Origin of the sequence: Paraburkholderia sediminicola (genome assembly GCF_046027355.1) — a bacterium.
Lineage (GTDB): Bacteria > Pseudomonadota > Gammaproteobacteria > Burkholderiales > Burkholderiaceae > Paraburkholderia > Paraburkholderia sediminicola_B.
In genome coordinates, this window is the sequence record NZ_JAQQEK010000014.1 from 173,015 (window position 1) to 230,685 (window position 57,671).

Below are 57,671 nucleotides of genomic sequence, written 5' to 3' on the forward strand. Positions count from 1 at the left end.
CGACCGGCAACAATGTGCCCGATTATCCGAAGATGGCGCAACTGTGGTGGAAGAACGTCGCGACAGCTGTCGCCGGCGAAAAGACGCCGCAAGCCGCGATGGACAATCTGGCGAAGGAAATGGACCAGGTGCTGGCCCGTTTGCAGCGCGCGGGGATGAAGGTTTGCGCGCCGGAGTTGAATCCGGAAAGCGCTCCGGAGAAATGGCTGTCGGATCAGCACGCACCATGGAAGAAGCTGGCGAACGAGAAGCCGAAAGGCGAAACGGTCAAGTACGACCAGCTGCTGACGGCGTGGAAACAGGGGAAGGTGCGGTAAAGGTGGCGATGCGGTAATGAGAGAGGGTTTGATGCGGGCGGCCTGTTCAGGTCGCCCGCATCGTTTCAATCGCCGGAGGTGCGCGTCTCACCGCTTCGACCAGGGCGCCATCGCCTCGAACACACCGTCGCGTCTGACCAGCGCGTGCAAAAGCGCCGCCGCCAGGTGCAGCATGATCAGCGCAAAGAAACACAGCGCGAGCGCCCTGTGCGCGTTCCACAGCAGCGTGTGTAAACCGTTGCTATGCGGCAGGATGGACGGCAAATGCATTCCGAACACCACGACCGGATAGTTCGCGGCCGACAGCATGCCCCAGCCGATCAGCGGAAGCCCGATCATCAGTAAATAGAACGCAAGATGCGACAGATGCGCGGCGAGTTTCATCGGTTCCGGCATCGACGCCGGCAACGGCGGCGCGCCGCGCGTCAACCTCACCGCCAGGCGAATCAGCGCCAGCACGAGAATCACGATGCCCAGCGGCTTGTGAATGGACACCAGCGAAAGATAATCCGGGCGAACGGTGGACACCATCCCGACGCCGATGAACAGCATCGCCAGAATGCAAATCGCCATGAGCCAGTGAAGCGCGCGTTGCAGCGGTGTGAAGCGGTCGTGGATCGGGGTCGTCATGGCGTGGCTCCTCCCGCCGGATGGCGCGGATAGTCCTTATCCTCGGCGGTCCGCCGGTTGAACGATACGGAATAGGCGGCTGAGCGCGCGGCGGGAAACGGATCGTCCGAGACGTGCATGCCCGACGGCAGGACGGTCGGATCGAAGTTGAGATCGCGACACGGCCCGTTGGCCTCGGGTTCGATGGCGTTGACCACCAGCGTTCCCGCCTCCACCTTGCGCCGATCTTCCGGCCAGGCTTTGCTGGGGTCGGCGGTCGGGTCACCGGGATTGGCAACGGTAACGACCAGTGTCCAGCGTTGCGGCGCGCTCTGCACCCGCTGCGTGATATCCGCGGCGAGGAAGTCGGCGCCTTTTTCCTTCAACTGGTCGGGGGATATCGCCTCGGGCTGCGCGGCCGGGACGAAGGACCAGCGCACGGCCTGGTCCTGTCCCTCGGCATTGGTGAAGATGAAGCTATTGAGGCTGTTGTATCGGTCCTGCGCATAAGAGGCCGTCCACGGCGCGCTGCCGGCCCACTCTCCAAAATGGCCGAGTTCCGGGTGCGCGGCGGCAAAATTCTTCATGGCGTCCGGGTCGCTCGTGTTGGCCGAGGCCTGAAGCAGTCCGTAGAAGGCCTGCGGCGTGGCGACCGGGAAGAAGGGTGCGTCGATCATCGCTGTGCGCCATTCGCTTCCGTCCGGCGCGACGATGCGCAGGCTGAGGCCCCGCACCCGAACCGTGGCGTCCGGCGCTTTGGGGTCGGCCGTAGCGAGGTTGAAACGTCCCGTGACCGGGTATGAGCCAGGCGCGAACATCGGCGCCTTGGAGAGGGCCGCAGCCGCGCCATTCGATTCGAAGCTGCCGGTAAAGCAGATGCCCTTGGCGTGATTGCGCCGGAAGCCGAGCGCCGCGCCGCCCGGCGGCGCCAGACCGTTGACGATCTTCGCCGGCGTCAGGCGCCCGGGCGAGAGCCAGCCGGCCGTATAGGCGAAGGCCGCGACCAGCGCGACCACGACGACTGCAATCAGGACCAGCGAACGAACGGTGGAGGCGTTGGAAGTCGGTCTGTCGGCCATCGGTCTCTCCCGAGCAATGATTCGGCTGAGTAGAAATCTAGCAGGTGGGGAGAATAGTGCCATTGGTTGGGGGAGCGTGCATCGGATGCTGCCAGACGTCCGAAGACGCGAACGCGCGGTGAGCGGCTATGTCGGCGCGGCCCTCGAACTCCAGACATCCGGAGCGGATGGTCAGTGTCGGCTCGCTCATAGTCACGGTTGTTTTTTGGACTACGATTACAACGCCCAAGCAGCGCTTTCGTCGGGCGGGGTTCAGCCAGACACGGCCAGTCGACACACGTCCTTGAATGGTTGACAGTCGCTATCCCCAGCGAAAGCAGCCGCTGCCTAAACTACGGGTTCCAGGGCGGTGGCGTGACAGACGCTGAATGACCTGAGCCGCATTAACGCGGCGACGCGGAAGATCCTCCGGCCATGAAAGGAAAGGAGAAAACTCATGCCGAGCCTTGAACGAGTGCGACCGGCTATGCTGATCGACTCTGTCTGGCGCATCGTGCTTCGCCTCGGATTCCGGTTCGTTCGCGCCTGGTGGCACCTTCGACGGCCTCGCCATGAGGGCGCGCTGGTAGCAATCTACGTCGGCCGGGCGCTGTTGCTCGTGAAATCATCGTACCGGGCCGAGTGGAATTTTCCCGGCGGTAGTGTCCGGCCCGGTGAGGCGCCTGATGCAGCGGCGCGGCGCGAAATGGAGGAGGAGATTGGTCTGTCGTCGTACACATTACTCCCCGCGGGCAGCGCCTGCGGCATCTGGGACGGGCGAAGAGACCGGGTGCATTTCTTTGAGCTGCACCTCGATTGCATACCCGAACTGCGGCTTGATAATCGTGAAATTGTCGCCGCGCATCTGGCATCGCCGGAGGAATTACATGGCATCGCTCTGACAGAGGCGGTCGCTGCGTATCTCGGCAGAGATCTCCGCCCTTAGTTGCGCTTTTCCTTTCGGGACATCTCGACGGGTCCTGGTGACGGGAAAGCAGCCGGTCGGTCGCCACTTGCTTTTTTTCAGCACGGCCGTTCCGAAAATGATTAGCACTCCAGGCCTTCAGGATTCGCGTGCGGTGCCGAAAAGAGGGAGGAGACGGTGTGATTAGCGGGAATAAATTCTCCTTGAATCCTAAAAATTTCGCTTTAGAATTGGCGCTCTCAGTCAAACAGCCTGAGGGAGACTCGATACGTCGCCATTGCAGCGCTATTTGCGGCTGTTATCAAAAAAAGTTAAGTATCGGAAACAATTGGTAATCAAAAATAAACCAGGCCTAACATCAGACAAAAGGAAATGTCGCGTGCGTGACCAACGCGTGTCATATACCTCCCGGACTTTTTAATTTCTTTGCTATTCGCGAGCTGATGCGTGACGGGGATTCGCATCGACTTGCAACCATACCGGATAAACGACAACGGACAGGCAGTAAGGCGCAGTCCGAAGTAATGCGTGTATTCGGTATTACCCTAAGGACGTAGTGCGAGTCCTTCGCTTTACAACTTATCCCCGCTATGTGTTGCACCTGAATCGAGTCAGGGGCGTGCTTCTGGACGCCTTGTCAAAACGTAATTCGAGTTCTCTTTATCTCGGGGATGTTCATGTCCAATAGTTTGCAGAAATGGGTCGGCCGCAATCGTCCGCCTCGCGTTCAGATCACGTACGACGTCGAACTCGGCGGCGCTATCGAAAAGCGTGAATTGCCGATGGTCGTCGGGCTGATGGCCGATCTCTCCGGCCATCCGGCCACGCCGCTGCCCAAGCTCAAAGAGCGCCGCTTTGTCGATGTCGACCGCGACAACTTCGACGAGATCATGGGCAAGATCGAACCGCGCCTCGAACTGTCGGTGCCGGACACGATGAAGGGCGAAGGCAATCTGAAAGTCGAACTGAAGTTTCAGCAGTTCGCCGACTTTCATCCGGAAAGCCTCGTGCGTCAGGTGCCGCGTCTGGCCAAGCTGCTCGAAGCGCGTCAGCAATTGCGCGATCTGCTTGCCAAGCTCGACGGCAACGACGAACTCGATTCGATGCTGGAGCGCATCGTTCAGAACTCGGAAGAACTGAAGAAGCTGAAGAGCCAGGCTTACGTCGGCGATGCGCCGGCGGCCAAGGCGGCTGAGGCGAGCGCAGTCACGCCGACGACGGAAGACACTCCGTCCGAGTGACGGCCAATTTTCAGCGTCGCTGAAGCGACACTCCTCTCAGGACTGACCCAGATGGAAACGAATATCTCCGCCGAAGCCGCGGGCGCACACGCCGGCACGCAAGTCGCCGAGCTGAGCCTGCTCGAGCGCATCGTTCAGGAAGGCAACATGGCCGTCGAGCCGTCGCAAGGCGGCTACGCGCGAAAGCTCATCGGCCAGCTCGCCTCGCAGATTCTCGACGAAGGCATGCGCACGAGCCCGGACAAGGGCGTCGTGGCGATGATCAACGAACGCGTCGCCGAAATCGACACGCTGCTGACCGACCAGCTCAACGCGATCATGCACGACGCGGCCTATCAGGAACTGGAAGCGTCGTGGTACGGCCTGCACGACATGGTGTTCGGCACCGAGACCGGTACGAACCTGAAGCTGCGACTGCTCAACGTCACGAAGAAGGAACTGCACAAGGACCTCGAGACGGCTGTCGACCACGACATGAGCGTGCTGTTCAAGAAGATCTACGAAGAAGAGTACGGCACGTTCGGCGGCCACCCGTTCTCGCTGCTGGTCGGCGACTATTCGTTCGGCCGTCATCCGCAAGACATGGCGTTGCTCGAACGCATCTCGCGCGTCGCCGCCGCGGCGCATGCACCGTTCATCGCCGCTGCCGCACCGAGCCTGTTCGACCTGAAGTCGTACACGGAGTTGGGCGTGGCGCGCGACCTGTCGAAGACGTTTGAAAGCGCTGAACTGGCCGCCTGGCGCAGCTTCCGCGAATCGGAAGACTCGCGTTACGTGTCGCTCGTGTTGCCGAGCTACGCGGCGCGTCTGCCGTATGGCGCGAAGACCAACCCGGTCGAATCGTTCGGTTTCGAAGAGGATGTCGACGGCACGGACCATAGCAAGTACCTGTGGGCGAACTCCGCCTATCAACTGGGTCTGCGCATTACCGACGCCTACGCGAAGTACAGTTGGGCCACGGCGATTCGCGGGGTGGAAGGCGGCGGCAAGGTCGACGGTATTGCGGCGCATGCGTACAAGACGAATGAAGGCGACATCACGCTGAAGTGCCCGACGGAAGTCACGATTACCGATCGCCGCGAGAAGGAACTGAGCGACCTCGGCTTTATCGCGCTGGTCAACTCGAAGGGCTCGGACTTCGCGACCTTCTTCGGCGGCCAGACGGTCAACAAGCCGAAGGCCTACAACAAGGACGAAGCCAACGCCAACGCGCAACTCTCCGCGCGTCTGCCGTTCGTGCTGGCCGCGTCGCGCTTCGCGCATTACATCAAGGTGATCATGCGCGACAAGGTGGGCAGCTTCCAGACCCGCGCCGATGTCGAGACCTATCTGAACAACTGGATTGCCGGGTACGTGCTGATCAACGCGTCGGCCTCGCATGAGCAGAAGGCGCGCTATCCGCTCGGCCAGGCTCGCGTGGACGTGACCGAAGTACCGGGCAAGCCCGGTGCGTATCGCGCCACGTGTTTCCTGAAGCCGCACTTCCAGATGGAAGAGCTGACGGCCTCGATCCGCCTCGTGGCGGATCTGCCGGGCGCGGCTGCTTAATCGTCGATGTATGACGCGCGCCACGCGCGCGTCATACCGCTTTCATTCACCTATCTGATTCAGGCAAGTTATGGATACCATCATCCTGCAATTCAAGGACGTCAAGGGCAACTCGCTGATCGACGGCTTCAAGGACGGCATTCAGCTGACGTCGTTCTCGCAAAGCGTGGCGATCACGATGAACCCCGACACGTCGAACACCGAGCGCACGCTCGGCCGTCCGTCGTTCAGCGAATTCAATCTGAGCAAGGACACTGATCAGTCGACGCCCGCGCTGTACGCCGCCTGTACGGCCGGCACGAAGCTTGGCAACGCGACGATCTCGATCGGCCGTAACGAAGGCGGCAAGTTCATGCTGCAGATGAAGTACGTGCTGACGAACGCGATGATCGCGAACATCACCACGAGCGGCGGCGGCTCGAGCATGATGGACTCGTTCACCATCAACTTCACGGCGATGACCTCGCAATACACCCAGCAGAACGCGGATTCGACGCTGGCCGGCACCGCGCCGTTCGGCTGGGATCTGACTACCAACAAGGCGATCAGCCCGGCTGCCTGATGCTTCGTTAACGCTTCGCCGCCCGCCGCGAGGCGGGCGTTTTCGCTCTGTCGCGGTTCAACCGGTTTTGCGTATGTCGGCAATCGCCAACGGCTTTCCCCTTCCTCTGTTCGAGCGTCTTGTCGAAGACGCTGACGCGTGGTTGCAAGGCGAGCACGCGCTTCGACAATCCGTCGCGCGGGAGTTGTCGCGTCTGCTCAATGCGCGTTCGAGCCTGACGATGGAAACCTTCGCGAAGAGCGACGGAACCGTGCTGGACTACGGGCTGCCCGATTTCTCCGATCTGTCGCTGCGCTCGCAGCGGGACCGCGACGCCATCGTCGCCGCCGTGCGCCAGGCGATCGCGCTCTTCGAGCCGAGACTGGCCGACGTCAAGGTGGACTTCAGCTTTCCGTCCGGCGACGAGCGCCACGCCGTGCTGACGGTGGACGGCAAGATGCGCGTGAACCAGTCGGTCGAACATGTCTTCTTCGAATTGCAGGGCGGCGCGCGCGGCAGCGCCGATGCACGCTGGAAGGACGCAGACTGACATGGCCGCCGAAGACATTCTCCAGTACTACAAACGCGAGCTGTCGTATTTGCGCACCCAAGGCGCCGATTTCGCGCAGCGTTATCCGAAGGTCGCGTCGCGCCTCGCGCTGCATGGCACCGAGTCGCTCGACCCGCATACCGAGCGCTTGATCGAGGCGACCGCGTTTCTCGCCGCGCGCGTGCATCGCGACCTCGACCAGGCCGCGCCGCAAATTGCCAGCGCGCTGCTCGACAACGTGTGCCCCTCGATGATTCAGACGGTGCCGTCCATGACCGTCGCGCAGTTCGAGCTCGACCCGACGCAGGGCAAGGTGACGGCAGGCTTTCGCGTGCCGCGCCACACCGGCCTCGCCGCGATGACGGAGACGGGCGATGCCTGCCGCTTTCGTACCGCGTGGGAAACCGTGTTGTGGCCGCTCAGAATCAGCCGCGCCGCATTCGGCGACGACTCCACGCTGCGCCTCACGCTGGAATGCGATGCGGGCGTCGATTTCTCCGAACTCGAACTGACGCAGTTGCGCGTGCATCTGCATGGCGACTGGGTCGTGACCATGCCGCTCTATGAACTGCTGGTCGCGAACGTGACGGATGTCGGCGTGCGTCCCGAGCAAGGGCCGGCCACGACGCTGCCGCCCTCGGCGTGGCGCGAAGTCGGTTATGCGCCGGAAGACACCGTCTTGCCGCAGCCTTCGCACGCGCATCCTGCCTACACGCTGATGCAGGAGTATTTCGCGTTTCCGCGCAAGTTTCATTTCTTCGATCTGCACGTGCCCGCCGGCAAGCTCGGCACCGGGCGCACCTGCGAGATCGTCCTGCATCTGGATCGCGTGCCGCGCGGACTCGGCATGCTTGGCGCCCAGCATTTCCGGCTCGGCTGCACGCCCATCGTCAACCTGTTCTCGCAGACGAGCGAGCCGATCGTGATCGACCGGCGTCATTACGAGTACCGTCTGGTCGCGGACCAGAAGCGCGAAGCGATCACTGAAATTCATTCGATCCTGTCGGTGATCGCCTCCGACCCCGCGCAGGATCGCGCCGTGACATTGCCATGTTTTACTGCGGCGGACCGTCTCGACGATCCGCAGGCAGCGGGCGAAACGATGTACTGGTCGGCACGCCGCGAACAGAGCGTGCGCAGCAACGCGCCGGGCATCGATCTGTATCTCGGTTTCGTCGACGCCGCCAACGTGAGCGGCCAGCCGGATACGCCGGTGGTGTATGCCAACGTGCTGTGCACCAACCGGCGGCTCGCTGAACAGGTGCCGGTCGGTGCGCGCATGCTGGTCGAGCGGGTCTCGCAGAACGCGCGGGCACGCTGTCTGTACGAGCCGACCTCGCAGCGCAATCCGCCACTCGACAGCGCGACGCTGTGGCGGCTGGTATCGCTGTTGACGCGCAACTATCACTCGCTGGTGGGCGGCGCGACCGGCCGGCGCGAGTTGCAGGACATGCTGCGGCTGTTCGCTTCGGACGGTCCGCGTGAAGAGGCGCAGATCCGCGGCATTCGCAGCATCGACGCGCGCCCGATCACCGCGCACGTCGGCACTGAGGCCTGGCGCGGCTATTGTCGCGGCACCGAGGTCAGCATCGAGTTCGACGCCGATACCTTTGTCGGCGGCTCGCCGCTGCTGATGGGTGCGGTACTCGCGCGTTTCTTCGCGATGTACACGTCGGTCAATTCCTTTGTGCGGCTGGTCGTGCGCCGCGGAGACGAGACATGGAAGCAATGGGCGCCGATGACCGGCAGCCAGCAAACGCTCTGATCGCTCGTCTCGTCGCGCAGCCGCAAGGCTTCGACCTGTTTCAGGCGATCCATCTGCTCGAACGCGCGCAGCCGTGGACGCGCGCGCTCGGCTACGGCGATGGCACCGACGAAGCGGTGCGTCTGCGCGGCTTCGTCTCGCTCGCGTTCGAAGCGAGCGATATCCGCAGCGCGCAGCGTCATCCGCTGGCGAACGACGCGCAGCCACACCACGCGCATGCCGGCCACGCGGCAGCTGACCACGCCAGGCAGCCGCGCGAAACCTACACGCTGACCACGCCGGTGATGACGCTCGCCGGCGCCAACGGTCCGTTGCCGATGCCGTTCACTGAGATGGTGCTGGCCCGGCGCGCCGCGCGCGAAACCGCGATGGGCGACCTGCTCGACATCTTCAATCATCGCTTTCTGTCGTTTCTCTACCGCAGCCGGCAGAAGCTTGCGCCGTCCTTGACGAGCCGCTCGCCGCGCGACGCCGAACTTGCCGCGTGCCTCGATGCGCTCGGCAACCTCGGACTGCACGGCGGCCCGCGTGGTCCGCGCGGCGCGTCGTTGTGGCTGCGCCATGCCGGGCTGCTCGGCGGCGCGCCGCGTTCGATGACGGGCCTGCTCGCGCTGCTCTCCGACCGGCTCGGCGTGACGGCGCGCGGCGCGCAATTCGTCGGCGGCTGGCATACGGTCGATGCAGCCGATTCGCTGCGCCTCGCGCGCCCCGGCACGCGCGCGCCGCGCCTCGGCGGACTCGCGGTGCTCGGACGGCGGACGTGGAGTCAGTCGGCGGGGCTGCGCATCGAATTCTTCGATCTGTCCGAGACGCTGTTCACCGCGCTGCTGCCGGGCGGCGACGCGCACGAACTCGCGGCGTGGCTCGTGCGCAGTTATCTGCAACAGGACCATGAGGTGTCGTTCGTGCTGCATCGCGCGAAACCGGCGAGCGCGGGCGCACTGGGCGGCGCGGCGGCGGCACGGCTGGGCTGGACCTCGTGGGTGGGCGGCCAGCGTGACTCTTCGCGCGCCGCCAACGTCCGGCCTCAAGCGGTCCGGCTGGCGATGCGCACGGCCGAGGCGTCGCTCCCTGCCGCGACGGCGGCACACACCAACACGCGAGCAGCAGCGAACTCCATGGCCGCGGCCATGGGTCGCCGATAAGACGAAGGCCACTGAGACCCCATGGATATCGACATTCGAACCTTGCTGAGCCGGCTCGATCCGGTCTGCAAACTGGCGATGGAACAGGCCGCGCAACTGTGCGTGCGGCACACGCATTACAACGTGGACATCGAGCATCTGCTGTTGCAGTTGATCGAATCGGATGCGCCGGATCTGAAAGCGATTCTCGAACGCTTTGAAATCCGCGCCGCCGATCTCATCGCGCAGTTGCAGAACGCCGTGGACCACTTCAAGCGCGGCAATGGCCGCACGCCGGCGTTGTCGCCGAACTTTTCGCCGCTCTTCCAGGAAGCGTGGCTACTCAGTTCGATGCTGCTCGGCGAGCAGCAGATCCGCTCGGGCACACTGGTGCTGGCGTTGCTGGAGGTGGACAGCCTGCGCGGCATGCTGATGGACTCGGCGCCGGCCTTGCTCAAGATCGCGCGCGGCGCGCTGCGTGATGGACTGTCCGATATTCTCGCGGGATCGTCCGAAGGCAGTGTGGCGACTGGCGCTGGCGCGGCGAAGGCACCGGCCGGAGCGGCCCAGCCAGCGGCGATGCCGTCCGCCGATCTGAACAACAGCGGCCGCGCGTCCGCGCTCGCGCAATACACGATCGACCTCACCGCGCAAGCACGCTCGGGCGCGATCGATCCGATCTACGGACGCGACGCGGAAATCCGTCAACTGATCGACGTGCTGTTGCGCCGCCGCCAGAACAACCCGATTCTCACGGGTGAAGCGGGCGTGGGCAAAACGGCGGTCGTCGAGGGTTTCGCGCAGCGAATCGTGCTGGGTCAAGTGCCGCCCGCGCTCGTCAACGTCTCGGTGCGCTCGCTCGACCTGGCGTTGCTGCAGGCCGGCGCCGGCGTGAAGGGCGAGTTCGAAAACCGTCTCAAGTCGGTGATCGCCGAGGTGAAGGCTTCGCCCGTGCCGGTGATTCTGTTCATCGACGAAGCGCATCAGCTGATCGGCGCGGGCGGCAGCGAAGGCCAGGGCGACGCGGCCAATCTGCTCAAGCCGGCCCTGGCGCGCGGCGAACTGCGCACAATCGCGGCCACCACCTGGGCGGAATACAAGAAGTACGTGGAACGCGACCCGGCGCTCGCGCGGCGCTTCCAGGTGGTCAAGGTCGAAGAGCCGGCCGAAGCGGTCGCGATCGAAATGCTGCGCGGCATGGTGGCGAAGCTGTCCGCGCATCACGGCGTCGAGATTCTCGATGAAGCGGTGCGCGACGCGGTCAAACTTTCGCAGCGCTATATCTCCGGGCGCCAATTGCCGGACAAGGCGATCAGCGTGCTCGATACGGCCTGCGCGCGCGTCGCGATCGGACAGAACGGCGTGCCCGAAGAGATCGAGTCACTGGGACGGGCCATCGACGCGGCCGAAAACCAGTTGCGTATTCTTCGTCACGAAGCGGCGACGGGCGCCGAGCGCGCCGAAGCGATCGCCACGCTCGCACGCCAGCTCGAAGACCAGCGCGCGCAGCACGCGCGCATGAGCGACAAGCTGGCGACGGAACGGCACGCGGTCGGCGAGATTCTCGCGTGGCGCGCCAGGATCGCACAGCATGTGGCGGGCACCGAACTGTCCATCGACGAGGATGACAGCGCGTCGCTCGCCGCCAATCTCGGCAGACTGGAGAAAGGCCTCGAAGCCGTGCGCAGCGACGAACCGATGGTGCCGGTGTGCGTCGACTCCGAAATGGTCGCCAAGGTGATTTCCGGCTGGACTGGCATCCCGGTCGGCAGCATGCTCGCCGACGAATTGCACACGGTGCTCTATCTGCACGACAAGCTCGCGGAGCGCGTGGTCGGCCAGGACGAAGCGCTCGATGCGATTGCGCGACGCGTGCGCACCTTTCGAGCGGATCTCGACGATCCGGGCAAACCGGTCGGCGTGTTCCTGCTGATCGGACCGAGCGGCGTCGGCAAGACCGAGACCGCCGCGGCGCTGGCCGACACGCTCTATGGCGGCGAGCGCAACATGATTACCGTGAACATGTCGGAGTTCCAGGAAGCGCACAGCGTCTCGGGACTCAAGGGCGCGCCGCCGGGCTATGTCGGCTATGGGCGCGGCGGCGTGCTGACCGAAGCCGTGCGGCGTCGCCCGTATAGCGTCGTGCTGCTCGATGAAATGGAAAAGGCGCATCCGGACGTGCTGGAGCTGTTCTTCCAGGTGTTCGACAAAGGCGTGATGGAAGACGGCGAAGGCGTGTCGATCGACTTTCGCAACACGCTGATCCTGCTGACCTCGAATGCCGCGCAGGACGTGATCACCGAAGCCAGCCAGGGCGGCCGCCGCCCGCCGCCGGCCGAGTTGATCGAGCGTCTGCGCCCGGCGCTGCTCAAGCAGTTCAGTCCGGCGTTTCTGGGCCGTCTCGTGCTGGTGCCGTATTACCACCTCGGCGACGCGCAGATCACCTCGATCGTCAACCTGAAGCTCGCGCGGCTCGCCGCCCGCTTCGAGCGCAATCATCACGCGCCGCTGACCTGGGACGACGCGTTCGCCAGCACGATCACCGAGCGCTGCAAGGAAGTGGACAGCGGCGCACGCAACGTCGATCACATTCTCACGCAATCCGTATTGCCGGAACTGGCGCGCGAGGTGCTCGAGCGCATTTCCGTCGCTGAACCGTTCGGCGGTGTGCATCTCGGTTTCGACCCGGCCGGCGGCGTGACATTCCGGTTCGCGCCGCAGGGAGACCAGTAACGTGGCTGTGACGCAAACCGGCTGCCTGCTCTCGATCACTTCGCCGTTCGGCGCCGACGTGCTATTGCTCGACGGCTTCGGCGGACACGAGGCGATCTCGGCGCCGTTTCGCTTCAATCTGCGCATGCGCTCGGCGAACCCGGCGCTCGATCCGCAAACCATCATCGGCCAGAACGCGACGGTGACGATCGAGGGGCCGGCCGCCGCGCCGCGCTATTTCAACGGCATCGTCACGCGTTTCGCGCAGGTCGGCGCCAACGCGCAGTATGGCTACTACTCGGCGGAACTCGCGCCGCGGCTCTGGCTGCTCTCGCTCGGCAGCGACCGCGCGATCTTTCAGAACATGACCGCGCTCGCCATCGTCCAGCAGGTGTTGTCCACCTTCAACATCGCGGTCCAATCGCGCGTGACCGGCAGCTATGCGGAGCGCGAATACTGCGTGCAATACGACGAAAGCGCGTTGCAATTCGTCTCGCGGCTGATGGAAGAAGAGGGCATCTTTTACTTCTTCACCTTCGCGAACGGCGCGCACACCATGGTGCTCGCGGATAGTCCGTCGGCGCACCAGCCCGGCGCGGTCCCGACGCTGCGGTTTTCCGGCGACTCGGTCGCGCATGACGCGAGCGAACGCGTGAGCAGCTTCGAGATGTCGACGGGGCTCGTCGCGGCAACGTATGTGGTCGGCGACTACGACTACAAAAGCGCGAGCACGCTGAGCGCGCAGACCTCCGCGGAAACGCACGGCGCGAGCGGCATCCGTTATGCCTTTCCTGGCCGCTATGCGGCGGCCGCGGACGGCGAGCGCGCGGCCACGCTGCAGCTCGCCGCGCAGCAGATGGACCAGCAGACCGGGCGGGCCACGAGCGCCTGCTACGCGCGGGGGGCCGGCACCCAGGTGAGCCTCGCGGGCCACGCGAACAGCGCATTCAATGTGTCCTACGTGGTGCGCCGCGTGGAGCATCGCGCGGCCGACGGCCAGTACGACAACGATGCCGACGTGTTCCCCGCAGCGGTCGCGTTCCGTGCGCCGCGCGTCACACCGCGTCCGGTGGTGGCGGGCACGCATACGGCGATCGTCACAGGTTCGTCGGGCGAGGAAATCTGGACCGATTCGCTCGGCCGCATCAAGGTGAAATTCCATTGGGACCGCGTAAGCGCCGCCGACCAGAACAGCTCGTGCTGGGTGCGTGTCGCGCAGGCATCGGCGGGGGCGGGCTGGGGACATCTGTTCCTGCCGCGTGTGGGCCAGGAAGTGGTGGTCAGCTATGTCGACGGCGATCCCGACCGGCCGCTCGTGACCGGCAGCGTCTACAACGGCCAGATGTCGCCGCCGGTCGGCTTGCCGGCTTCGCAGACGCAAAGCGTGATGCGTTCGCGTTCGTCCAAAAGCGGCACGGCGGGCAACGAAATCCGCATGGAGGACAAGATCAACAGCGAGGAGCTGTACTTCCACGCGCAGAAGGACATGAATGTCGCGATCGAAAACGCGCTGACCACGACCGTCATCGCGGGCGACGAGACGCACCTCGTCAAGAAGGGCAACCGCTCCCTCACCGTGGAGACCGGCAACGAGACGCATACGGTCAAGGGCACCCGCGCCGTGGACGTCACCGGCGACGAGACGCACACCAGCCACGCCACCTTCAAGCACACCACCACGGGCGACTACACGCTGAAGATCAGCGGCAATCTGGTGATCGACGTGAGCGGCTCCATCAGCATCAAGTCGGGCACCTCGCTGGCCAGCCAGGCCGGCACGTCGTTGACCAACCAGGCGGGCACGACACTCGGCAACAAGGCGGGCACCACGCTCAGCAACGAAGGCGTGGAAATCCAGAGCAAGGCATCGGCCATGCAGACCGTGGACGGCGGCGCGATGCTGACGCTCAAGGGCGGACTGATCAAGGCGAACTGACCGAGCCACTTCCATCGATGCCCGCCATGACCGAACTCTCCCCACTCGCGCCACTCTCCGCCGCGGCTCAAGCCGATGGCGTGAGCGCGGTCGCGGGTTCAGCGGTGATAGTGGACGAGCACGACGCGGCGGGCCAATGCATCGCCCGCACCTCGCTGCTGGACGGCGTGCCGCATGGCGAAGCGCTGCGCTACGGGCCTGGCGGCGTGCGGGTGTTTCAGGCGCACTACGTGGCGGGCAAGCTGTGCGGCCCGTTGCGTCTGTTCGACGAGCAAGGCGTGCTGATTCAGGAATCGGCCTACGAGGCGGGCGTGCTGCACGGCCCCACGACGCTTTACGCGAACGGCCGGGCCAGCGCGCGCCGTCAATACGCGATGGGCGTGCTGCAGGGCGAGAGCCTGACCTATGCGCCGTCCGGTCTCGTGACCTCGCGCCTGATCTACGAGGCCGGCAAGCTCTCGCGCGAAGCGGTGTTCCTGCACGACGGCGCGGTAGTGCGCCGCGCCACCTACCGCAACGGCCTGCTAGAAGGCGAGACGCGCGACTACGCCGCCGACGGCACGCTGGTGCAAAGCTCGCCCTATCGCCTCGACCTGCTGCACGGCACAGTGCGCCGCTTTGCGCCGGACGGCCAGGTGAGCGCCGAGCGCCGCTATGCGGACGGCAAACCGCTCGGCGCCTGGCAGAGCCCGGCCGCCTCGGCGGCTACGCGCGCCGATGGGCCGCCACGCATGGTCAGGCAGCTCGAAAAATGGATGAGGGGCTGACGCATGGGCATTCTGGTCACCACGGGCACGACGATCCAATGCAGCTTCGGCGCCGCGCCCGGCACGCTGAACGCGCTGCCGACCACGGGCGTGCTCGCCGGCGCGCCGGCCGCCACCGTGATGGATCACGCGCCGATGGTCAACGTGATGCCGTTCGGCACCTGCACGTGCATGGGCAATCCGATGGTGGCCGCGCTGACCGCGGCCGCGCTCGGCGCGCTGACACCGGCCCCGTGCGTGCCGATGACCGTGGCGCCGTGGGTGCCAGGCTCGCCGACAGTCCTGATCGGCAACATGCCGGCTTTGCAGAATTCTTCCAAATTGATGTGCGCATGGGGCGGGGTGATTTCGATCGTCGCGCCCGCGCAGTTCACAACCATGGTTCCCTGAGGACGACACAGCATGCAATACGTTTTTTCGATGACCTCGCGGATGGTGACCATCGCGCTCGGCTGCGCGCTGTTGTTGTGCGTGCTGCTGTTCGCGCTCGGTTTCGAGATCGGCGCGCGTTTCGTGGCACCGCCGGCGGCGCCTGCGGCGATCGCCGTGAGCGCCGCGCCGGCTGCAATACCTGCGCCGACCCCTACGCCATTCGCCGCGCCGGCCGATAACCAGATGAGTGCCGCATCACCCGCCTCCGATTCCTCCACCAATTAAAACCGGTACCCGAGATGTCGTTTCCGTCTTTCTTTGCTTCTTCGCAGCCGTCAGGCCGCTCGCGCGTGACGCGTGCGCTGCGCGGGCTGTCCCGCTGGAGTGCGGCGCTCGCGGCCGGTTTGACCTTGGCCGCCGCGCCGGCTTGGGCGGCGCCCACAGCGTCCGCCGGCGCGCAGCCCCCTCAGGCGGCCGCGTTGAGCGGGGCGGCGCCGTTGCCGACCACCTCGACCGGACTCGTGCGGATGCCCGATGGCCGCGTGCTCGCGCCGGAATTCGCGCGCATCGTGACGCGTGGCGAACTCGTGGTCGCGGTGCTCGGCGTCGATCAGCCGCCGTTTTTCCAACAGCAGAACGGTCAACTGGTCGGCATCGATATCGACATGGCCAAGGAGATCGCCGCGAAGCTCGGCGTGAAAGTGCGCTTTAACCGCGACGCCAAAACCTTCGACAGCGTCGTCAGCCTGCTCGCGAACGGCGACGCCGACATGGCGATCAGCAAACTCTCGCGCACGCTCTCACGCGCCCAGGTGGTCAGCTTCAGCACGCCGTACATCCGTTTGCATCGCGCCTTGCTGCTCAACCGCGTGAAGTTCGCGCAGCTCGCGCGCGGCCGCGCGGTGCCCGAGGTGGTACGCACTTACGACGGCACGATCGGCGTGGTGACGAACTCGTCGTATGCGACCTATGTGGTGAGCAATTTCCCGCACGCCAAGGTGATCAGCTATCCGAGCTGGGAGGCGCTGCTCAAGGCGCTCGACGCAGGCGATGTTACCGCCGCCTATCGCGACGAATTCGAAGTCAAGCACGTGCTGAAAGCCGACCCGACCGCTTCGCTGCGCCTGCGCGTGGTGACGCTCGAAGATCTCGACGACACCATCTCGATCGGCGTGAATGTCTGCAACCCGGCGTTGCTCGCGTTCGTCAATCAGTTCCTGGCCGAGCGCACCAACAAGATCGACGTGATGACGCTGCTGCAAGCGTCGAACGATTAACCGGGATTGCACCAGACATGATCAATACAAACAGGATTTACGCGCTGGCTGTGAACCCGTGGGCGGTGATCGGCAGCCTCGCGCTCGGCGGCGCGTTCGGCCTGCTGCTGCCGGAGCTGTCGCAGAAGTTCGCGATCATCGGCGACATCTATGTGAACTTGCTGAAGATGACGACACTGCCGTTCATGGTGTCGGCGGTGATCTTCAGTTTGCAGCGCCTGTTCCGCGACGGCGGCACCTCGAAGCTGCTGCTGCGCGTGGTGACGGTGTTTATCGGCGCCTCGCTGACGGTCGCCGTGGTGGGCGCGCTGGTGCTGCTGGTGATGCGGCCCGGCGTGAATCTGTCCACCGCGACCATGCATACGTTCGGGCTGATGGTCGGCAACGAATCGACCTCGAACGAAACGGTGATGAACCTGTACGGCACCGATGCGGCGGAGAAGGGCGTGAGCCTCTACGACGTGTTGACCAGCCTCGTGCCGACCAACATCTTCGCCGCGCTCGCCAACGGCGACGCGCTCAAGGCGCTGGTGTTCGCACTGCTGTTCGGTCTCGCGGTGGGCCGCGTGCCGGAGCGGATCTCGGTCGGTCTGAGCCAGGCGCTCGAAACCGTCTATCACGCATGCCAGAAACTGATGCACTGGCTGAGCTATCCGCTGCCGCTGATTCTCTTTTGCATGAGCGCCGCGCAGCTTGGCAAATCGGGCGTCGGGCCGCTGCACGCGATGCTGCAATTCGTGATCGCGTTCTTCGTGGTCGCGCTGTTGCTGATCTCGCTCGCCGCCGTCGTGATCTGGAAGCGCTCCAGCCACTCGCTCGGCACGACGCTCGACGCCTTGCGCGCGCCGTTCGCGCTGGCGCTGGCCACGCGCAATAGCGCGGCCTGCATGCCGAGCATGATCGAAAGCCTCGTGGACGGGCTCGGCTTCGCGCGCTCGCGGGTCGAGCTGATGGTGCCGCTGACCGTCTCGCTGCTGCGGGTCGGGCCGATGGTGTATTACGTGTGCGCGACGCTTTTCATCGCACAACTGTACGGCCACCCGCTCGGCGTCGCCGAGGTGTGCACGGTGCTGCTGGCCTCGGTGCTGGCCGGTTTTGCATCGGCGGGTATGACGGGTCTCGTGACCGTGTCGCTGGTCGGCATGACCTGCGTTTATCTCAGCTTGCCGTTCGAAGCAGCCTTCATTCTGTTCCTCGCCGTCGATCCGTTGTGCGACATGCTGCGCACGCTGATTCTCGTCATCGGTAATACGGCCGCCGTGACGGTGATCTGTCCGCGTCCGCTGAAGATCTAGGAATTCGACATGGCGCTGATTGGCATTCTCGGGGGCATGGGCCCGCTTGCAACGGTCGACTTCTTCGAACGTGTGATCCAGCTCACCAGTGCGGCGGGCGCGACCTGCGACCAGGAACACTTGCCGCTCCTGATCGCGAATCTGCCGCATATTCCCGATCGGTCGAAGGGCATGCTGCGCATCGGCGAGGATCCGCTGCCCGCGCTGCTGGCCGGCATCGACATGCTCAATCGCAACGAAGTCGATCTGATCGCCATTCCGTGCAATTCGGCCCACTACTGGTACGACGCGATCCAGGCGCGCAGCCGTGCGCCGGTTCTGCATATCGCGGAAGCCTGCGTCGCCGCGATCGCACGCGGCACGCGCCGCGCCGCAGTGCTGGCGACGGGGGGCACGCTGGCGGCAGGCCTGTATCAGAAGATCCTCGAGCGCCATGACATCGAGCCACTCGTGCCCAGCGGACAAACCCAGCAACATATCGACGCCTGTATCGACGCCGTCAAGGCAGGCGACCTCGACGCGTCGGCGGCCGAACTTGCGGCGGCGCTGGCCGAGTTCGCCGCGCGCGGCGCCGAAGCCGCGGTGATGGGCTGCACGGAAATTCCGCTCGCCGCCCGCCGCATCGCGACGCCGCCCATGACGCTGATCGACAGCACGCTCGAACTGGCGCGCGTCACGGTGTCGTACGGCATGGAGCGTGGCTGGAACATGCGCTCATGAACAGGCTCAAGCGGCTCTCGAACAGCACGCTGGTGCTGCTGCTGTGCCTCGTGCTCGGCGGCCTGGCAGGGGCATTCGTGGCGCCGGTTGGCGGCTTTGCGTTTTTCGTCGGGCAAATCTATCTCGCGCTGGTCAACATGGCGGCCGTGCCGCTGCTGATGGTGGCGATGTTCTTCGGGTTGCGCCAGTTGATGCTGCTGTCGCACCCGGGCTTGCGGATCGGCACGATGCTGGCGCTCGCGGTGGGCATCGTCGTCGTGTGCGCGGCGGGCGGCGCGCTGGTGGGTCTGGTGGCCGCGCCCGGTCTGCATCTGTCCGACGCGGCGCACCGGCAGCTCGGTCAGCTCGTGCTGCAAAGCGCGAGCGACGCCGAAGACATGCGCATGAAACTGTTCGGCAGCGATCCCGCGAGCGTCGCGGCGGGTGCGCTCGCGTTGCGTGACGTGATTCCGGACAACTTCTATCGCGTGCTGGCCGGCGGGCACGCGCTCGGCATTCTCACCGGCACGATCCTGTTCGGCATGGCGTTCGCCGCACTATCGAGCGAGCAGACGCGGGTGCTGCACAGCGTATTCGAAGGCATCTACCGAACCCTCGAGAACCTGATCGAATACGCCAACCTGCTGCTGCCGGTGCTCGCATTCGGCACGGCCGCGCATATCGCCGCGCAGACCGAGCACGCGACGCTCGATGCGATGAGCGGTTTCCTGCTCAGTTTTGTTCTATGCGCGGTGCTGCTGTGCGGCGCCGCCGTGCTCGTGATCGCGGCGCGCACGCGCGAGCCGCTGGGCCGTGTGATTTCGGCGCTCAAGCCGTCGGTACTCGTGGGTCTGATGTCGGGCAGCGCCACCGCGCCGATTCCGCACGCGATCGAGGCGATGAGCACTCGGCTGGGTTTCAGCCGCGGCGTCGCGGAACTCGTGGTGCCGTTCGGCAGCGTGTTCGTGCGCGCAGGCTCGGCACTGTATTTCGCGCTCGCCACCGTCTTCATCGCGAATCTGTACGAGCGGCCGCTCGGCGTCGGCGAACTGGTGCTGACCGGCGCGGCGGCCACGGTGGCCGCGTTCGTGTCGGCGGGACGCAGCGGGGTGGCGGGGATCGGTTACGTCGGCATGGTGTTGTCGATGCTGCAATTGCCGGTCGAGGCGGCGGGCGTGTTGCTGATCGCCGTCGATCTGATCTGCGAGGGGCCGCGCAATCTGCTGAGCCTGCTGTCGGTCTGCACGGTGGTCGCACTGGTGTCGGCGGGGTTGCCGGCCGAGCGCACGCCGTTCGTCGAAATCGGCGTGCAGCAGGAAGGCGCGGCGGTGCTGCGCTTTGCATTCACGCGCGGGCAACTCGCGCTGGCGACGGGCTGCGTGTTGCTCGCGGCGTCGCTGATTGTCCTGATGGGTGTGGGAGTAGGAGCGAAATGACGAAGGGGCGAGCGGTTCTGAACGGCAACGCACGCGGGCTGGGCGAGGCGGCAGGCGTGGCGGCAAAGCGCGTGGCGCACGCGGTCGATGCGGCTTGCGCACCGGGTGTCGCGGCAGAGCGTGTGGCGGATATGCCCAACGCCGCTCGCGCCGCTCGCGCCGCGCGCGTTGCGCAATTCGCATGGCTTGCCGGCATTCCTCGCATCGCGCGGCGCCTGCGCTTCGCGTTGCTCGCGTGTTGCGTGATGGCTCTCGTGAGCGGCTGCGCGATGTTCGGCGGCAAGGGCGACAAGGTGAGCTGGGATCGCCTGACCCTCGTCGCAACCGACGACGTCAACAACAACAGCCCCGTCGCGGTCGACGTGGTGTTCGTCACCGACGACGCCTTGCTCGCGAGGGTCGCCGAATTGCCGGCTTCGAAATGGTTCGCGGCGCGCGCCGATCTGGCGAGCACGTTCCCGAAATCGGTCCAGTACAAGAGTTGGGAGCTGGTGCCCGGTCAGCGGATCGACGTGCCGAGCGATGTCTTCGGCCGGCCGCGGGTGCTCGCCGCGTTTCTGTTTGCCAATTATGCGGATCCGGGCGCGCATCGCGTGCGGATCGAGCCGTTGAACGGCGCCGTCGCCGTGCAACTGGATAACCACACATTTTCCGTATCCGCTGTGAAATGACAGCGTTTGGACTCGCCATGAATTCAATCCAATCCGCGCCGGTGTATGCCCGCGGCAGAGCACCGGAGCACGCATGATGTCCGATCGTGTGATGCCGGTTGTCGACCGTGTCGAGTGGCATGAGGGCATGCTGCTCTCGCCGCAGCACTTTCAGTTGATGAGCGCGCGGGTCGATTCGCTCGTCGCGTGGCAGACGCTGGCCGCGGCGCCGTTCAGCTGGGGTGTGCGCCGCCTCGTGCTGGATGCGGGGCTGCTGCCCGCCGGCACGGTGCGCGTGCTCGCGCTCGACGCGATCATGCCCGACGGCACGGCTGTATCGTACTCCGCCGATGCCAGCCAGCACGGACGCCTCGATCTGTCGCTCGAACCGTATGTCGAAGCACTGGCCAAAGGGCCGGTCGATTTCTACGTCACGTTGCCGGTTACGGCGTCGATGCGGCGCGACGGCGAAGCGCGCCGCTTCCGCTCGACGCTCGGCGCCCCCGTGGAAGACGAAGTCTCGGAAGCGCCACCTGCCGACGTGCCGCGTCTGCTGCCAAACCTCGTGCTGAGCGCGGGCGAGTTGCCGCCCGCGAGGATGGTGTCGCTGCGTCTTGGCACCGTGTACCGCGACAATGAAGTGGTGCGTCTGGCCGAGCGTTTGCCGCCGCTGATCGAAGTCTCGCGCGACACGCCGCTGTGGGCCAACGTGTCCGCGCTGCTCGGCCAGTTGCGCGGCAAGGCGGCTTTCGTCGCGCGTCAGACGGCGAATCCTTCGTCGAAGGTCGACGACCGGCTGACGCAACTCGAACTGAAAGACCGGCTGCGCAGCCTGCTCGCCGCGCTGCCGTTTGCCGAAGCCGTGTTGCGCACGCCGCATCTGCATCCGCTGGCGCTGTATCACGCGCTCGCGTCGCTGAGCGGAACGCTGAGCATGCTGGTGCCGGGCGGCCTGCCGCCGGTGCCGCCCGACTACGACCACGGTGATCCGCTGACGGTCTTCACGCCGTTGTTACGCACCTTGCGCGACGCGGTTTCCGAAGTCGCGGAAGGGTATCGCGAGCACAAGTTCGAATTCCGTCACGACGCCTTCGAGATCGCGCTGAACCCGGAATGGCTCGGCGAGCGCGTGGTGGTCGGCCTGCGCGGGCAGTCGGACCGCGATTTGCTCGCATGGATGGACGGCGCGGTGGTCGGTTCGCAGTCGGTCTATGCGTCGCTGCGCAGCCGCCGTGTGCTGGGCGCGATGCGGCGTGCGGTCGACTACGCGGAAGAGTTGGGCATCCGCTCCGGCTCTGGTTATCTGTTGTTCGAGATTCAGGCCGACCCGGCTCTCGTGGTCGCCAGCGAAACGCTTGTCATCAGCAATCCCAATGAAGGCGCGAGCGCGCAGCGGCCGCAGGAAATGCTGCTGTTCGTCAAGGGCTGATGGTCGAGGAATAAAGGTAGGCGGGCATGGCACGCAATCGAATCGAATCTGAAGAAAACGACCTGGTGGTCACGCAGTTCCGCGTCTTTCTCGACGAGCTCGCGAAAGCGCAGAAGCGCTTCTCGGAAGCGCCCGAGGCGGATGGGGAACTTGCCGCGCAAGGCATGAGCCGGCATTTGCTGAATCTGCTGGAAGTGCAGACCTTGCAGTCGCATCGCGACAGCACGCGCTTCGACATGGAGAATCTCGCGGACGCGCGTTACCTGAAAGCAGTGCTCGCCGATGAGATCCTCCTCAACACGCCGTGGACCGGCCGCGAACGGTGGACGGCCTATCTGCTCGAATCGACGCTGTTTCGCACCAACGTGGCGGGCGATCTCGTGTTTCGCAAGATCGAGCAACTGCTGTCCGATCGCGAACCGTCGCGCCGCGATGTCGCGCGCATCTGCCTATTCGCGCTCGCCATGGGTTTTCAGGGCCGTTTTCGTGGCGCGGACGGCGCCGCGCGACTGCGCAGCTATCGCGAAGAGTTGTACGAGTTCGTCTATCAACGGCGCGCCGATCTCGGCGGCCGCGACCGCGTGCTGGCGGATGCCGCCTACGGCAATACGATTTCACACATCGCGCCGCGCAAGCTGCCGTCGGTGAGCCGCTGGACCGTGATTGGCCTGCTCGCGCTTGCCGCGCTGCTGGCGATTTCGGAGATGTTGTGGTTGTGGCAGTCGTGGCCGGTGCGCGCGGCACTGCATGGCGACGCGGTGACGGGAGTGAGTTCATGACGCACGCGAATCGTTCGTTGCCGGCGGGAGTGTGCGCATGCTGACCAGCAATCTGTTTTTATTGTCGCTCGCGCTGTTGATCATCGTGGTGTGCGCGGTGCTCGGCGTGGTGGTGTATTTCGCGCTGCATGGCGCGCAGGCCAAGCCGCAAGCGGAGCGCAAGATCGTGCGTCTGCGGGCCGACTCGCTGCGCAATGCGTTTCGCCAGGCGGTCGAACTGGTCGAGGGCAATATCGCGTCGCGCGCCGAGCGCTACAACATTCCCTGGGTGCTGGTGCTCAACGAAGGCGAAGACCCACGGCCTTTGCCGATCGCGCAGTCGGGCGTGGCGAGCGTGCTGAGTGCGGAAGCCGCGAGTCCCGCGGCGACGCAAGGCATCTCGTGGCAGTTCTTCGATCGTGGCATTGTCGTCGACATCAAGGCGGCCTACCTCGGCTCGCCGGATGAAGAGGGCGACGAAAAGCCGTGGGACGAGTTCCTCAGTCTGTGCCGCAACTACCGGCCGCAGCGGCCGTTCGATTCAGTCGTGATCACCGTGCCGGCCGCCATGCTGCTCGCCGACAACACCGACGCCCAGCTCGAACTCGTGCGCCACGCGAAGCTCGCGCACCGCCGGCTGTGGCTCGCGCAGAACCGCTTTGCGATGCGCTTTGCGGTGTATGTCGTCGTGACCGGCTGCGAGGCGCTCACCGGTTTCGCGAGTTTTGCCCGCGCGTTGCCGGAGCCGTTGCGCGCGAGCATGCTCGGCTGGTCCTCGCCGTTCGATCTTTCGGTTACCTACCAGTCGGATTGGGTGGATACGGCATTGGGCAGCATCGAACGCGCGGTCTCCGACGCGAGCGCCGAACTGTTTACGCTCGACACCGGCGATCTCGACGCGCGCGAATGTCTGCTGCTACCGGCGCGCATCGACGCGATGCGCGCGCAATTGCAGCTCTATATCGACGAGTTGCTGCGCCCGAGCGCCTATCACGAGCCGTTCTTTTTCCGCGGCATTTATCTGACGGGCGACAGCAGCGAACTGGCGCAGCGCAGCGTGGCCGCGCCGGCGCTCGACTATCTGAATGGCGAACCCGACGCCTATGGGCGTGGCGCGGAACCCGCGCTCGTCGGCTCGGACGCAGCCATGGAAGGCGAGGGCGGCACGGCGCTGGTGGTCGCTCGCGAGGCGTCTGGCGACGGCGGCGCACAAGGCTACGACGCCGGCCGCAGCGTGAACGATCTGATGCTGCGCCCGGCCTTCCTGCGGGATCTATTCGACAAGAAGATTTTCCTCGAATACGGACTGACGCGTCCTTCGCGCTCGCAGCATCTCACGCGTCCGGTGCTGCATCGCGCGTTGCGCTGGGGCGGCATCGTACTGCTCGGCGGCTGGGGACTCGGTCTGGTAGTGGCGACGGTTCAGCTCAGTCATCGGAATGCCGCGCTCGTCACGGCGCTCGGCGAATTGAGCAAGGACGGCCAGGAGCGCGCGGCGGCCGAGCAGGGCGGCGTGCAATTGCCCGCTGACTGGTATCGCCGCAAGGCGCTCGCGCTGATCGGTCTGAACGACCGGCTGCAAACCGGCACCGCGTGGACGGTGTTCATGCCCGGCTCGTGGAGCATCGTCGACGATCTGAACGAGCGCGTGCGCGAACGCTTCGAGCGTGAATTCGGTGGCATCGCGGTGACGGCGCTCGAGCGCGAAATGCTCGCGCATGTCGGGCAGTTGACGGGCGTCGCACGTGATCCCGGCACGGGGCAACTGATTGTCGGCGACGATTGCGCGGCCCCGCAGATGCTTGGCGCGGACACGCCGTTGGCGGCGAGCCTCGCGCCCGAAGACCAGCCGTCGATGCGAGCGCTGCAGCGCTATGTCGGCTCGGTGGATCAGCTCGATGCCGCGCTGCAGGCGATGGAGCGTTTGCAACAGCCTTCGCCGGACAACGCCGACGCATTGCGGCTCGCGGTGCGCTACGCGTTCGGCACCGAACTGCAAGGCAACGTGGCGGCGAGCCTGCCGTATTTCTATCGCAACGCACGTCACGGCGGCGCGTATGCCACCGACGGCACCGGCGGCATCGGCCTGCCGACCGTGCAGCAAGCGTTGCGTTGTTCTTTCGACAAAGGCGCGCAACAGGTCGACGACGCGCTGTTCACGTCCAATCCGCTGCTGGCCGCCGCGCAATCGGTGAGTTCGCATCTGAACACCCTCTCCGTGGCGGACGCGGGCACGGCGGATTTTGCCAAGGTCACCGGCAATTACCGCGCGATCGCCGCGGGCATCGGTACGGAGCAGGATCTGCTCGCCACCGGCAAGGGTGCATGGATGCGCCAGACGCAGTTCGCGCCAGGCTCGGTCTACGAACGCACTTTTGCACGCGCGGCGCAGAACCGCCTGCTCGGCCCGGACCTCGTCGGCCGTACGCGCGAACGCTCGGCTAGCGGCTACCAGGCGTTCAGAAGCCAGATGACGTTGAGCTTCGGCGGTCCCGACAGTGGCATCGTGTGGGCCGATAAAGGCGCGCGCTACGAAGTCGCGCCCGAGCGCATCGCGCTGCGCGACGGACTCGGCAAACTGCTCAACCAGCCGTTCATGGTCGCGCCGCGTAACCTGAATCTGCCGGAAGTGCCGGACGGTTCGATCGTCGCCTGGGATCGCGCGCAACTCGATCAGGCGCTCGCGCTCGGCGACGTGCGCAAGCGTTTCCTCGGCGACGGTCTGGCGAGCCTGCCCGAAGCGGTGCAGCCGGCCGTCGAGCAGGCGCTCGACGTGCAGTTCGCGCGGCTGATCTCGGATCAGGTCGCCGCGGCCGCCGCGGTGGCGCCCGCGCAGGGCGAAGGCGACAGTGCCGCGTTCGAGGCCGCGCGCCTGCGGCTCGTCAAGATTCGCGCCGCGCTCGCCGACATGGGCGCCAGCACGCAACTCGACGAACTGGACACGCTCGTGTCGCGCGACGCACTCGCGCATCTACGGCTCGTCGACGATGCGTTGGCGCGCTCGGAACTGTATTCGACGCGGCCCGCGCCGCTCGCCGTGAGCGGTGCGCGCACGACGATGCTGGCGGCGTTTGGCATCAACGACGCGGGCTCGCTCGGCGCGTATCTCGATCAGCAGGCGACGCGCGCCATTGCGCTCGGCCGTCAGGCCTCGGTGTATCTCGCCGCGCTCGGCCCGGGCGATACCGGTTCGCCGCTCGCGATGCGCTGGCAGGCGATCGTGCGCGACCTCGACCGTTATCAGTTGAAGAATCCGAATAGCAGCCTGTTCGCGCTCGAGCAGTTCGTGCAGACGGTGGCGGCCGATCCTGGCGCGGGCGACTGTCTCGGCCGTTTCCCGGCACGGCCGTCGGGGCTCGCGTCCGGCGACTACTTCAGCACACTGCATGCGCGTCTGTACGATGCGCTGCTCTCGCGCTGTGGTCAGGGCTATGTCGCGGACCTGAGTCAGCAATGGGCCGGCTTTGCCAGCGCGTTCAACCAGGGCGTGGGCGGACATGCGCCGTTCGGCGTGCCGGCGCGCGGTACGACGGCTGATGTCGGCACCGCCGACTTCAACGAAGTGGGCCAGGCGCTGCGCCATTACGAACGTGTCTCGCATGTGTTCCAGCAGGCGCGCAATGGCGCGGGCGAGCGGGTGGTAGGCGGCAACGCGCCGATTCGCCAGTTCGTCGACAACTTCGACCAGGTCGATGCGTTGCTCTCGCCGCTGTATCCGGCCACGGACGGTGCGCCGGCGGGACTGGACGTGAGCGTCGATTTTCGCGCCAACCGCAGCGGCGAAATCGCCGCGAATCAGGTGATCGACTGGACCTTGAAGGTGGGCGAACAGAGCGTTTCCCTGCATGACGCGCAGCATCCGTTGCATTGGGAATACGGCATGCCGGTCTCGCTCTCGCTGCGCTTCGCCAAGGATTCGCCGCTGCAGGCGGCCAGCGATCCGCAGCAGCGCGCCTATTCGACTGACGGCCGCACGCTGACCTGGCAGTTCAGCGATCCGTGGGCGCTGATGTCTTTCATCGCCCGGCAGCGGATGGCCGATGTGGGCGCGCGCGGCGGCAACACCTCGCAGCTGCTGAAGTTCGAGTTTCCGCTCGGCGTGGTGAATGTCGCCGATGAAGCGCTATTGCCGAAGCAGGCGCGCGGCCAGGTTTTCGTGCGGCTCGTGCTGAGCCCGACAGGTAAGAAAATCGCGCTGCCGTGGCCCGCCAGTTTTCCGACCCGTGCGCCTGAATGGACCTCGCTATGAACGCATCCCTTGTGTTGGATCGCGCGCCGGCCAGCGCCGGCTTCGACGCCTTGCTCACGCCGCTCGATCATGGCGACGGCGTGGGCACTTCGCTGCGCAACGATCCCGTCTACCAGCAGATCCGCGACGCGCGGCGTCAGGACGATCCCTCGCTGCCGATGCGCGAGTGGGAGCGTCCGCTAACCAAAGCCGACTGGAGAACCGTAGCGACGCTCACGAGCGACGCGCTGCGCACGCGCAGCAAGGACTTCCAGCTCGCGGCGTGGCTGTGCGAGGCGTGGACGCATCAACGCCGCATGGAAGGTTTCGTGGACGGCATGCGGCTTATGCATGCGCTCGCCGGGCAGTTCTGGGAGCACGGCTATCCGCAACTCGAAGACGGCGATGCCGACGCGCGGATTGCGCCGTTCGTGTGGATCAACCACACGCTCGCGCTGGTGTTGCGGCTGCAAATCCCGCTTCTGAGTCTGAGCATCGAGCCGTCGTCGATCAATCTGGACGACTGGTCGCGTATCACGGGACGTCCTTTGGAGCGCGACGAGGGTCTCACGCGCGAGTTTCTGGATGGCGAGGTCGATAAGGGCAGCAACCTCGCCGATCTGTTGCGGCTGGAGGAGTGCGTCGGCGCGGCGCTCGACATCACCGCGACGCTGGAGCGCAGTCTCGACGAGCGTCTGGGTCCCGACGCGCCGGGTTTTTCGCGTGTCATGGAGGCACTCATGGACTTACAACGGGCGGCGCGGTCGCTGCGAGGCGATCGTCAGACCGGGTCGGCTCATTTCGGCGACGCCGCGCAGGCCGGTGAAGATCAATCGGCTCAAAGCGCGTCCGGCTTCAGCGATACGCATGATGGCGATCTTCACACCCCGCACGCGTCCGGGGACGATGCCCGGCTCGCTTCCGCGGCGCCTGCTGTTGCGCACGGTCCGATCCGGGATCGCGCTCACGCCTACCGGCTGTTGCAGGACGTCGCGGACTATCTGTCGAAGCATGAACCGCACAGCCCGACGCCTTATCTGCTGCGTCGCGCGGTGGCGTGGGGCGGCATGCCGTTGCCCGATCTGTTGCGCGAGGTCGTGCATCAGGAAGGCGATCTGAGCCGCTATCTCGCCATGCTTGGGCTGCCGTGACATTGGCCGGTTGAGCAAGGCGCGCCTAGTCGCGCGAATGCCGCCGGGCAGGCCGCCGGTTGCGGACGGGTTTTCATTCTTCTTCATTCAATACGCCGTTTATTCAGGAATTGTCATGCCTCACTCAAAAGAAGTCGCCACGCGATCGGCGAGGATGATGATGCACGACGCCTTCGAATCTGTTTCCAAGGCGCATACGGGCCTCACCAAGCACTATCTGTCCAACCAGGCCAGAACGTTCGTCGCGACCTGGCAGACCGAAAGCCAGGTCAGCCTGGGTGTGGGCGTAGCCATCACGGTGGGCGTGGCGATTGCCGGCGTCGCGACCGGCGGCATTGCGATTCCGGTGTTGATCGGTATCGCGGCGGGCAGCTATGCGATCAAGAACGCCATCGAAAGTATCGGCGCGAACGAGCGACGCGTGAATCGCAACTGGCTGCAACGCTATCCGGCTGCGACGGCGGCCGCCGGCAAGGACCTCGGCGCGTTCCTGACGGTCGAGGCGAGCGACTCGCTGCGCAGGGCGGTCGATCACTTCACCATGATGCGCACCATCGTGAAGGAAGTGGAGACCGCGGCGGTGCCGGAGTTCATCAATTGCGAGGAAGCGATCAACTACGTCAAGGCGTTGTCGCGCTTCATTCACCACGGCGACAAGGTGCGCAACTACACGCTGCCCGTGCTCGATCTGCTGATTTTCTATCTCGGTGAATACAAGAAGCTGACCGAGCAATGGGGGACGGCCGAGGCGAAGATCAGCGCTGCGTTGCAAACCTGGTTCGAAAAACATGGCGAGCATAGCTGCTGTCCCGGCGGTGGCCGTAACGACGTTTGCTACGCGCCGTTCAGCGGGTTGACGGTCAGACGCGGCGCGGCGGCGATGCCCGCCAAGCGGCATGCGGAGGCGAGTTCCGCTATGCCGCCCGCATTCGCCGCTGTCGCGCCGGCGCCCGGCTCGCCAGGCGCGGTGCAGATCAGCACGCTGCTCGAGGGCATGATTGCGGCCCGCGACAAAATCGTCGCGGGCATGCATGCTTCCAGCGGTGCAACCTGGAACTACAGCGCGGAGCGGCCCGTCACGACCCGCGCGAGGGCCGGTGGCGTGTCGGTCGTCGACAACATGCATAGACGCCGTCTCGATGCAATGCTCGATACCGTGTGGCGTCAGGTGGACCGCCCGGGTTATTTCTCACGCGCAACACGGCGGGCCGGGCATTGGTACACGCGCAATACAGGCAGCGAGAAAGCGGGTGCATTGCTGAGCGAAATGCTCTCGGTGGGCTCGATCTTCATGCCGTTCATCGGCGATGCGAGCGCGTTGACCAAGATCGGCGCGAGCGCCGTTTCCGGCAGCGTCTCCACGGCGGTGCTGGCGGGCGACAAGATCGGCCTCAATTTGCTGAAGGGCGCGGAGGGCATTCCCATCCGTTCCAGCCTGCTGGATCACGCACTGGTGGACGCGCACGCCACGAACGAGATTCGGGAAGCGGGCGCCGGGATCGAGAAACTCTTGCCCAAGCTGATGCTGCACTTCAAGAAGGCGGCCGAAGCGCTGAAGGCGCTCGACGAGTCGCCGCAGGAAATCAAATCGTGCAACGACGCCATGGCGTTCGCCACCAAGACCGCGGAAATCATCGCTCAGATGGAGAAGGTGAGCCGTTATGCCGGCCCCTGCGTCGGTATCGTCGATGTGCTGTGCAAACAGTGCTACGACTGGAGCGAAAAAGAACACGATCTCTGGCAAAAGATGGAGCAGAGCGTGTCGGAATGGCTTCGCGAGGACGATGGTCATCAGAACTGCCGCCACGCCGGCACCAAATGCTACGGTGCGAAACATCATCGCGTTGGCACCAATATATTCGGGCAGGGCGGCACGTGGACGCATCTCACGAATGACCCGCATAACCCGCTGACCTGACCCGAGCTGAAACGGGCGGCGCCGATTCATGGCGCCGGCCGTCACGTGATTTCAACCATTGACAGGAGAGGCTGAAACGGTGACGCAGAAACTCAAGTTCAGTGCAGCCCAGGCGTTCAACTCGATCCTCGCCAGGCTTGGATACGACATCTACCTCGGTGGCGGCGGTGGGGCGACGGTGTGGGGCGGCCCGCGCCCAGTCAAGGACCTTGACTTCAAAATGGGCCTGCGCCTTAAGGAACGCTGGAAAGACGACGCCCGCCGCGGCAGGATCATCGCCAAAATAGTGAGCGGGCTGAACGAGCTTGGCTACCGAATCGTTCGTGACAACCTTCATGCGAAGAAACAACTGCCGTACGTACTTCGGCTGACTGTGGTCGACCGGCTCTCGGACTTTCGGGTCAAGCGGCCGACAGCAAAGTTGAGCGAGCAAACGATTGCGGAAGTTGGAATCGAAATCAGCCTGACCGCGGCCGGTCTATATCGGGAAACCGTTCGATGGGAGGCCAACGTCGGCCCCGCTCTGTTTTTACAGCCTCTGGACGCAACCCAGCTTGCGCTCGATAAGGTCTTCGTCTTTGCTCAACGAAGCCTGAGCACGCCAGACAAGATCCGAACGGATTTCGAGGATCTTGCGGCGCTTCTCATGCGATTTCATGGGCCTATCGAAACGGAACTCGGCGCTATTACGCGGGAAACCGAATTGCTCGTTGTACGCGAGAAAGGATACAAAAGCGCGGCCCAACGCGAGAAGGCGTGGAGCCAGCAGGTCACGAACGAGGCAAGAAAACGGGTGGTGTCGATCCGCGCGGAGTTGGACAAACCACCCGCCTGGGCGTCGTCGCAGGATCCTGCACTGCGCAAGGTCGAGGTGAAGTTCATGGTGGCAAAGGTGGAAGGTTTCCTTGCTCTTCTGGACCGGTGTCTTGGATATGTCGTGTAGGGCTAGAACGGTTCTGGTTCGATTCGGGTGACAGAGTTGCGATGCGCGGAACGCGGCCGGGTTGGCTGTTGAAACTAGTCGGAGAGCCTGGATCCAAGCAAAAGTATATCGACCAGCCTCTTTGCACTTTGCTGCCAGTCCGGAGCCGACGCGACATTGGAAACGCCGACGAGCGCGCGAAGCAGATCCAGTGGCTCGAGATCAGGGCGAATATCCCCACTCGCGATAGCGCGCATTACGAGCGACTGGATTGCGTCCTTGATCTGCGCGCCGGACGATTCGAATAGCTTCGTCGGCCCTCCGATGATCGAATTCAATGCTGGCGCGATGATCTTCTTGGTAGCGATGTAGTCGATGAAGAGCAGCATCCAGGCTCGCAATGCATCGAGTGGTGGCAGTGAATCGGACAGTCTTCGCTCTTCCTCCGCGAGTTTCGCGACCTCGGCACGGTAGACACTCTCCAGCAGTGCCTCGCGTGTCGGAAAATGCCGGTACAGCGTGCCTACGCCGACTCCCGCCTGGCGGGCGACGTCCTCCATGCTGATTTCGCCTGCGGCGCGCGTGAACGCCGTTTTCGCTTCCTCAAGAATGCGCTCGCGATTGCGCAGCGCGTCGGCTCTAGGTTTTCGTTCTTTTGGCGTCGAATCGTTCATTTATTCGTTGAAGGCTTGCAAGCGGAGGGTGACTCCGTTTAGTATCGTAAAAACGGAGGGAAACTCCGTTTTATCCCGGGCTGGGAATGGCGTCAACCTTCATTGTGCTGGAGCGGCGGAAATGACTGAGAAATTTGGTGCGACCTCGACAACGGACGACGTGCTCGCGGGCGTCGATCTTCACGGCAAGCGAATTCTTGTAACGGGCGTGTCCGCGGGACTGGGCGTGGAGACTGCGCGGGCGCTCGCAGCACGCGGGGCCACCGTTATCGGCGCGGCCAGAGACCTGGAAAAGGCAAAGCAGGCGATTGCCGACGCGCGGCGCGAGGCCGCTGCGGCAGGCGGCGACATTGAGTTGATTGCACTCGATCTCGCGAGCCTCGAGAGTGTTCGGGCTTGCGCCGACAGGCTGCAAGAAGACGGCAAACCCATCGACGTCATCATCGCGAACGCGGGCGTGATGGCGACTCCCTTTGGCAAGACAACGGACGGATTCGAGACGCAGTTCGGCACGAATCATCTGGGGCATTTCGTGCTCGTGAACCGTCTGGCGTCGCTGATTCCGGCTGGCGGCCGGGTGGTGATGCTCGCGTCGTCGGGGCACCGTTTCGCGGATGTGGATCTCGACGACCCCGGCTTCGAGCGTACGCCTTACGATCCGTTCGTTGCATACGGGCGCGCCAAGACGGCGAATATCCTCTTTGCGGTGGCTTTCGATCAGCGACATCGGGCGCGTGGAGTGCGCGCAGCCGCGGTTCATCCGGGCGGGATTCAAACGGAACTCGCCCGTCATATGGACGAAAGTCAGATGACGGCGCTGCTCGAAAGGATCAACACTCAACTTGCATCAGAAGGGAAAGGACCGTTTCAGTTCAAGACTGTTCCACAAGGGGCGGCGACTTCGGTCTGGGCCGCGGTGGTGGCGTCGGCCGAAGAGGTCGGAGGCAGGTACTGCGAGAACTGTCATGTGAGCGAAGCCGTCGCCGACGATGTTGTCATCACGCCCGTCAGCGAAGGTGTTCGACGCTATGCGCTCGATGCTGTCAACGCTGACGCGCTTTGGCGCAAGAGTGAAGAAATGGTTGGTGAATCGTTTTGACACGACGCGTCGAACGCCATTGCGGCGGTTCTCCAACACCACTAGTTCGCTCTCGCACGCTGCAGGACATAGCGTTGATGCTGGACCGGGAACTGGAGTAGCGGCAGCGCTTGCCCGGCGCGGGCGTGAGAGATAGTCAGCCGGTCAAGGCGCGATCCGCAATGGAATCCCTCAGGTCCGGCCAACGCTTTTTCAAGGCATTCATTCAGACGCAATCTTCAAACGGGCACTCAGATGTTCTTCATGAAACTGAGCGCGTAGAAGGCCCAGCTGTCGGCGTTGGTCAACGCATGCGCCTGGTTCGTCGCGGAGAGACCGCGGCACTTGATCTTGCCGTAGACGTGGTCCTGGGTCTTCAGCACCTTATGCGTGAGCTCATGGTAGATGGTCTGTGCGGCCCCTTCGAGCGGATCAGGGTCGGCGAGGAACCACTTGCCCATGATGATGCGATAGCCACTGCCGGCATGATGGTTCCAGACATAGCCATACACGCCGTCGCCTTTGAAGCCTTGCTCCATCTCGTCGAACGGATCGTTGCCATTGACGATGTGGACGGTCACATCTTCGCGCAGCACGATCGTCACCGGGCTTGAGCTGAATGCATCCAACATCTGCCGCAGCCCCTGCTTGACCGTGGCCACCGCCTGCGGGGTGGGTGCGCCGAACCAACGCTGGAAGCGCTGCTCTTCGGCGGCATTGCCGTCTACCGTCGCGATGGCAGCGACGGCCTTCTCCGCGCATTCGAAGGCATCGGCCCAACCTTGGCGGGCTTTGGGCAGTTGCGTGTCGTCGAATTCCTCCCAGATCACTGTGCCACGTCCGATATCCTTGATGCCGACCGGAATGTTCACCTTGATTTGCGGCCTGAGATTGCCCTCGCCAAGCAGCTTGGCGCCCTCCTTGATGTCGAGCAGGAGCGCGTTGGGCCGCGGCGGTGCACTGCTGCGATGCGCGAATGGCATGTGCCGGTCGCGGAATTCGACGAGTTGAGCCAGCAGGTCGCTGACCGCCCCCTTTGCATTGCGTTCGCTGCCTTCTGCATTGGCCTTGGTTGCCGCCCACGCCTGGTAGGCGACCACGATTGCGTCGAAATAGGGACGCGAGCCGCGATTCTTGTCATATTCCTTCAGGCAGGCATCGAGAAACTTGAGCGGCTTGCTTCTCGGTTTCAGTGCCAGGCTGGTGCGGCGCTTCCACTCCTCGTACGACATGATAGCCATCAGCGAAACTCCTTTGTTTGTATTGGCTGGCTTGATGAGTCGGTATTGCCTTCCGGCGGCGGTGGGTCTCCTAATGCCGGTTGTCAAGATAGTTGTCGGCACCACCAGCCGACCGCTCACTGGAGAACACTATTCGGCGTCGTGCTAAACGACATGAACCGGGCGATGGACCACCTGCCATCCGGTTGCCGCTTGAAAATATCCATCCCTGCCTCATGAGTCACGCTTTGCTCAGTACCCTTGCGGGCTGTCAGCGTCCAGAACAATCGTACTACGGCGATATCCCCGGAAACGATGATCTCGCGGATGTCCGGGCTATCGTAGTGAAGACTCAACTCAGACTTCGCCAGCAGCGCGGCGAGCTTCGTGCAGAGCGCATCCCGGTTACCATCGAGTACTTCAGGAACGGTTGAAAGCAGGTCAGGCGCGAACACATCGCAGACGCCCGCTGCATTGCGGGCGTTGAATGCGTCTGCCCAACCTCGCAGCCGTTCCGTGATGGCGGCCTTGTCGGAACCTGCGTCAGCGCGAGCCGGAGCCGCCATGACAACGCCCGCTAACACCGCAAGAATCGCAAGCAGCTTTCTGAGCATGGACATTCTCCAAATCGACAGAATCCGCTTCCACTCAAAAAATAACAACCCTCCCCTCAAGAACCGCAGCGCGCTGCCGATATTGCGTGAAGAGCGCCTTCGGTTTGAATGTTCCGTTGGCCCAGCCGGACAGGTGTATGCTGGCCAGTCCGCAAAAAAAATGGCATTTCATTAGCCGCATTCAAAGTGACCAAATGGCAGGAACGTGTCACCGGCGTCATCGCTGGGAAAATTGAATGTGGTACTCAAGTCATCTTCGTACGACGGAGACACTGTGATTCGACATTGCCTCGGGGGTTTGCTACTGGCGCTCAGCTGCATGGGTAGCGCTATGGCCGCTGGTCCCGAATGTTCGCGTTCGTTTACGCTCGCTTTACACGATCACGGTCTGCTCTATTCCGTCGACACGGACACCGGGATCGACAAGGACTTCGCTGACGAGCTCATCCGCCGCAGCGGTTGCCAGATCAGAGTCAGCCTGATGTCGCGGGCCCGGATCTGGAAGCTGATTGAATCCGGCGGACTGGATTTCAGCCTGTCGGGCATTGCCAACGACGAGCGTAATGAGTACGCGGACTTCGCCTGGTATTTCAGCAACAAGTACTATCTGTTGGTGCGCAAGGACGCTGGAATCCATCGCTTGGCCGATTTCGAGCACAACGACCAGTTTCAGCTCGGCGTGATCCGCAGCTTCCGCTACAGCGAGTCGGCCAACCGTCTGGTCGACAAGTTGTCGGCCGAAAACCGCGTCAGCCAGGCCGGCGGTCTGGATCCGCTATATCAGGCGCTGATTCTCCGGCGCATTCAAGGCATGATCATCGAGCCTTTCGATTACCCTGCAATCGATGAAAAGAAAATCCGCGATGTGACCACCATCGTGGAATTCGACGACCCCGCCGTCCGTCACGGCCTCATCATGTCGAAGAAGGCACTGTCGCCGGTCGAGCGGGAAAAGTGGCGCGCGCTGGTGAATGAGATGCGTGCGGACGGCACCGTTCGGCGCATCTTCGAGAAGTATTTCAAACCTGACCTCGCCGATTCGATGGTCGATTTCAAAACGCAGCCGTGAACTGGGCGCGCCTCGTCCTGCTCCCGCTATTGGTCCTGTCCGCGTCGCTCAGCGTGACGTGGATGCTCTGGGACCATGAGCGGGAAGCCGCCCGTCATGAACTGCTGTCCCAGTTCAACTATTCGATGGGTGACGCGGTCAGCCGGATCGAGCAGCGCATGGGCACGTATGAACTCTTGCTGCGCGGCGTGCAGAGCCTGTTCGCCGCTAGCGGAGAGATCGACCGCGATCAGTTCCGTGACTACGTCGGCACGCTCAATCTCGACGCCAACTTCTCCGGTATCCAGGCCATCGGCATCGTCGCGTGGGTGCCGGCGACGCAGAAGGTCGAGCATATAGCGACCCTCCGCCGGCAGGGCTTGCCCGACTACGCGATCGAGCCCAAAGGCTCGCGCGAGAACTACGCGCCCATCATTCAGCGCGAGCCGTCCGTCGGCATCAATCGCGCGGCGCCCGGTTTCGATGCATGGGCCGATCCTGTGCGGCGGCGCGCCATGGAGCAGGCACGCGACTCCGGCATGGCGACCCTTTCCGGGAAAGTCCGCCTGTCGGTGGACGCCGGCAATGCTCGCCCCGGCTTCATCATGTACCTGCCGATCTACGCGCGAGGCCAGCCGCAAGATAGCGTCGCCCAGCGCCGCGCGCACCTGGTCGGCTGGGTCTATGCCTCGTTCCGCATGCACGATGTCATCGCCAGCCTGTACGGCGAGCAACCGCCCGGCCTCACCATCGCTATTTACGATGGCGTCGAAACGTCGGCCGCCGCGCTGTTGCACAAAACGCCTGAGGCGCCCGGTCATCATCTGGCCGCGGACATGTCGGCCAACGAATATCTGGTTGTCGGCGGACATGACTGGACACTCTCGATGAGCGCCCAGGACGACTTCAAGGCCCGCTTCGGCCGTAACGCCGCGCTCCCGATCGCCAGCACCGGCACGGGGCTCAGCCTGCTGTTGGCGCTGCTCACCTGGCTGATGATGACCGGCCGCGGCCGCGCGATGCGGCTTGCCTCGGCAATGACAAAAGAGTTGCGCGAGAACGAAGAGAAATTCCGCGCGATTGCCGACTGTACGGTCAACTGGGAAATCTGGTGGGGACCCGACGGCAAGCCGCGCTGGATCAACTCGGCGGTGGAGGCGTACATCGGCTATACCGTCGACGAGTGCATGGCCCTACCGGATTTCGCTGGCACCGTCATTTATCCGGAGGACATTCCCCGCGTTGCACCCGAGTTTCAGAAAGCACTGCAGGGCTTGCGCGGCGATGACCTCGAGTTTCGGTGCGTTCGCAAGGACGGCTCGCTCATGTGGCTGTCCGCGTCGTGGGTGCCGATTACCGATTCCAAGGGCGAGTTCATCGGCTTCCGCACGAGCGGCCGCGACATTACCGAGCGCAAACAGGTCGAGGCCGAACTACGAATTGCGGCTGTCGCATTCGATTCGATGGAACCGATGATGATCACCGACGCGAGCGCGAGGATTCTGCGCGTCAACTCCGCTTTCACGGAGTGCACCGGTTACACGGCAGAAGAGATCGTGGGCCAGACACCGGCCGTGCTTCGGTCCGGCCGTCACGACGCCGCATTCTTCCAGGAGATGTGGGAAGCGATTCATCGTGCCGGTGGCTGGCAAGGGGAAATCTGGGATCGCCGCAAGAACGGCGAGGTGTATCCGAAATGGCTCACGATTTCCGCCGTGATGAGCGAGGACGGAACCGTCAGCCACTATGTCGGCACACATCACGACATTACCGAACGCAAGATCGCGGAAGAGCGAATCAAGGAATTGGCCTTCTTCGATGCGCTGACCCGGTTGCCGAATCGCACCTTGCTGCTGGATCGCTTGAGGCAGGCGATCACGGCCAGCGCACGGAACGAAGCGTGTGGCGCGCTGCTGTTCATCGACCTGGACCACTTCAAGACGTTGAACGATACCTTGGGCCACGACAAAGGCGATCTACTGCTGCAGCAAGTGGCGCAGCGTCTGGCAGACAGCGTGCTCGAGAGCGACACCGTGGCCAGAGTGGGGGGCGACGAGTTCGTGGTGGTGCTCGGAAACCTGCACAAGAACCGGCAGGAGGCGGCCAACCAGACGGAGGCCGTGGGCGAAAGAATCCTTGCTGTTCTGGGCAGTCCGTATCACCTTGGCAAGATCGAGTACCGCACTAGCGCGAGCATCGGCGCCACCGTGTTCAGAGGGCATCAGGCCTCGATCGACGAGCTTCTCAAGCAGGCCGACCTCGCGATGTACAAATCCAAGGAAAGAGGACGCAATGCCGTGCGTTTCTTCGATCCGGACATGCAGACCGTCGTGGTGCAGCGAGCCGCGCTGGAAGCTGGACTGCGCAATGCAATCGAGGACAATCAGTTCCTGCTCCATTACCAGGCGCAGGTTGTCGGTACTCGTGTAACAGGCGCGGAAGCGCTGGTGCGCTGGCAGCATCCGCAGCGCGGTGTCGTGCCGCCTGCCGAGTTCATTCCGCTGGCCGAAGAAACCGGATTGATTCTTGCGCTGGGAAGCTGGGTGCTGGAGGCTGCCTGCGCGCAACTGGCGCAATGGGCTACGCGGCCGGATATGGCGCATCTCTCGATTGCGGTGAACGTCAGCGTTCAGCAGTTCCGCGAAGCTGATTTCGTGGACAACGTATTGACGATTATCGATCGAACCGGCGCGCGGCCCGACAGGTTGAAACTGGAGCTGACGGAAAGCGTGCTGGTGGACAATGTGCAGGACATCATCGAGAAGATGGGCGCGCTGAAAGCGAAAGGCATCGTCTTCGCGCTAGACGATTTTGGCATCGGCTATTCGTCGCTGTCCTATTTGAAGCGCCTGCCGTTGGATCAGTTGAAAATCGACCGCTCATTCGTGCGAGACGTCCTGATCGATCCCAACGACGCTGTCATTGCCAGGACCATCGTGGCGCTTGCGCGCAGCCTCGGTTTGGGCGTGATCGCCGAAGGAGTCGAAACGGAGGCTCAGCGGGACTTCCTCGCAGCAGCGGGATGCTACGCGTATCAGGGCTATTATTTCTGCCGCCCGATTCCTATTGAGGGTTTTGAAGAGATGTTGAGCCGCGTCGAGACGCGTCAGTGCGTGGCTGAGTGAGCACGAGATAAGTAGCGCGTCATCAGTAGCGCAGCGCTGACGCAAGCGCTCGTAGAAATACATCCTCGGCGGTTGGGCGGCCCCTACACTTCGTCCGGTCTTCGTCCCCAACCTACCTCGGCGTATTCCTACAAGCGCTTGCGGCAACCGTCTACGAAACCTCGCTCGGTGTCACCTCGAAATTTTGTCATCAACCGTATAACGAACTTATAAAACCGAACGGTGAGTACTGTTAATACGGCATATCGAAGCGCGCGGCGAGCCCTGGATGCAACCAGGTGAATCCGTGGTGCAAGCCTAGTTGTTCCGCTCAACCTGCATGCGTTCTTTATCAAGAAGCTCGCGCTTTATACGAGGGATTTAGACACAGGCCGATATCATCGCTCCGCTTGATGCCACTGCTTTACAGCCAGGCGTCATTCTTGGGAGAAAAATCATGTTTGATATTGCAAAAGAGTATTCGCGGGAAGATATTCATCGGGTGACGGGGGGATGCAAACAGGCATTTTTGCCCGTGAAGGGCGGAAAGGTCGTCGCCGCGCGATTGCGTCAGGACCTCAACCCGTATGCCCCGGATGTGATCGTCTGCGATGGCAGCGCCGCTGCACGAGCGGCAGGCCGAACGCTCGCGCGCCAGACCGACCCACTGCCTGTTTTTGTCCGAACAGCGACTGACCGATTCCGTTACATGGGCGAGTACGTCACCGAGGAATCGTTTACTGCTCCAGTCGACTACGCCAAGTACGTGCAGACCAGTGGATTTACGCTTGGTCAGATTTCGCGCGTGATCAAGATGAAGCGCCGTTGATCTCAACGGAATCTTCGATTCGCAATCGTCCCTAAGTCACTTCGTCGGTTGGGTTGTGGCTCGTGCCCAACCGGCGATCATGAATGACACGCTTGAATGCGCGCGCCGTACTTATGTCGTACGACGCAACACGTTTTACAGATAGCTGCAGACGTAGTCGAGCGTTTCGATCACGTCGATATCGAAGCGGCTTTTCCCGGGCACCGAGAACGACTCGCCCGCACCATACGTCTTCCACTCGTCGCTGCCTTCGAGGCGGATGCGGCATTGGCCGGCCTGCACTTCCATGAGTTCCGGCGCGTCGGTGCCGAAGTTGAGCGCGCCGGGCAGGATCACGCCAAGCGTTTTGCGCGTGCCGTCGGCAAAGAGAACAGTGTGCGAGACACACTTGCCGTCGAAGTAGACGTTGGCTCGTTTAACGATGGAAACCTGATCGAATTGCGTTGCGGCCGTCATGCCAATCTTCCTCTGGGTTGTCGTGAATGGATGCGTTTGCGTGGACTCTAGGTCCGACGCAAACCCGCCATGATACAGGCGGTCGGCGGCTGCCCCGAAAGAGGTGGGATCAACGGCGCCCGCCAACCACCGTCTAGCCAATCATCCTCAGATGCCTCGCGCCAACAAGGACCATCAAGCGTGGCGCTTTGCCGATCGAAAGTATTATGTAATGCGGATCGCGCCTCGCATCACGGACGCGAAATAAATCTGTCGCCACTTCATGTATCAGTAGCGTGGCAAACGGCCGATGGTATATGTTGAATTAGTGGCACACCGTCCTTCAGGAAAAGAGGCAGGTCACGTTCGCGGAAGGCAGGGTACGCAAAAGATCAGAACAATACGAATACGCGTTCGGCATGAGGGCAAAGGGACGCGTGTTCCTCGTACGAAAGTTGCTTTGGCGACGCTGACTGTTGCGTGGGGACGCAGGCGACTCCTCGAAAAAACGAGGCCTGACAAAAGCATGAATCGGTTCCGCACGTGCATTGGCCCAGGCCATATGTTGCACCGCGAGAACGCGAAACTGGAGCGAGACATGAGCCAGTCAGTATCCGCCGCGCCCGATGCGCGCCAGTCCGGCGGGCGCGGGCATCACCGGCCGGCGATGCCCGCACTCGCGCTTGCAGCATTGGGGGTGGTGTATGGCGACATCGGCACCAGCCCGCTGTATACGCTGCAGACGGTGTTCGATCCAGTCAACGGCCTGTCGCTCAACGCGCTGAATGTGGTCGGCATCGTGTCGCTGATCGTCTGGTCGCTGATCGTCGTCGTCTCGCTCAAATACGTCACGTTGATTCTGCGCGCGAACAATCACGGCGAGGGCGGGATCATGGCGCTGCTGGCGCTGGCAGCATCGTCGGTTGCCGCGCGGCCGCGCTTGCGCCATGCGTTGCTGGGTGTCGGCATCATGGGCGCGGCGCTTTTTTACGGCGACAGTGTGATCACGCCGGCGATCTCGGTGTTGAGCGCGGTCGAAGGTCTCGAGGTGGCCGCGCCGTTTCTCAAGACCTGTGTGATTCCCGTGACGCTGGTTGCGCTGGTCACGCTGTTCCTGATGCAGAAGCGCGGCACGGCCGGTATCGGGATCGTGTTCGGACCAGTGATGGTGCTCTGGTTCATCGTGCTTGCCGTGGTGGGTGTGATCAACATGATGCGGGCGCCCGCGATTCTCGTCGCGCTCAATCCGCTCACGGGGCTGGCGTTCTGCTTGCATCATCGGTGGCTGGCGTTCGTTGCCTTGGGCGCGGTCGTTCTGTCGTTGACCGGCGCGGAAGCGTTGTATGCCGACATGGGACATTTCGGCGCGAGGCCGATTCGGCTCACGTGGTTCGGCCTCGTGTTTCCCGCACTCGCGTTGAACTATCTGGGGCAGGGCGCGTTGCTGCTTGCCGATCCGGGCGCGCTGCAAAATCCGTTCTACAAGCTGTTTCCGCAATGGGCGCTGTATCCGATGATCGTGCTGTCGACGGTCGCGACCGTGATCGCGTCGCAAGCCGTTATCTCGGGCACGTATTCGATGACGAAGCAGGCGATGCAACTCGGCTTTCTGCCGCGCATGAACGTCGTCTATACGTCGGAAAGGGAGATGGGGCAAATCTATGTGCCAGGCATCAACTGGACGTTATTGGCCGCCGTCGTGGCCGCTGTGCTCGGCTTCGGTTCATCCACGGCGCTCGGCTCCGCGTACGGTATCGCCGTCACCGGCACGATGCTGATCACGACGATCCTGACGTTCTTCGTCATTCGCTACGCGTGGCATTACAACTGGCTGCTATGCGTGTTTGCGACCGGTTTCTTCTTCGTGATCGACGCGGCGTTCTTCTCCGCGAACTTACTGAAGCTCATGGAAGGCGGCTGGTTCCCGCTTCTGGTCGGGCTGATCATCTACACGATCATGGCGACCTGGGGACGAGGCTGGGAGATGATGCGTGCCGAAGCGCGCGTGAGGGCCGGGACGATGCCGCTCAAGCCCTATCTGGCGACGTTGCTGAAGGACTCGCCGATGCGATGCGGCGGCACGGCGATCTTTCTGTCGCCCGATCCTGACGGCGTGCCGCACTCGTTGATCAACAATCTGATGCATAACCGCGTGCTGCACAAACGGGTCGTTTTCGTGACGGTGAACAATGAGGAGATACCGTGGGTGCCTACGAGCGAGCGCGTGAGTGTGCACCCGCTAGATTCGGACTGCTACCAGGTCACGATCACGTATGGTTTCATGGATGAAGTCGACTTGCCGCGCGCGCTTGAAATCTGTAAATCGCAAGGTTTGACATTCGAGCCGGCGGAGACTTCCTATTTCCTTAGCCGTGCGACCCTGGTGCCGACTCGTGATAGCGGCATGGCGATGTGGCGAGAGCGTTTGTTCTCGGTCATGTTGCATAACGTGGGTAACGTTGCGGCTTATCTGAAGCTGCCGGCTAATCGAGTGATCGAGTTGGGGGCGCGCGTGGAGATTTGAGGATTGCGTATGAACGCGAGCAATAGCTTCGTCCGCAGGCGAGAGAGAATCAAATATTCACTTTGCTTTTAATTCGGAATACACTGAATTTTCTATTTCCCTTTACCTTACCCGCTAGTCTTCAGTAACAGATGTTTTTGTCGTGCTCCGCGAGCCGAAGCAAACCGAGTCGGCTCGTGCCCAACACCATTCGAACGGGACGACTCATCATGGCTGATACGAGCTACATGGCACGGAAATCCGTCGCCGATATTGTGGCAAGCGCCGACGCGGAAGAAGGCCACGCACTATCGAAATCACTCGGCGCAACCAGCATCACGGCGATGGGCATCGGCGCCATCATCGGCGCCGGCATCTTCGTTCTGACCGGCACCGCGGCAGCGCAATTCGCCGGGCCGAGCATTATCCTGTCGTTCGTACTTGGTGGCATTGCATGCGCGTTCGTCGGCCTGTGCTATTCGGAACTGGCAGCGATGTTGCCCGTATGCGGCAGCAGTTACACCTATACCTATGCCACGCTCGGTGAAATTTTCGCGTGGATCATCGGCTGGGACTTGATCCTCGAATATGCGATGGGCGCCGCCACTGTCGCGGTCGGGTGGTCTGGATATATCGTGAGCTTGTTGCATAACGTGGGGATCAGTATCCCGCCCGTTCTAGCCACTGCACCTGGCACCGTCATCAAGCTGGCCGATGGCACCACCGCGACGGGCATCGTCAATCTGCCCGCGATCGTGATCATCGCCATTCTCACCACCATGCTCGTGCTCGGTACGAAGGAATCGGCGCGGCTCAACAACGTCATGGTGGCGGTCAAGCTGACCGTGGTGGTGGCCTTTATCGCGCTCGGCGTGTTTTTCATCAAGCCGGCGAACTGGCATCCGTTTATTCCCGCGAATACTGGCGAGTTCGGTAACTTCGGCATGAGCGGGATTCTGCGTGGTTCCGCCGTGGTGTTCTTCGCGTTCATTGGTTTTGATGCGGTCTCCACCGCCGCGCAGGAAGCGAAAAAACCGCAACGGGACATGCCGATCGGCATTCTGGGGTCGCTGATCATTTGCACGATTTTGTACATCCTCGTCGCGGGTGTGCTCACCGGGCTCGTGCCTTACGCTGAACTGAATGTTCCTGATCCGATCGCCAAGGGCGTGGATGCGATCGGCCTGAACTGGTTCTCGATTCTGATCAAGATCGGCGCGCTGACAGGACTGACCACCGTGATTCTCGTGCTGCTGTACGGGCAGAGCCGCATCTTCTTCACGATGTCGACGGATGGCTTGCTACCGCCTCTTTTCGCGCGAGTTCATCCGCGTCTTCAGACGCCTCATCTGAGCCAGATTCTGATTGGTTCGGTCGTCGCGATCGTGGCGGCGCTTACACCGATCAGCGTGCTGGGAGAGATGGTCAGCATCGGCACTTTGTTCGCGTTCATTCTCGTGTGCGGCGCTGTGATCTATCTGCGGCGCAGTGACTCTGATGCTTCACGCCCGTTCCGGGTTCCTGGTGTACCGATCGTGCCGGTTCTGGGGATACTGTTTTGCCTGTTGCTGATGGCGGGGCTGCCGCTCGTCACGTGGGTGCGGCTTGTCGTGTGGCTTGTGATCGGCATGACCATTTATATTTCTTATGGCCGGAATCATTCGAAGTTGCGCTTTCCTGAGCGGCATTGAGAGGGCAGTGGCACCGTATTGGCGCCACTGCAAATATTTCTCACATATCGATGAAAAATGCTCGCTTGGTGGCTGAGGTCTGCCTTCGTAAACTGGGAGTGTGAGTTGTGGCCGCGACGAAGCGATGGTGTGTCGTGGCTGCTCCTGGTTTATGAGGAGGTTTGTCGTGGATATGACCTTGTTCGAGATTCCGGCTGTGCTGGTTGTTTTGAGTATCGTTGGTGTCGTGGTGGTTAGGGCGTTTGCCTCGTCGCGCGTGGATGGCATCGATGTTTTCATGCGGCGACACACGGCCGATGAGCGGGAGAGGAGTTAGAAGGAGTTTGGTTTTTTCGTATCAAGGCATGCCGCGTTCTGCCGGCACATCGTATGTCGCTGTCACGTGGCATCGAAATCGAAGCTCACGACCCATCTCTCCAGCGTCCGCCCAATACCGTCCAAACGTGACATCGACATTCGCGATGAGTTATGATAAGCGTTTGCCGTCGTCCCTTTCTCGGATCTGATTCGGGCACATTTCACACGGTAACAACTTAATCGAAGTCATCGCACGGCTCGCGTGCGATGGCGTAAATCATATTGCGGAGGTACGTGCGCTATGGCCGGCAAGGTCCCTCTGTTTTCCATTGAAGCCTCGAATCGCGGCATCGACCTGGCGGGTGCCTTCAACCGCGTGGCGGACAGTCACTGGTTCATCCTCGGCAATGAAGTGACAAACTTCGAGCGGGAGTTCGCCGAGTATATCGGCGTCGATACCTGCGTTGCACTTGCTAACGGAACCGACTCGCTAGAACTCGCGTTGCGGGCTCTAGATGTAACGCCCAGCGATTCCGTGGCGCTCGTGGCCAACGCGGGCTTTTACGGCAGCACGGCGGTCAATGCGATTGGCGCGCGCCCGCTTTACGTCGACGTCGATGCTTCATCGCTGAACATGTCGCCGGCCGCCCTTCGCGACCTGCTTTCGCGCGAGAAGCCCAAGGCGATTCTCGTCACGCATCTGTACGGGCAACTCGCCGCTATCGAAGAAATCGTGGCGATTGCCGCACAAGCCGGGATTCCCGTGATCGAAGATTGCGCGCAAGCTCATGGCGCGATGCGCGGCGGGCGTATTGCGGGAAGTTTTGGCGCCATTGGCTGTTTTAGTTTCTACCCGACAAAGAACCTGGGCGCACTCGGTGACGGCGGTGCAGCCGTATGCTCGGACCAGGCGATCGCGCAGAAGCTGAAGATGCTGCGTCAGTACGGATGGAGCGCCAAGTACAGTGTGGAACTGGCGGGCGGCCGAAATAGCCGTATGGACGAAGTGCAGGCGGCGATCCTGCGCGAGAAGTTGCCGCATCTGAATGACTGGAATTCGCAACGCAGAGCCGTGGCGCGGCGATACAACGCCGCCTTCAATGATCTGCCGGCCAAGACGGCTTCATCCGTGGATGCGGATTACGTCGCCCATCTCTACGTCATTCGCGTGCGCGATCGTGATTCGTTTCGCGCCTATCTCGGCGAACAGGACATCGCAACGGAAGTGCATTATCCGATTCCCGATCACTGGCAGACTGCGTACACAAGCCGGTCCGCTTCACCCCGTCAACATTTACCGGTGACGGAACAGAGCGCGGCCGAGATCGTCACGTTGCCGTGCTTCCCGGGAATGACCGAGGCGCAGGTGGATCGTGTCATCGAATCCGTTTGTGCTTATTTCGCACGTGAGTCCGCGCAATGAATCAACCAAAGAACCGCACATCGCAGATCGGCTTCGACGATTTCCGGCGGCTCGCGAGCGACGACTCGTTGTCGAAATACGAGCGGATCGGTTTTCCGGACGAATATCGTCAAGGTTTCGAGAGTCACATTTTCGCGGACATCGTCGGCAAGCTGGACAACCTGCAACTTCCGAAACAGACCGTGCTCGACATCGGCCCAGGATGTAGCGATCTTCCAGGCATGTTGATCGGTCTTTGCGAGAAGAATGGCCATTCGCTCACCCTTGTGGATAGCGAGGAAATGTTGCAGCAACTGGACGATCGGCCATTCATCACGAAGGTTGCGGCGCGCTACCCCGATTGCCCTGGCCTCATCGACGGACTCAGAGAGACTGCAGACGTCATTCTTTGCTATAGCGTTCTGCAATATATCGTGCTGGAAGCACCGTTCTTCCGCTTCCTCGACGATTCGCTGTCCCTGTTGGCGCCGGGAGGCCAGATGTTGCTTGGCGACATACCGAATGTATCCAAGCGCAAACGTTTCTTCTCCAGCGAAACGGGCGTCCGTTTTCACAAGGAGTTCATGCGCACAGCCGACGATCCGGTCGTGAGCTTCAATCAGATCGAGCATGACCAGATCGATGACTCCATCGTTTTCTCGATTCTCGAGAGAGCGCGATCCGCCGGGTTCGATGCTTATGTGCTGCCACAAGGGCGAGCGTTGCCCATGGCGAATCGCCGCGAAGACATCTTGATCCAACGACCGTAAAAGCGACGCAAATGGAAAAGACCCGAGACCTGGTTATCGTTGGCGACAGTGCATTCGCCGAAGTTGCCTACGAGTACTTTACGCACGACTCGGAGTACAACGTGGTCGCATTCGCCGTCGAATCGGAATTCATGACGCGCGACCGCTTGTTCGATCTGCCGGTGGTGCCGCTGGAGCGGCTTGAAGAGCTTTATCCGCCCGAGCGGGTCGATTTCTACGCGGCAATTGTCTATTCGCAACTGAACCGGCTGCGTGCGCGCCTTTATGAAACATGCAAGGCGAAAGGCTACAAGCCGGCAAGCTATATCAGTTCGAAAGCGTTCGTGTGGCCAAACGCATCGATCGGCGAACATTGCTTTATCTTCGAGAACAATACCGTGCAGCCGTTTGTCCGTATTGAGGACAATGTCGTGCTCTGGAGCGGCAATCACATCGGGCATCACACCAAGGTGGACAGTCACTGCTTCATCTCGTCGCAAGTCGTGATTTCCGGGTTTTGTACCATAGGGCGCCATACCTTCATGGGTGTCAACTCGACGGTCAGCAATAACGTCAACATTGGCGAAAGCAATTGGATCGGACCCGGCGTTTCGATCTCGAGTGACACGGAACCTGACAAGCTCTACGGCGGCGTCAAGAGCGAACCCGCAAGGGTAAGCGCTCGCCGCTTCTTCAAAGTACGCGCGGACTAAAAATGGAATGGAGAAAGCTGGGTGTCGTCTGGTGCCCGAACGGCGACCTTTGGTGGGCCCGATCCCATGCGTCGTGTCCGACGCCGCTGTTTTTGAACGACGGCACATTGCGCCTCTATGTGCAAGGGCGTGACGAAAAAGGCATTGGTCGCATTGGCTTCGTCGACGTTGACGCAGGCGATCCAACGCGCGTGCTCCGCGTATCGCCCGACCCTGTCCTTGACGTGGGTGTGCCGGGTGCCTTTGACGACAATGGCGTATTCCAGACATGCGTGCTCGCGCGGCCTGATGGCACGCTGGCGATGTACTACGTCGGCTTCGAGATTTGTCATCAAATCCGCTACCGTTTGTTGACCGGACTTGCTATCAGTCACGATGGCGGCGAGACGTTCCAACGTCTTCGAGCTACGCCAATTCTGGAGAGATCACCGCATGAACTGCATTTTCGATGCGGCCCTTTTGTGATGGCTGAAGGCGGCGTCTATCGCATGTGGTACATCGCAGGGAGCGAATGGGAGACGCTGGAAGGAAAAGCCATGCCGGTCTACGACCTCCACTATTTGGAGTCCGCGGATGGGGTCATATGGCCCGACGCGGGCAGTCGCGTCTTTGAACTGAATCGCGATGTCGAACACGGGATTGGTCGGCCCTACGTCGTCAGGAAGCATGACGGCTACCAGATGTTCTATAGCATCAGGAAGAAGCAGCCGCTGGGTTATCGGATGGGCTACGCCGAATCGCCCGATGGGCGGCACTGGACGCGGCTGGACGAACAACTCGGGCTGGAGGTTTCCGCATCCGGCTGGGACACCGAGACGGTCGAATACTCGGCGGTGGTCAATGTCGGCGACAAAACTTTCTGCTTTTACAACGGCAACGACTTCGGCGGGACGGGCTTCGGTGTCGCGGAACTGATCAAGTGAACATCAATATCGTCGAGTACAGCGCTGAACACGCACAAGCATGGGACGACTGGTGTCGCGAATGCGACAATGCAACGCTGTTGCACACGCGACGCTTTCTGTCATACCACGGTGCCCGCTTCGAAGACGCTTCCGTCCTGCTAATGAACGACGAACGTTTGGTGGGCCTATTTCCAGCGGCGAGGGCAGCCGGCGATTCGGATATCGTTGTGAGTCATCCGGGCGCAACGTATGGCGGCATTGCACACGCCGGCTGGCTTCATGGTCAGCGAATGATCGACGCGATCGGCGCGTTGAAGGATCACTATCGCAACCGTGGTATCCGGAAACTGGTCTACAAAGTGGTCCCGTACATCTACGCGCGGGTTCCCTCGCAAGACGATGTGTATGCGCTCTTCCGTCATGGCGCGCAGCGTGTTCGATGCGATCTGTCCTGCACGGTCGATCTGCAGCACCAGCGGCCCGTTAGCGAGCGTCGAAAGCGTGCGAGGCGTAAGGCGTGCAAGACCGTCTCGGTGCGCGCGGCTATCGATGATCTGCCTGCATTCTGGGCGGTTCTGACCGAAACGCTCGCGCGACGGCACGAGGCTGTTCCGGTTCACACGTCCGACGAAATAGCCCTGCTGGCGTCCCGCTTTCCCGACGAGATTCAGCTTCGGTGTGCAGTCATGGACGAAAGCGTGATCGCGGGCGTCCTTTTGTTCTGCTCGAAGAACGTGTGGCATGCCCAATACATCGCGTCCAGCGAGAGCGGCAATCAGGTTAGCGCGCTCGACGCGGTGTTCGGCACCGCGATAGAAGAAGCCCGCGCTAGTGGAGCACGATATTTCGACTTCGGAACGAGTAACGAATCGGCAGGCCAGGTACTGAACGACGGACTGTTTCGATTCAAGTCCGAATTTGGCGGCGGCGGTGTAGCCCACGAATATTACGAATTGGCGATTTGAGATTGTGAGTCAGAAAAAAATATCCTTGATCGTTCCGGTGTATTTCAATGCCGGAAGCCTGCCAGACCTATTTGCGCAGCTCGTTACGCTCGAACAGGGCCTGCTCGCCCGCGATATCCTGCTTGAGCTTATCTTCGTCGATGACGGCTCAAAAGATAATTCCCTGGAACTGCTCCTGGATTTCAAGAGCACCCGGCCCGCCACCACCGTCGTCAAGCTGACTCGCAACTTCGGAGCGGTTCACTGTTCGAAGACGGGTTTCCGCTTCGTGACGGGTGACGCATTCATCATCGTTGCCGCCGATCTGCAGGATCCGCCTGGGCTGATCAATGAGATGGTCGACCGTTGGCTGGCCGGTTCCAAATTTGTTATTTGCGAGCGCGTAACCCGAGATGATCCGGTCGTGTCGAAGTTCTTCTCGCGTATTCACTATAAATTGCTGCGGACACTGGTCATTCGCGACTACCCGTATGGCGGGTACGACATGGCGCTGATGGACAAGGCGCTGTTGCCCCACCTTCTGAACAGTTCGAAATCAGTTTTCACGCCGCTCCTCGCTTATTGGTTGGGCTACGAGCCCAGCGTCATCACCTATCACCGTCCGGCGCGTCGCCACGGGAAGTCCGGTTGGACGTTTGCCAAGAAGTTTTCAGCGTTTCTCGACATCATGCTGGGTTTCTCAATCACGCCAATCCGGGTGATTTCGGGCGTCGGCGCCGTGATCTCAGTGTGCAGTTTCGTTTACGGTCTCATCGTCGTGATCAACGCATTCCTTCACAACATTTCCGTTCCCGGATTTGCAACGATCGTCTCTCTGATTTCTTTCATGCTGGGACTCGTGATTGTCATGCTCGGCTTGATCGGGGAGTACTTGTGGCGGATATTCGAAGAAACGAACCGGCGCCCGGAGACGGTTATCGAGCAGGTCTGGTGAAGATGAGGTTCAAGCGATTCCTGGTTTCGGGCGCTGTCAACACGCTTGCCACCTACCTCCTTTACCTGCTTTTGCTGAAGTTTCTTCCCTACACATGGGCCTACACAGTCACGTACGCGGTTGGTATCGCGCTGGGTTACTTGCTAAGTGCTAAATGGGTATTCAAAAAAGATCTGAGCGTGCGGACCGCAGCGTCATATCCGGTGGCTTATCTGATCAACTATGCGATTGGACTAGGCGTATTGAGGCTTTGCGTACATGTACTGCACGTTCCGACGCAGGTCGCGCCACTCATCGTCGTTTGTGTGACCGTTCCCGCGATGTTCATTCTTACCCGCGCAATCTTCCGTGAATAGGCCCATGAATACTATGCCTGCCATTTCCGACTGCAAGCTCTACGAGTTGCCGAAGATCACCGATCCACGAGGCAATCTCACGTTTATTGAAAGCGATAAACATGTTCCATTCGCGATCCAACGTGTTTTCTACTTATACGACGTTCCCACTGAAGAAAGCCGGGGCGCACATGCGCACCATACGCTGAATCAGTTAATCATCTGCCTCTCGGGCAGTTTCGACGTCGAGGTCGACGATGGCAAGAGCCGTACGCGCATCCATTTGAATCGACCGTGGAAGGGCCTGCATGTGCCCCCGTTGATTTGGGCGGCAGAGGTCAATTTCGATCCGGGCTCGGTGGCACTGATTCTCGCCTCTGATCTGTACAAGGAAGAGGACTATATCCGGGACTACGATGACTATCTCGCCCTGATAAAAAATCTAGCGTCAAAGCAGGTTTGACTGAATGTACCGCAGCGTAAGATTGAGATCAGAGCCAGCGTCGGTGGCGCACAGCCAGCGCATAGGACTAGTCGCCGCCGCTTTGTTCGTCGTGCTCGTCGTTGTTGTGCTGCGACTGGCGGTAGTCGGTGGCTATCCATCCACGGACGAAGGCATCTACGCGTACTACGCACTGATTATCCATGACCGGTTATTGCAAGACCTGCGTCTTCCGAACGACGGCATGTTGATGCTCTACCCGTTAATGACGTCTTTCGTCTACTCGCTTAAGGTCAATCCTATTTTTGCCTTGCGACTGATTGATGTCGTTCCGGACGCGCTGGCCGCTGTCTTGATGCTACGAATATCAGCGCGCTTGAGTGGAAGCTTGACTGCGAGCGCGCTCATCACCGCGCTGGTCTTTGCGCTGCTGAACCACCCGATATTCATCCAGTATGGGTTTAAGAACAGCTTCTTCATAGCGCTTTGTCCATTGCTCTATGCGGTGATCCTGTTCTTGTCCGAGCCGCAAGCCAGTCGGTCCAGGTTCTTTGCCATAGGCGTACTCGTCGCGCTCGGCGTACTTTTGCGAGAAACGCTGCTTCTCTTCGCTGTGTTAGGGGCGGTCTCCATCTTCGTGGAGCGGGGCACTCGCGGGTTGAAGTACTACGTTGCAGGCGGGCTGGCGGCTGGATCGCTCATACTTATCCTGGCAATCGCCCTGCGAGGCTCCGGCGGCGTATCCAGCTTTATAGCGGGTTACGTTGACAGTGGCGCCGTCTATGTAGCGTTCGGCGATATGCGATGGAAGCTCTTCAAGTCGAGCGGGCAACTCGCTGCGCAGGCGGCTGCCGCGGGGCTGGTTATAAGTTTTGCGGCAACGGCATGCATCGTCATCGCGTCGATTCGCGGAAGAACGACGGAATATCTCAAGCCTTTTGTTTTTTGGGCCGCCGTCACGTTGATTCCCTTCGTTGAACCGCTCGCGAAGCTGGGTTTGCCTTATCACTTCTCGTGGTCGCTGATCGGCCTGTGCGGTATCACGAGCTTGGGTTGGGGCACTTGCCAATTCACTGGCCGGGCGCAAAAGTTCATTTGTAGCTGTTTGTGCATTGGCGTCTCCTTACTGCTCGTATGGCCGCAGCTTGACTATCAACGCAACCTCTTTTGGGGACTCACCTACCCGGCTTTCAAGGAAACGCACGGCAAATATTGGGCCGACGAGTCGATTCAGCGTAGTAATTATCTGCTCATGGCCGATCAGATCAGACGCGTTGCTCCCGCCAACGCCACTCTGAGTTCGAGCGCTGCGATGCTGATACTGTATCCCCTCACGGGTCTTCGCCCACCATGCTACGGCGTTAGTAATCTGACCGTTACGGCTGTCACGGTGCATTTCGACGAGAAAGCAGTCAAACGAGCCATCGAAAATTGTCCTGCGGATGTGGTCGTAGCGACTCAGAGAGACTTGCCTGGCAGCTCGGCCGTCGCGCAAGCGATGCGGGAGCTCCCTCAGTATCGGCCCGCTGGCAGAGTGGACGCGTCGACTGCCCGAGATTACGGAAGCTCCACCGCTGAGTTGTTTTTGCGCCAGCGTTGATACGAATGAATGTGCCAGGGGGCACGCAAGGGAACGCTAGCGTTTCAGCCGAAATCGCCTCACCATGCCAACCATGACGCCCGTTCGCCTGAGTCAGCATATGCAGGCGGGCGCGTCTCCTGCGACTTCGGGCGGGGCGGCTCTGTACCGAGGTGAAACGGTTCTTCAAGAGCAGGGAAGGACGCTCGAGAAGCCTCTACGAAACGTCCGCTAGCAAGACCGTGGCCACGGTAGCGACAGCGAACCTCAAGAACCGGTTATGCACATTGGTTCCGCCAGAAGCTCGCCATGGCGCACGAATTGACGCGCTGAATCGCCCCAAACTGCGCCAAACGTTTGCGTGCTATTTCTGTGTGCGAAATCGCATTTGTCAAGTAGCTGGCGAGGCAACTCCAAAAAATATTAATCTAAGCCGACGTCTTCAAAAGCTACTGAAATGCTAAAGTTCCCGCGCCCTTTGCCGAAAATAGAAAGTGATTGGATGCGCTACTTGAGAGGGAAGCGCTGGCCAGTTAAACAATCAGGCGTGGCGATGGCGCGGTAAGTTGAGAAGCGTCGTGACGTTGCTGCAATAAACACTAGAACAATCAGATAGATGACCAAAAACATGCAAAAGGCAATCGCTGCTGCTGTATCAACGGGCCTGCTGATCCTGTCTATCGGGGCGAATGCTCAGGAATCCGCGACTGACGACCTCAACTCATGCGTTCGAAAAGAACAGCTCGTCGCGACGGCAAAGGGAGCAGGCATCGGAGCATTGACCGGCTTCGCAGCAATGCTGGTATCGAACAAGAAGAACGACGCGGCGAAGGGTGCTGTCATCGGCGCCGCGGTCGGCGGCATGGCCGGATTTGCAACGGCGTACTACACGGCGATTAATACGTGCTACAAGAAGAATCCTTCCTGGGTTCCTGAGTCCAGTATTCAGCACACCAAGTCGTTCGAGAAGGTCAAGAAAGACCTCAAGTACAAATCTAATCAGGGCGTCGTTGTGCGAGCCAACTCTGTCACCATCGACGGGCCGGTGAAGGCGAACGGACAAGCTGTCGTCAACAGCACTTTTGCATTGATGACCCCGGACGGTGCGGAGCACGCGGTTGCAATTGACCGTAAGCTGTACGTCACCGGTGACGACGGCAAGGAGACCGTCGTTGTGGTCCCTGGTCACGATACGACCGAAGAGCGCACCTTCGAGCCCGGTGAGGTGATGGACACTGTCCGCATCCCCATTCCTCACGATGCGAAGCCCGGTAGTCTCTATCGTGTCGAATTCAGTGTTGCCGCGGATAACAAGCCGGCCTCGGTGGCATCCGAGAAATTCCAGGTCTCACAATAATGGCATGAAGCCCGGACGTCCTTTGGGCGCCGGGCAAGAGTGTATAGGCCGCCAGTGCCAACTCTGCCTTCATTCCGACCACAGCACCCTGCAGGTCAACCAATCGTCCCTAACCGATGAAAATGTACGTCCAGCGCGCCCTGATCCTGGTAGGGGCTGCTTTGCTATCCGCATGCGCGGCAAGCAGTTTGCCAGGCTATCAGAACACCTATCACTCGTATAGCGTTCCGCAGAGTCTGGTTGACCGCATCAAAGACAAGTTCCACGCGCACGGCCTCAACCAGGCCTCGGTTGTGCGGGACAGCACCGGCAGAATCCAGCTTGTCGGAAGCTACCAGAACGAGGACGACGTCGATACGGCATTCACGATCGTGCAGTCGATCGTCGGCATGAAGTCGACCTCGCCTATTTACCCGCAGAGCATCAAGCAGAAGCGCTGGGAAGCAGCGGCCGGAAAGGCGCTCGAAGCGGTTGCGCGTGACGGTGGAATGCGTTCGCAAGTGCCCGTCAAGCGAGCGATCGTCATTGGCTTGAATCGTTTTGCCGATCCCTACATCCCGGAGATTCAGGGGCGAGACGATGCCATCGTCGTTCAGGATTACCTTAAACGCGCGGGCTACAACGTCACGACACTGCTAGACGAGCATGCGACAAAGGCGAACATAGAGAATGCGCTCAACACGCTCGACCGCACAGTGGGGCCGAACGATGACGTTTTCATCTACATCTCCAGTCACGGGACCGAGCCCGTGCCGACTCCGGGAGGTGCAGACCAGCGCAAGATGTCCATCATTGCATACGATTCAGTCAATCAAAAGACGATGGCGATGGGAGACGCGACGGAAAAGAAACTCTACATGCAAAGCCATTCAGTGCCCGATACGCTGGTACAGAACGTGGCGCGTCGACCGAGCCATATAACGCGTGTCGTTATTGACACTTGCTACAGCGGCGACATGCTCGACGATGTCAAAGACGAGAGCACGGAGTACATCGTCAAGACGAACGGGGGAACGGCTGAGAAAGCGGGCATTTCACTCGCATCGTGGACAACCTCGGCTTTCACTTCCAAAGGAATTCGGTTTGCTGATGACTCCGGCGACCAAGCTGGTGGCAGCCAAAGCAAACCGGTACGAACCGTTATCGACAGAAATCGTAACGGCTACACCATTATCACTGCAACGAGCCCAAACCAACGCTCGTGGGGGCCGGCAGCGGGTCACACGTTCGCCAATCCCGTCGGCGGGCAGCCTCTTAACGGTTCTTTCTTCACCCAGTCACTGTTTGCCTACCTCAAAACGGATGGCGGCAATTTAGGGCCCGCGTTCCGTCAAGCGCAGGACTTTACTTCTCGCAAGGCGCTTGAGGCATCGAAGGGCACGGAGAGCCAGAATCCTCGTCGGTTCTCAACAATCCCGGATGACCAGAACGCCGTCAACTGACAGGCGACACCGGTTTCAAAATTCAAGATACAGGAGAGAAAACATGCGATATCCGTTGATCGCACTGGCCGTCGCTGCGATGGCCACGCATGCGTTTGCCGAGGAAGCCTACACCGCCAAGTCTCTTTTCTTCTCAGCGAACGACTCAGTCGTCGCGGTTAGCACCGCGAAGGCTGGCGATAGCACGCCTGACACCGCAGTCGCCTCGGCTAACGCTTCCTCGACCGCAGCGACGACCCCGGCACCGGCGGTCGTGAAAGTGGCGCAAAAGAAGAAACGCCCGTCTTCGCAACTGGGCGCTAGCTACTTCGTCAGGCTCAAAGATCAGGATGGGACGACGCATGATGTCTTGACCCGTCGCGTGTTTCACAGCGGTGAAAAGTTTCAGCTCGGCGTGAAGGTGAACCGTCCTTCCTACGTATATATCCTCAACGAAGCGCCGGACGGCACGATTACGCAAATCTATCCGCAACCATCCCAGGATAACTTCGTGGATGCCATGGGAGTGGTCTTCTTCCCTGCGAAAGGCGCGTTCCAGTTTGACGACAAGCCGGGAATGGAAAAGCTGATGGTGTATCTGTCGCCTGAGCGCGCTCACGACGACGTCACGCGTCGCGTCCGCACAGTGGCGCCTGACCTGGTGACAAGCCCAATGCTGAAAACGGCAGATTCCGGATCTTGTCCCGCTGCTCCGGTAGTAACGGCTGCATCCACGTCGGACTCGCCGGCTATTACGGATACATCGCTCACGGCATCGGTCGCGCCTGCCGCTTCGGATGCAGCTCCGATGCAGTTGGCCAGTGTGTCGTCGGATTTTGCCTCGAAGGGTATCAATTTCGCTCCGGACTCGCCCGCCGGCTGCGCTCCGAAAGTCGCGCAGGCAGATTCATCCGCCTATGCATCGAAGGGCATCGTCTTTAGCGACGATCAGTCTCCGGCACCCGGCCAGCAGGTCGCTTCATATGTTGTGAAGAACACCACCAAGACTGATTCGGCGCTGTTTCTGAAAATCAACCTCGCGCACCAGTGACACCCGGATTTGTTCGGGGAATATGCCTCTGCGAATTGCATTGAGATACTGAGATACGAAAGACATGGAACATAACCATCTGATTATCGGCCTGGGCGGATCGGGCGGCAAAATTATCCGCCATCTGCGTAAGACGATCGAGCGAAACAAGGACGCGCAGGGGAACAGCCCGTCGGCCGCGCAGTTTGAATACCTGTACGTCGATACGTCGAGCGACGAGATCGACAAGCACGACGAGTGGAAGGTCTTGGGCAAGGAGATCGACCTCGCCCGCAGCCAATACATCATCAACACGGCGAGCAGCGTTCGTGCTGTCCTTGATGATCCCGCGTCGTTTCCGGGGCTGCGAGACTGGATCGAGCCGCGTGGCATTTTCGACGTCTTGCAGGCTACTACCGCTGGCGCGGCGCAACGACGCAAGCTCGGTCGTGTTGTCTTTGCACAGAATGCACCGCACTTCGTGAAGGCCGTTGAAGACCGGATGCGCGTGTTGCAACAAGGTCCTGGACGTGCTGGTGCAATCATCCACGTAGTCTGCGGCCTGGCTGGCGGAACGGGAAGTGGTTCGGTGGTGGACGCAATCGCTTTGCTCCGCAACAAGTATCCCAATCCCGAGCAGCATCGGATTCTCGTGTACGCACTGCTTCCCGAGAAGGATTCCCGGCGTGTGCGTGATGTGGCTGGCGTCTCGCCATACTACGCGAACGGATACGCGGCTTTGGCCGAGCTGAATGCGATGGCTGTAGGCAAATATCATCCGGCGAATCTGCTCGACGGATCGCCGATGGCGCATGACGTCTATTTCAATGGTTGCTATCTGGTAAGCAATCTTAATCAGAACAACATTCAGTTCGATGTCGATAGCGAGCTTCCCCGTATCGTTGGTGAGTTCATCTTCCAGAAAACTCTGAACAAGGAGTGGGAAGGTCTCGGGCGCGCCGAAAAGGGCGAGAACGACATCAAGAACTTCGAAAGTGAGGAAGACGGAAAAGCGCGTGCCAAGCTATTTCTGTCGTTCGGCGTCGAGCGGATCGTTGTTCCGGAGCAGGAGATCAAGGAGTATCTGGCGTACGGTTTCGCTGAACAGGCAACTCGTC

Annotated in this window: 50 protein-coding genes (2 of these 50 running past the window's edge); 44 read left to right on the forward strand and 6 right to left on the reverse strand. The window is 61.8% G+C overall.

Annotated elements, in window-relative coordinates; translation table 11 throughout:
* On the forward strand, positions 1 to 317 hold the final stretch of the coding sequence (locus PQR42_RS24135; protein WP_408386888.1) for an ABC transporter substrate-binding protein. It extends 1,426 nt beyond the left edge of the window; 317 of the gene's 1,743 nt are visible here — the last part of the coding sequence; its start codon lies beyond the left edge, outside the window; it ends in the stop codon at positions 315 to 317.
* Positions 318 to 404: 87 nt separating this feature from the next.
* Here the strand turns inward: PQR42_RS24135 and PQR42_RS24140 are convergent, their stop codons facing one another.
* Entirely contained in the window at positions 405 to 947 is a 543-nt protein-coding gene (locus PQR42_RS24140) for a cytochrome b (RefSeq protein WP_408386886.1), read from the reverse strand.
* Entirely contained in the window at positions 944 to 2,005 is a 1,062-nt protein-coding gene (locus tag PQR42_RS24145; protein ID WP_408205236.1) for a catalase family peroxidase, read from the reverse strand. The genes PQR42_RS24140 and PQR42_RS24145 overlap by 4 nt, the downstream gene beginning before the upstream one ends.
* 436 nt (positions 2,006 to 2,441) lie before the next feature.
* On the opposite strand from PQR42_RS24145, the gene PQR42_RS24150 reads away from it, so the two are divergent.
* From PQR42_RS24150 to PQR42_RS24260, 23 genes are all read left to right on the forward strand, one after another.
* A complete protein-coding gene (locus PQR42_RS24150) occupies positions 2,442 to 2,930 on the forward strand; it encodes an NUDIX domain-containing protein (RefSeq protein WP_408205235.1) in 489 nt (162 codons plus the stop codon).
* Between the two features lie 656 nt (positions 2,931 to 3,586).
* Complete coding sequence (tssB, locus tag PQR42_RS24155; protein ID WP_408205234.1) at positions 3,587 to 4,150, forward strand: type VI secretion system contractile sheath small subunit; 564 nt, start codon at positions 3,587 to 3,589, stop codon at positions 4,148 to 4,150.
* Between the two features lie 51 nt (positions 4,151 to 4,201).
* A complete protein-coding gene (tssC, locus tag PQR42_RS24160) occupies positions 4,202 to 5,698 on the forward strand; it encodes a type VI secretion system contractile sheath large subunit (protein WP_408386884.1) in 1,497 nt (498 codons plus the stop codon).
* A 70-nt stretch (positions 5,699 to 5,768) separates the two neighbouring features.
* The gene (locus PQR42_RS24165) at positions 5,769 to 6,260 is read left to right on the forward strand and encodes an Hcp family type VI secretion system effector (protein WP_408183459.1); all 492 of its coding nucleotides are present in this window, start codon (positions 5,769 to 5,771) and stop codon (positions 6,258 to 6,260) included.
* 73 nt (positions 6,261 to 6,333) lie between these two features.
* Entirely contained in the window at positions 6,334 to 6,789 is a 456-nt protein-coding gene (gene tssE, locus PQR42_RS24170) for a type VI secretion system baseplate subunit TssE (RefSeq protein WP_408386882.1), read from the forward strand.
* A 1-nt stretch (position 6,790) separates the two neighbouring features.
* A complete protein-coding gene (gene tssF, locus PQR42_RS24175) occupies positions 6,791 to 8,554 on the forward strand; it encodes a type VI secretion system baseplate subunit TssF (protein ID WP_408386880.1) in 1,764 nt (587 codons plus the stop codon).
* Complete coding sequence (tssG, locus tag PQR42_RS24180) at positions 8,509 to 9,699, forward strand: type VI secretion system baseplate subunit TssG (protein ID WP_408386878.1); 1,191 nt, start codon at positions 8,509 to 8,511, stop codon at positions 9,697 to 9,699. The genes tssF and tssG overlap by 46 nt, the downstream gene beginning before the upstream one ends.
* A gap of 21 nt (positions 9,700 to 9,720) precedes the next feature.
* Positions 9,721 to 12,411: a type VI secretion system ATPase TssH gene (gene tssH / locus PQR42_RS24185; RefSeq protein ID WP_408386876.1), complete on the forward strand. Its 2,691-nt coding sequence runs from the start codon at positions 9,721 to 9,723 to the stop codon at positions 12,409 to 12,411.
* Between the two features lies 1 nt (position 12,412).
* Positions 12,413 to 14,326 carry a type VI secretion system tip protein TssI/VgrG gene (gene tssI, locus PQR42_RS24190; protein ID WP_408493843.1) on the forward strand — a complete coding sequence of 638 codons (1,914 nt, stop codon included), beginning with the start codon at positions 12,413 to 12,415 and terminating at the stop codon, positions 14,324 to 14,326.
* Between the two features lie 26 nt (positions 14,327 to 14,352).
* Positions 14,353 to 15,093, forward strand: coding sequence for a toxin-antitoxin system YwqK family antitoxin (locus PQR42_RS24195; RefSeq protein WP_408386872.1), 741 nt, complete (start codon positions 14,353 to 14,355; stop codon positions 15,091 to 15,093).
* 3 nt (positions 15,094 to 15,096) lie between these two features.
* Positions 15,097 to 15,483, forward strand: coding sequence for a DUF4280 domain-containing protein (locus PQR42_RS24200; RefSeq protein ID WP_408386870.1), 387 nt, complete (start codon positions 15,097 to 15,099; stop codon positions 15,481 to 15,483).
* A gap of 12 nt (positions 15,484 to 15,495) precedes the next feature.
* On the forward strand, positions 15,496 to 15,750 hold the full coding sequence (locus tag PQR42_RS24205) for a hypothetical protein (protein ID WP_408205225.1): 255 nt from the start codon (positions 15,496 to 15,498) through the stop codon (positions 15,748 to 15,750).
* Between the two features lie 14 nt (positions 15,751 to 15,764).
* The gene (locus PQR42_RS24210) at positions 15,765 to 16,742 is read left to right on the forward strand and encodes an ABC transporter substrate-binding protein (protein ID WP_408386868.1); all 978 of its coding nucleotides are present in this window, start codon (positions 15,765 to 15,767) and stop codon (positions 16,740 to 16,742) included.
* A 20-nt stretch (positions 16,743 to 16,762) separates the two neighbouring features.
* On the forward strand, positions 16,763 to 18,037 hold the full coding sequence (locus tag PQR42_RS24215; protein WP_408205399.1) for a dicarboxylate/amino acid:cation symporter: 1,275 nt from the start codon (positions 16,763 to 16,765) through the stop codon (positions 18,035 to 18,037).
* A gap of 9 nt (positions 18,038 to 18,046) precedes the next feature.
* Entirely contained in the window at positions 18,047 to 18,757 is a 711-nt protein-coding gene (cuyB, locus tag PQR42_RS24220; protein ID WP_408386866.1) for a cysteate racemase, read from the forward strand.
* Complete coding sequence (locus PQR42_RS24225; RefSeq protein WP_408205222.1) at positions 18,754 to 20,172, forward strand: dicarboxylate/amino acid:cation symporter; 1,419 nt, start codon at positions 18,754 to 18,756, stop codon at positions 20,170 to 20,172. Before cuyB ends, PQR42_RS24225 begins: the two co-directional genes overlap by 4 nt.
* On the forward strand, positions 20,169 to 20,843 hold the full coding sequence (locus tag PQR42_RS24230) for a hypothetical protein (RefSeq protein WP_408386864.1): 675 nt from the start codon (positions 20,169 to 20,171) through the stop codon (positions 20,841 to 20,843). Before PQR42_RS24225 ends, PQR42_RS24230 begins: the two co-directional genes overlap by 4 nt.
* 73 nt (positions 20,844 to 20,916) lie before the next feature.
* On the forward strand, positions 20,917 to 22,251 hold the full coding sequence (tssK, locus tag PQR42_RS24235) for a type VI secretion system baseplate subunit TssK (RefSeq protein WP_408205220.1): 1,335 nt from the start codon (positions 20,917 to 20,919) through the stop codon (positions 22,249 to 22,251).
* Between the two features lie 26 nt (positions 22,252 to 22,277).
* Positions 22,278 to 23,030: a DotU family type IV/VI secretion system protein gene (locus PQR42_RS24240; RefSeq protein WP_408205219.1), complete on the forward strand. Its 753-nt coding sequence runs from the start codon at positions 22,278 to 22,280 to the stop codon at positions 23,028 to 23,030.
* Positions 23,031 to 23,067: 37 nt separating this feature from the next.
* Entirely contained in the window at positions 23,068 to 27,258 is a 4,191-nt protein-coding gene (locus PQR42_RS24245) for a type VI secretion protein IcmF/TssM N-terminal domain-containing protein (protein ID WP_408386862.1), read from the forward strand.
* Entirely contained in the window at positions 27,255 to 28,388 is a 1,134-nt protein-coding gene (tssA, locus tag PQR42_RS24250; protein WP_408386860.1) for a type VI secretion system protein TssA, read from the forward strand. Before PQR42_RS24245 ends, tssA begins: the two co-directional genes overlap by 4 nt.
* 115 nt (positions 28,389 to 28,503) lie before the next feature.
* A complete protein-coding gene (locus PQR42_RS24255; protein WP_408386858.1) occupies positions 28,504 to 30,306 on the forward strand; it encodes a hypothetical protein in 1,803 nt (600 codons plus the stop codon).
* A 79-nt stretch (positions 30,307 to 30,385) separates the two neighbouring features.
* The gene (locus tag PQR42_RS24260; RefSeq protein ID WP_408386855.1) at positions 30,386 to 31,249 is read left to right on the forward strand and encodes a hypothetical protein; all 864 of its coding nucleotides are present in this window, start codon (positions 30,386 to 30,388) and stop codon (positions 31,247 to 31,249) included.
* A 74-nt stretch (positions 31,250 to 31,323) separates the two neighbouring features.
* Here the strand turns inward: PQR42_RS24260 and PQR42_RS24265 are convergent, their stop codons facing one another.
* Positions 31,324 to 31,902 (reverse strand): TetR/AcrR family transcriptional regulator, encoded by a 579-nt coding sequence (locus PQR42_RS24265; RefSeq protein ID WP_408386853.1) that lies wholly within the window; start codon positions 31,900 to 31,902, stop codon positions 31,324 to 31,326.
* A 121-nt stretch (positions 31,903 to 32,023) separates the two neighbouring features.
* Between PQR42_RS24265 and PQR42_RS24270 the strand changes: the two genes are divergently transcribed.
* On the forward strand, positions 32,024 to 33,001 hold the full coding sequence (locus PQR42_RS24270) for an SDR family NAD(P)-dependent oxidoreductase (protein ID WP_408387015.1): 978 nt from the start codon (positions 32,024 to 32,026) through the stop codon (positions 32,999 to 33,001).
* Positions 33,002 to 33,231: 230 nt separating this feature from the next.
* Here PQR42_RS24270 and PQR42_RS24275 read toward each other — a convergent pair whose 3' ends face one another.
* Together PQR42_RS24275 and PQR42_RS24280 are read right to left on the reverse strand one after the other, a co-directional pair.
* Positions 33,232 to 34,221, reverse strand: a complete 990-nt coding sequence (locus PQR42_RS24275) for a M35 family metallo-endopeptidase (RefSeq protein WP_408386851.1) — start codon at positions 34,219 to 34,221, stop codon at positions 33,232 to 33,234.
* A 116-nt stretch (positions 34,222 to 34,337) separates the two neighbouring features.
* Positions 34,338 to 34,814: a YybH family protein gene (locus PQR42_RS24280; protein WP_408386849.1), complete on the reverse strand. Its 477-nt coding sequence runs from the start codon at positions 34,812 to 34,814 to the stop codon at positions 34,338 to 34,340.
* 274 nt (positions 34,815 to 35,088) lie between these two features.
* On the opposite strand from PQR42_RS24280, the gene PQR42_RS24285 reads away from it, so the two are divergent.
* The 3 genes from PQR42_RS24285 (at position 35,089) to PQR42_RS24295 (ending at position 39,795) form a co-directional block, all read left to right on the forward strand.
* Complete coding sequence (locus tag PQR42_RS24285) at positions 35,089 to 35,883, forward strand: substrate-binding periplasmic protein (RefSeq protein WP_408205397.1); 795 nt, start codon at positions 35,089 to 35,091, stop codon at positions 35,881 to 35,883.
* The gene (locus PQR42_RS24290; protein WP_408386847.1) at positions 35,880 to 38,987 is read left to right on the forward strand and encodes a bifunctional diguanylate cyclase/phosphodiesterase; all 3,108 of its coding nucleotides are present in this window, start codon (positions 35,880 to 35,882) and stop codon (positions 38,985 to 38,987) included. The genes PQR42_RS24285 and PQR42_RS24290 overlap by 4 nt, the downstream gene beginning before the upstream one ends.
* A gap of 436 nt (positions 38,988 to 39,423) precedes the next feature.
* The gene (locus PQR42_RS24295) at positions 39,424 to 39,795 is read left to right on the forward strand and encodes a DUF6697 family protein (RefSeq protein WP_408493848.1); all 372 of its coding nucleotides are present in this window, start codon (positions 39,424 to 39,426) and stop codon (positions 39,793 to 39,795) included.
* Positions 39,796 to 39,930: 135 nt separating this feature from the next.
* On the opposite strand, the gene ppnP is transcribed toward PQR42_RS24295, so the two are convergent.
* A complete protein-coding gene (ppnP, locus tag PQR42_RS24300; protein ID WP_116122394.1) occupies positions 39,931 to 40,251 on the reverse strand; it encodes a pyrimidine/purine nucleoside phosphorylase in 321 nt (106 codons plus the stop codon).
* Positions 40,252 to 40,828: 577 nt separating this feature from the next.
* On the opposite strand from ppnP, the gene PQR42_RS24305 reads away from it, so the two are divergent.
* From PQR42_RS24305 to PQR42_RS24380, 16 genes are all read left to right on the forward strand, one after another.
* On the forward strand, positions 40,829 to 42,754 hold the full coding sequence (locus PQR42_RS24305; RefSeq protein ID WP_408386843.1) for a potassium transporter Kup: 1,926 nt from the start codon (positions 40,829 to 40,831) through the stop codon (positions 42,752 to 42,754).
* A gap of 209 nt (positions 42,755 to 42,963) precedes the next feature.
* A complete protein-coding gene (locus PQR42_RS24310) occupies positions 42,964 to 44,424 on the forward strand; it encodes an amino acid permease (RefSeq protein ID WP_408386842.1) in 1,461 nt (486 codons plus the stop codon).
* A gap of 166 nt (positions 44,425 to 44,590) precedes the next feature.
* Complete coding sequence (locus PQR42_RS24315; protein ID WP_408386840.1) at positions 44,591 to 44,740, forward strand: hypothetical protein; 150 nt, start codon at positions 44,591 to 44,593, stop codon at positions 44,738 to 44,740.
* Between the two features lie 282 nt (positions 44,741 to 45,022).
* Positions 45,023 to 46,144, forward strand: a complete 1,122-nt coding sequence (locus PQR42_RS24320) for a DegT/DnrJ/EryC1/StrS family aminotransferase (RefSeq protein ID WP_408386838.1) — start codon at positions 45,023 to 45,025, stop codon at positions 46,142 to 46,144.
* 68 nt (positions 46,145 to 46,212) lie between these two features.
* The gene (locus PQR42_RS24325; RefSeq protein ID WP_408386836.1) at positions 46,213 to 46,893 is read left to right on the forward strand and encodes a class I SAM-dependent methyltransferase; all 681 of its coding nucleotides are present in this window, start codon (positions 46,213 to 46,215) and stop codon (positions 46,891 to 46,893) included.
* A gap of 11 nt (positions 46,894 to 46,904) precedes the next feature.
* Positions 46,905 to 47,585 (forward strand): acetyltransferase, encoded by a 681-nt coding sequence (locus PQR42_RS24330; RefSeq protein ID WP_408178558.1) that lies wholly within the window; start codon positions 46,905 to 46,907, stop codon positions 47,583 to 47,585.
* Between the two features lie 2 nt (positions 47,586 to 47,587).
* Positions 47,588 to 48,508, forward strand: coding sequence for a glycoside hydrolase family protein (locus PQR42_RS24335; protein WP_408386834.1), 921 nt, complete (start codon positions 47,588 to 47,590; stop codon positions 48,506 to 48,508).
* Positions 48,505 to 49,455, forward strand: a complete 951-nt coding sequence (locus tag PQR42_RS24340) for a GNAT family N-acetyltransferase (RefSeq protein ID WP_408386832.1) — start codon at positions 48,505 to 48,507, stop codon at positions 49,453 to 49,455. The genes PQR42_RS24335 and PQR42_RS24340 overlap by 4 nt, the downstream gene beginning before the upstream one ends.
* Positions 49,456 to 49,459: 4 nt before the next feature.
* A complete protein-coding gene (locus PQR42_RS24345) occupies positions 49,460 to 50,389 on the forward strand; it encodes a glycosyltransferase (protein WP_408386830.1) in 930 nt (309 codons plus the stop codon).
* Positions 50,390 to 50,391: 2 nt separating this feature from the next.
* Complete coding sequence (locus tag PQR42_RS24350; protein ID WP_408252055.1) at positions 50,392 to 50,745, forward strand: GtrA family protein; 354 nt, start codon at positions 50,392 to 50,394, stop codon at positions 50,743 to 50,745.
* Between the two features lie 4 nt (positions 50,746 to 50,749).
* Positions 50,750 to 51,187, forward strand: coding sequence for a sugar 3,4-ketoisomerase (locus PQR42_RS24355; protein WP_408386828.1), 438 nt, complete (start codon positions 50,750 to 50,752; stop codon positions 51,185 to 51,187).
* Positions 51,188 to 51,191: 4 nt separating this feature from the next.
* Entirely contained in the window at positions 51,192 to 52,766 is a 1,575-nt protein-coding gene (locus tag PQR42_RS24360; RefSeq protein ID WP_408386826.1) for a hypothetical protein, read from the forward strand.
* 595 nt (positions 52,767 to 53,361) lie between these two features.
* The gene (locus PQR42_RS24365) at positions 53,362 to 54,102 is read left to right on the forward strand and encodes a hypothetical protein (protein WP_408386824.1); all 741 of its coding nucleotides are present in this window, start codon (positions 53,362 to 53,364) and stop codon (positions 54,100 to 54,102) included.
* A gap of 116 nt (positions 54,103 to 54,218) precedes the next feature.
* Positions 54,219 to 55,544 (forward strand): caspase family protein, encoded by a 1,326-nt coding sequence (locus PQR42_RS24370; RefSeq protein ID WP_408493852.1) that lies wholly within the window; start codon positions 54,219 to 54,221, stop codon positions 55,542 to 55,544.
* A gap of 43 nt (positions 55,545 to 55,587) precedes the next feature.
* Positions 55,588 to 56,574: a DUF4384 domain-containing protein gene (locus PQR42_RS24375; RefSeq protein WP_408493854.1), complete on the forward strand. Its 987-nt coding sequence runs from the start codon at positions 55,588 to 55,590 to the stop codon at positions 56,572 to 56,574.
* A 64-nt stretch (positions 56,575 to 56,638) separates the two neighbouring features.
* On the forward strand, positions 56,639 to 57,671 hold the 5' portion of the coding sequence (locus PQR42_RS24380; RefSeq protein ID WP_408386818.1) for a tubulin-like doman-containing protein. It continues 1,973 nt past the right edge of the window; the window shows 1,033 of its 3,006 coding nt (coding positions 1-1,033); the start codon lies at positions 56,639 to 56,641; its stop codon lies off the right edge, out of view.

Coding starts and splice junctions, on each gene's coding strand:
- tssB (WP_408205234.1), top strand. CDS start 3,587: ATGTCCAATAGTTTGCAGAAATGGGTCGGCCGCAATCGTCCGCCTCGC.
- PQR42_RS24355 (WP_408386828.1), top strand. CDS start 50,750: ATGAATACTATGCCTGCCATTTCCGACTGCAAGCTCTACGAGTTGCCG.
- tssF (WP_408386880.1), top strand. CDS start 6,791: ATGGCCGCCGAAGACATTCTCCAGTACTACAAACGCGAGCTGTCGTAT.
- PQR42_RS24370 (WP_408493852.1), top strand. CDS start 54,219: ATGAAAATGTACGTCCAGCGCGCCCTGATCCTGGTAGGGGCTGCTTTG.
- PQR42_RS24320 (WP_408386838.1), top strand. CDS start 45,023: ATGGCCGGCAAGGTCCCTCTGTTTTCCATTGAAGCCTCGAATCGCGGC.
- PQR42_RS24210 (WP_408386868.1), top strand. CDS start 15,765: ATGTCGTTTCCGTCTTTCTTTGCTTCTTCGCAGCCGTCAGGCCGCTCG.
- PQR42_RS24230 (WP_408386864.1), top strand. CDS start 20,169: ATGACGAAGGGGCGAGCGGTTCTGAACGGCAACGCACGCGGGCTGGGC.
- PQR42_RS24350 (WP_408252055.1), top strand. CDS start 50,392: ATGAGGTTCAAGCGATTCCTGGTTTCGGGCGCTGTCAACACGCTTGCC.
- PQR42_RS24195 (WP_408386872.1), top strand. CDS start 14,353: ATGACCGAACTCTCCCCACTCGCGCCACTCTCCGCCGCGGCTCAAGCC.
- PQR42_RS24145 (WP_408205236.1), bottom strand. CDS start 2,005: ATGGCCGACAGACCGACTTCCAACGCCTCCACCGTTCGTTCGCTGGTC.
- PQR42_RS24330 (WP_408178558.1), top strand. CDS start 46,905: ATGGAAAAGACCCGAGACCTGGTTATCGTTGGCGACAGTGCATTCGCC.
- PQR42_RS24335 (WP_408386834.1), top strand. CDS start 47,588: ATGGAATGGAGAAAGCTGGGTGTCGTCTGGTGCCCGAACGGCGACCTT.
- PQR42_RS24165 (WP_408183459.1), top strand. CDS start 5,769: ATGGATACCATCATCCTGCAATTCAAGGACGTCAAGGGCAACTCGCTG.
- ppnP (WP_116122394.1), bottom strand. CDS start 40,251: ATGACGGCCGCAACGCAATTCGATCAGGTTTCCATCGTTAAACGAGCC.
- tssE (WP_408386882.1), top strand. CDS start 6,334: ATGTCGGCAATCGCCAACGGCTTTCCCCTTCCTCTGTTCGAGCGTCTT.
- PQR42_RS24295 (WP_408493848.1), top strand. CDS start 39,424: ATGTTTGATATTGCAAAAGAGTATTCGCGGGAAGATATTCATCGGGTG.
- PQR42_RS24365 (WP_408386824.1), top strand. CDS start 53,362: ATGACCAAAAACATGCAAAAGGCAATCGCTGCTGCTGTATCAACGGGC.
- PQR42_RS24140 (WP_408386886.1), bottom strand. CDS start 947: ATGACGACCCCGATCCACGACCGCTTCACACCGCTGCAACGCGCGCTT.
- PQR42_RS24245 (WP_408386862.1), top strand. CDS start 23,068: ATGCTGACCAGCAATCTGTTTTTATTGTCGCTCGCGCTGTTGATCATC.
- PQR42_RS24305 (WP_408386843.1), top strand. CDS start 40,829: ATGAGCCAGTCAGTATCCGCCGCGCCCGATGCGCGCCAGTCCGGCGGG.
- PQR42_RS24200 (WP_408386870.1), top strand. CDS start 15,097: ATGGGCATTCTGGTCACCACGGGCACGACGATCCAATGCAGCTTCGGC.
- PQR42_RS24225 (WP_408205222.1), top strand. CDS start 18,754: ATGAACAGGCTCAAGCGGCTCTCGAACAGCACGCTGGTGCTGCTGCTG.
- tssG (WP_408386878.1), top strand. CDS start 8,509: ATGGAAGCAATGGGCGCCGATGACCGGCAGCCAGCAAACGCTCTGATC.
- PQR42_RS24375 (WP_408493854.1), top strand. CDS start 55,588: ATGCGATATCCGTTGATCGCACTGGCCGTCGCTGCGATGGCCACGCAT.
- PQR42_RS24255 (WP_408386858.1), top strand. CDS start 28,504: ATGCCTCACTCAAAAGAAGTCGCCACGCGATCGGCGAGGATGATGATG.
- PQR42_RS24265 (WP_408386853.1), bottom strand. CDS start 31,902: ATGAACGATTCGACGCCAAAAGAACGAAAACCTAGAGCCGACGCGCTG.
- tssH (WP_408386876.1), top strand. CDS start 9,721: ATGGATATCGACATTCGAACCTTGCTGAGCCGGCTCGATCCGGTCTGC.
- PQR42_RS24150 (WP_408205235.1), top strand. CDS start 2,442: ATGCCGAGCCTTGAACGAGTGCGACCGGCTATGCTGATCGACTCTGTC.
- PQR42_RS24360 (WP_408386826.1), top strand. CDS start 51,192: ATGTACCGCAGCGTAAGATTGAGATCAGAGCCAGCGTCGGTGGCGCAC.
- tssA (WP_408386860.1), top strand. CDS start 27,255: ATGAACGCATCCCTTGTGTTGGATCGCGCGCCGGCCAGCGCCGGCTTC.
- PQR42_RS24205 (WP_408205225.1), top strand. CDS start 15,496: ATGCAATACGTTTTTTCGATGACCTCGCGGATGGTGACCATCGCGCTC.
- PQR42_RS24280 (WP_408386849.1), bottom strand. CDS start 34,814: ATGCTCAGAAAGCTGCTTGCGATTCTTGCGGTGTTAGCGGGCGTTGTC.
- tssK (WP_408205220.1), top strand. CDS start 20,917: ATGATGTCCGATCGTGTGATGCCGGTTGTCGACCGTGTCGAGTGGCAT.
- tssC (WP_408386884.1), top strand. CDS start 4,202: ATGGAAACGAATATCTCCGCCGAAGCCGCGGGCGCACACGCCGGCACG.
- cuyB (WP_408386866.1), top strand. CDS start 18,047: ATGGCGCTGATTGGCATTCTCGGGGGCATGGGCCCGCTTGCAACGGTC.
- PQR42_RS24310 (WP_408386842.1), top strand. CDS start 42,964: ATGGCTGATACGAGCTACATGGCACGGAAATCCGTCGCCGATATTGTG.
- PQR42_RS24275 (WP_408386851.1), bottom strand. CDS start 34,221: ATGGCTATCATGTCGTACGAGGAGTGGAAGCGCCGCACCAGCCTGGCA.
- PQR42_RS24240 (WP_408205219.1), top strand. CDS start 22,278: ATGGCACGCAATCGAATCGAATCTGAAGAAAACGACCTGGTGGTCACG.
- PQR42_RS24270 (WP_408387015.1), top strand. CDS start 32,024: ATGACTGAGAAATTTGGTGCGACCTCGACAACGGACGACGTGCTCGCG.